Here is a 57671-nt window from a genome sequence, read left to right as displayed (position 1 = left end):
CTATGGCTCTCTCTCAACAATTAATTTCTCAACTTGTTAAATCTGCACTCGACGAAGACTTAAACTACCAAACTGCTGATGGCGATATCACCGCACAGCTTATTCCAGCAACACAACAAGCAAATGCAAAAGTAATCACCCGAGAAGCAGGTGTATTTTGTGGTAAACAACTTATTTTAGAAGTATTTTCGCAAGTAGACCCAAGTGTTAAAGTAAATGTACTTGTTGAAGATGGCGATGCCATTGAAGAAAACCAAACATTATTTACCGCTGTTGGTAATGCACGCGCTATTTTAACTGCTGAACGCACCGCGCTTAACTTTGTGCAAACCCTTTCAGGCACTGCAACGACGACTGCCCACTATGTAAAAGAGTTAGCAGGTACTGGCACTCAACTACTGGATACTCGTAAAACCATTCCTGGTTTACGTGTATTACAAAAATATGCGGTAAAATGTGGTGGCGGCGAAAATCACCGTATTGGCTTATTTGATGCTTTCCTTATAAAAGAAAACCATATTGCCGCTTGTGGCGGCATCGAAAATGCAGTTTCGCAAGCAAAAACCAACCATCCAGATAAAAAAGTCGAAGTAGAAGTAGAAAATCTTGAAGAACTGAAACTAGCGCTTGATGCTGGCGCAGACATCATCATGCTTGATAATTTCACCGTCGAGATGATTAACAAAGCAGTTACAATTACCAATAAACGCGCCAAATTAGAAGTGTCTGGCAATATGACATTAGAGACTCTGCGAACTTACTCTCAGGCGGGTGTAGACTTTATTTCATCTGGAGCCTTAACAAAACATGTAAAAGCGCTTGATTTATCAATGCGTTTTGAAAATAATGGCGTTTAATTAGCGAGTTGAAACTTTTTCATACCATTTTGCCATGCTTAAGTATGATTTTGGAAACATGTAAGCTAATTGTAAAAAAAGATGCTACACAAGGACACATTCTCGTGCTAGCATCTCATTAGAAATAGCGAGTACAGGATGTACAGGCTAATAATAAGGAATTAATTTTATTCTTAGAGCATCTATAAAGTAGTACCTTTAGATTATCTTTAAGAGTATATTAGTAATTTTTTATGGTTTTGTATTAATCGCTTAGGGAAAAGTTACTAATACTTACTTTCTCATTTTAGAAAGTTAACTATACTAATGATGGAATGAGCAAATGCAGCTTTACTGCATTACTCCTTTGATAACTTAGCCCCATAAACACTCGTTAGAGGTACATTATGAAAAATATGAAGCAAACAGCCCAAAAGGGTTTCACTTTAATCGAATTAATGATCGTTGTTGCAATTATCGGTATTCTTGCAGCAGTGGCACTTCCAGCTTACAACGACTATACACGTACATCTGCAGATAATGCTTGCGCTGCTGAAGCAACAGCACACATTCGCGCAGGTATTGTTCACGTGTCAACTACTGGTAGTACTTATGCCGCTAAAGCTGGCGTTCGTTGTAATGGTAACTTACCTGCTATTACTGTTGGTGCATCTGGTAATTCAACTATTGTATCTAAAGCTCCAGGCACTAAATCACACACTTGTGATCTAGCTTCAGGTAGCTGCGTTTAATAACAACGCCTCGCGAATTTTTAAATAAGCTTGTATTTTCATACAAGCTTATTTTTTGGCTCTAAATCTAACGAAATGATTACGTTAGTACAATTTGACCTATATGACTAACGCCACAACACAAAAAACCACAAACACACTTGTTATATTACTAGCTATTAGCTTTTTTCTAATACCTTTTTTACCTACTTATACCCTTGGGTTTGATGGTTTAGCAGAGCCAATCAATTCGGCTGCAATGTTGCCACTCCTAATGTTTGGGTATTTTTCATTCAAACGGCTCTCTTCATCCGAAACATTCTATTTAGAGAAAAGTATTGTTTCTCTTTTAGTTGTTTGCATATTCGGTGTGATTATTTTTTCATTTTACCCTAGCTCGAATTTTTCTTTGCCCACAAATACTCATATAAGAATTACTTATATTTTTTATTTTGCCTGCTTCATACAATTACTTTTCTGGGTTAAACCAAGTCGTATCAGTCTAATGACTTTGTTGTTTTATTTTTTATTGTTTCAATTAGTGATAGGTTACTATCAGTTTTTTATCTCTGAACAAACTTTCCAATATACTTCGGGAAAATCCATTAAGGTTGTTGGACTATTTCCACAAGTAAATGTCTATGCAACTGTAATTACAACAGGTGTTTTATTATCGATTTATATTTTAAATACTTTTAGATGTAGCAAACGTTTTTACTATTTGACAATTCCAAGCTATTTTTTCTTATTAGCTTCACCATTTATTCTTTATATTACTGCATCGAAAACAGCTATTTTAGGTTTGTCTTTTGCGTTAATTACTTTTGTTTTTTTTAAATTAGCAAAAAAACAAACTTTAAAGTTCAAGAGTACATTCTTACCCCTTATGACGGGTATATTAATTAGCATAATTTCATTTTCATTCGCTCAATCAGAGAAAACAACTGAATCGTTTACTAACGTTTCATCAAGAGTGCATATGTATGAGCACTCACTGTGGATGATACAAGAAAAGCCTCTGCTTGGCTGGGGAGTAAATAATTTCCAGTCATCTTTTCATTATTCACTTATAGAAAGAAGCCAAAATGATAAAACAGTACCACTAATAGATAATGCTTTAGCCCACCCCCATAACGAGTTTTTGCTTTGGTGGATCGAATTAGGGTTGCTGGGGTTTATATTCATTTCGTTAGTTTTCCTTGTAATAATCGCCGCATTATTAAGGAATAAAAAGCCGAAAAATATCTCTTGGGCTTTGATAATACTAATTCCTATTTTATTTCACTCTCAAGTCGAAAAGCCATTTTACTCGAGTACATATATTGCAATGATCTTTTGTCTTGTTTTTTACATTTTTAGCAGCTCATCTAAAGTCTCATTTTCAAAAAAATACACTGCTTCCGTTCTTTCTTTTAGCTTCTTAGCAATAACCTTAACCACTCCATTTATTTGGATTTCAGCTTTATCTTCAATGGTATATACTGGTAATTATACGATTGACGAAAAGATGAATGCTAAGAAAAATATACTTCTTAGCTTTCCTGCCAGAGAATATACTTTACAAAGCGACTTGCTTATTGAATCATTTTTAAATCAAGGTAACTCTGCAAGGCTTATCGAAACAAACCAAAAAATTCTAGAACAACTTTATGATTTGCCAGCAGAGTCATTAGCAATAACTTACCTTTTAAATTGCAAAAAAATAAGCTGTGATAAAAGAAAAGTTGATTATGTTAAAAACAACTTCCCATTTGCTTTTAACAGACTTAAAAATCATTATTAAATGAATCAGAATATGAATTTAAACTCTCCATTAATTAGAAAGCTTGAAACTTTCGGATTTATTAAAAAGTCATCTTTGACAAGTACATCTGAAAATACACATTTAATCGAAAGAATTTGTGAAGCTTCAAACCTATCTTCTGCTGAATTAGCTCAAAAGGCCGCAGCGTTTTTTCAAGCTCCTTATTTAAATTTAAGTAACTTTGAAATAGCCTTAATACCTGATGGGAAAGAGCGAAATGAAAAGTTAATTAAAAAACATAAAGTACTACCGATTGCCAAAAAAGGAAAAACTCTTTTTTTAGCTTCTGCAGATCCAACTAACTTTGATGCCTTTGAAGATTATGAATTTAATACAGGACTTCAAACGGAAGTTATAGTAGTACCCTATGATGAATTAGATAAAGCCATTGATGCATTATTTGAAAAAAATGATGGGATAGAATTAAGCGACGACCAATTAAATGAGCTTAGCGGCGTTACTGCAGATGTTGACTCTCAAGAACAAGAAAATGATGTAACAAGCAAAGAAGATGACGCACCCATTATTGTTTATATTAATAAAATTTTAATGGATGCCATTAAACGTGGCGCCTCCGATTTACACTTTGAACCTTATGAACATTTATACCGTATTCGCTTCCGTGTTGATGGTGTTTTACATGAAGTAGCCAATCCACCAATTGGTCTTGAGCCCAGAATCTCAGCACGCATTAAGGTAATGTCGCAGTTAGACCTTGCCGAAAAACGAAAACCGCAAGATGGTCGAATTAAACTAAAAATTACAGCAAAGAAAAGTATTGATTTTCGTGTGTCAACCCTACCTACGCTATGGGGCGAAAAAGTGGTTATGCGTATTCTTGATTCATCAAGTGCCATGCTGGGCATTGATGTTTTAGGCTATGAACCAGAGCAAAAAGAACTCTATTTAAACGCTCTTTCACAGCCTCAAGGCATGATACTAGTAACAGGCCCAACAGGTTCAGGTAAAACTGTTTCACTTTATACTGGTCTGAATATCCTTAACAAGCCTGAGCGTAATATTTCCACTGCGGAAGACCCAGTAGAAATAAACCTCGTTGGGATAAATCAAGTACAAATAAACCCCAAAGCAGAAATGACTTTTGCAAATGCACTACGTGCATTTTTGCGTCAAGACCCTGATATAGTGATGGTGGGTGAGATTCGAGATTTAGAGACAGCAGAAATCTCCATTAAAGCAGCGCAAACCGGTCACTTAGTTTTAAGCACATTGCACACAAATTCAGCGCCAGAAACCCTTACCCGTTTAATGAATATGGGTGTACCGTCTTATAATATTGCAAGCTCGGTAAGTTTAATTATTGCACAGCGTCTTGCAAGGCGTTTATGTCCTGTTTGCAAAGAGCCTGAAACTCTTCCAGAACAAGAGCTAATTAATTTAGGTTTTAGTTTAGAGCAAATCAGCTCAATACAGCTATACAAAGCGGTTGGTTGTGATAAATGTACAGAAGGTTACAAAGGGCGAGTAGGTGTATATGAAGTAATGCCAATTACACCAAAAATTGCAGATGTAATTATGCAAGGTGGCAACTCTTTAGAAATAGCAAAAATCGCTGAGCAAGAAGGCATTAATAACCTTAGAAAATCTGGCTTAGTTAAGGCTGCTTCAGGTGTTACAAGCATTGCTGAAATTAATCGTGTAACTAGTTATTAAACTAGACCCTCTTTAAAGATACCGCTAGACTAAAGTTTGCAACTAGTTTTACTATAGTTATTAAGGATAAAGTATGGCAAAAAAAGATAATAACAAAGGCCTAACAACATTTGCATGGGTCGGCGTAAATGCACGTGGGAAGCGTATGGAGGGCGAGCTAAATGGTCCGAGTATTGCTATAGTAAAAGCACAATTGCGAAAACAAGGAATTATACCTTCTAAAGTAAAGAAAAAGGCGCAGCCATTATTTGGTTTAAGTGGAGAAAAGAAAATATCCCCTAAAGATATTGCCATGTTTACGCGTCAAGTTGCGACAATGTTGCTTGCTGGTGTCTCTCTAATTCAAGCCTTAGATATGATTGCCGCTGGTTCAGAAAACAAATCATTACAAAAACTGATTACCAAAATTGCTGATGAAGTTAAAGCTGGTGACCCACTCAGCCAAGCAATTCGGGCACATCCCAAGTACTTCGATGATTTATATTGTGACTTAGTTGAATCGGGTGAACAATCTGGTGCATTAGACAGAATTTTTGATCGAGTAGCTCTTTATAAAGAAAAAGCTGAAGCTCTGAAGTCTAAAATAAAGAAAGCCATGTTTTATCCTATAGCTGTATTGACCATTGCATTTATAGTAACCGTAATTCTTTTAATTTTCGTTGTGCCTCAATTTGAACAGGTGTTTGCCGGCTTTGGTGCTGAATTACCGGCATTTACCCAGTTTGTAATTGGTATTTCGGAGTTTATGCAAGCTTATTGGTGGATTGTTTTTGGGATAATAGGCCTTTGCTTTATACTTTTTAAACGTGCTCATCAATCAAGCAAAAAAGTTAGAGATAACACTGATAAAACCGTACTAAAACTTCCTGTAGTAGGAGCTATTCTTAACAAAGCAGCTGTAGCTCGTTATGCACGAACTTTATCGACGACCTTTGCGGCGGGTGTACCTTTAGTTGATGCACTAGATTCAGCCGCTGGAGCATCTGGCAACGCCGTGTATCGAGACGCTATTTTAGAGATTAAAAATGAGGTAAGCTCAGGTAACCAAATGAATTTTGCCATGAAAAATTCAGGCGTATTCCCTGATATGGTTATTCAAATGGTTGCAATCGGCGAAGAATCTGGCTCACTTGATGAAATGCTAGGTAAAGTCGCAAGTATTTATGAAACAGAAGTTGACGATGCCGTTGATGGCTTATCAAGTCTTTTAGAGCCACTTATTATGGCTGTTTTAGGTGTGCTAGTGGGTGGTTTAATTGTTGCTATGTACTTGCCTATCTTCCAGTTAGGTAAGATTGTTGGTGGCTAAATTCTAATGAGTAGTATTATAGAAACTTTTATAACAACACCATGGTTTTATTATTTAACTGTGTTTTTGGTCAGTGTTTGCATAGGAAGCTTCTTAAATGTGGTTATCTATCGCTTACCTAAAATGATGGAAAACGAATGGAAAACTGAATGCAGTTTACTACTTGCTGATAACTTAAAAACTCCATATGAAACAAGTACAAAGACTTTTAATTTAATAATACCAAGCTCTACTTGCCCCAACTGTAATACACAAATAAAACCTTGGTTTAACTTGCCTGTAATTGGTTGGTTATTTTTACGTGGTAAGGCAGCCTGCTGTGGTAACAAAATTTCGGTTCGTTACCCTAGTATTGAGCTTTTAACGGGGGTTGCAGGCCTTGTAATTGCGTATTATTACGGCGTGACTGAGCAAGCCGCTTTGTATTTAGTTCTTACTTACGCATTAATAGCGCTTATATTCATTGATATTGATCATATGCTATTACCCGACCAAATTACTTTACCGCTGCTTTGGTTGGTTTTGCTTGCATCAGTAATAGGAATAACCATTGAACCGGCTCAGGCTATTATTGGGGCAACTATAGGTTATTTAGTATTTTGGTCTGTATATTGGGTGTTTAAACTGCTGACTGGCAAGGAAGGCATGGGCTATGGCGATTTTAAGCTTATGGCTGTATTTGGAGCTTTACTTGGTTGGAAAGCCTTACCTATGATAGTGCTAATGTCGAGTTTAGTTGGTGCAATCATTGGCATCACGCTGCTTTCAATTCAAGGTAAAGATAAAGCTACCCCTATTCCATTTGGCCCTTATATTGCGATTGCTGGGTGGATATCACTGATATGGGGCGAATCAATTCAATCGGCATATTTAAATTTACTTTCTGGTTAATATGGCAGTTCCTATTTTAGGGCTTACTGGAGGCATCGCCACTGGTAAGTCTACTGTTTCACGCATCTTCAAAAATTTGGGTATTACAATTGTTGATGCTGATCTTATTGCACGTGATATTGTTGCACCGAATAGCCTTGCCCTCATTGAAATTACTAAGAGGTATGGTAAACAAATATTACTTGATAATGGAAAACTCAATCGTGCAAAACTACGCCAAATTATTTTTAAAAATGAGTCGGATAAATCATGGCTAAATAATTTGCTGCATCCCATTATACGGCAAGAAATTATAAAACAATTAAATGAAGCAAAAGGGCCATATGTTATTTTAGATGCCCCACTGCTGTTAGAAAACGCCTTAGACCAACTCTGTATTAAAACCATCGTAGTGGATATTCCAACAGAACAGCAAGTTGAACGCGCAGCATCTAGAGATGATGTAACTAAAGAGCAAATTATAAAGATAATCGAGTCTCAAATGCCACGAGCTGATAAACTCAAAAAGGCAGACATTATCATTGATAATTCAGGCTCTCTTGATAATACACAAAGTCAAATATTAGCTATTCATAAGTCACTTCTAGCAACTTAGTTTGCTTCCTAATTATAACCTCGCTTTATAAACATCTTACAAACGAAAACTTGCAATCTTTATTTTCTCTACAACACTTAAGTATATGATAAATTGAGGGCAAGTTATGAATGTGAACTCACCGCTTATTAGAAAGTGTGTAGCACTCGGCTTCATTCCTAGTGAAAAAGTATCTGTAGCATCGACTACAAACATACATACCAGCGAGTTTATTCTTAATAACAGTAATCTTTCATCTAAAGAGTTAGCTAAGCATTGTGCGTTATGGTTTAACTTACCGTGCCTGGATTTATCCAAAGTAGACGCCAGCAATGTACCACTAGATAACATCAGTGAAGAACTGGTAAAAAAACATCATTTAATCCCGCTCTCAAAGCGAGGTAGAACACTCTTTTTAGCAACTTCAGACCCAACCGATTTTGATGCGTTTGAAGATTTTGAATTCAACACAGGACTTCAAACAGAAGCTGTTGTTGTTGATTACACCTCTCTAGAACAGTTTATTGACTCAATTTTTAGTAAAACTGATGACTTAGAGCTTTCTGATGAAGAGTTCGAGCAATTTGGTGACTTAGAAGTCTCCGATACCGAAGCTAACTTATCGGAAGATTCATCCATCGATAAAGACGATGCACCCATAATTGTCTATATCAACAAAATATTAATGGATGCTATTCGTAAAGGAGCTTCTGATTTACACTTCGAACCCTACGAAAAAACATACCGTATTCGCTTTCGTATCGATGGAATTTTACATGAAGTAGCAACGCCCCCTCAAATGCTGGCTTCTCGAATTTCTGCGCGTGTAAAGGTGATGTCTCGCCTCGATATTGCAGAGAAGCGTAAGCCGCAAGATGGGCGCATAAAGCTTAAAATAACAGCCAAAAAAAGTATTGATTTCCGTGTATCTACTTTACCCACCTTATGGGGTGAAAAAATAGTTATGCGTATTTTGGATTCGAGCAGCGCTATGCTTGGTATTGATGTTCTTGGCTACGAGCCGGAGCAAAAAGCCATGTATCTTGATGCTTTATCACAGCCTCAGGGCATGATTTTAGTTACAGGTCCTACTGGTTCAGGTAAAACAGTCTCACTTTACACTGGCCTCAATATTCTTAATAAACCCGAAGTAAATATCTCAACTGCAGAAGACCCTGTCGAAATAAACCTAGTTGGTATTAATCAAGTACAAATCAACACGAAAGCAGATATGACCTTTGCCAATGCATTGCGTGCTTTTTTACGCCAAGACCCAGATATCGTGATGGTAGGTGAGATCCGTGATTTAGAAACAGCAGAAATAGCAATTAAAGCCGCCCAAACAGGTCACTTAGTGTTAAGCACCCTACACACCAACTCAGCACCAGAAACACTTACACGACTTCTTAATATGGGTGTGCCAGCATATAATGTTGCAAGTTCAATTAGTCTAATTATTGCACAGCGCTTAGCGCGACGTCTTTGTAACAATTGTAAAGAGTTAGAAGTGTTGCCCCTTGAAGAACTCAAATCACAAGGATTCTCTGAACAGCAAATTGCATCAATTACGCTCTATAAAGCGATTGGCTGTGAGCATTGCACTGAAGGTTATAAAGGGCGAGTGGGTGTTTATGAAGTAATGAAAATTACACCGGAAATTTCTCAAATTATAATGTCTGGAGGGAACTCTCTCGATATCGCCAAAGCATCGCTTGAAAGTGGTTTTAATAGTCTGAGAATTTCTGGTTTAGAAAAAGCCGCGAAAGGGGTTACTAGCCTTGCTGAAATTAATCGGGTTACCAGTTATTAATATTTTGATTAGATATTGCGTATTAATAACAAAGCTCTTTTAACTAAACTTTACTCTAGTGAGTTTATTCTCTAACATTCTTTTAATGTTTAATATTGGATAACTGTAGTGCCAACATCTGTAAACTGCCCAACATGTAAGAAAAAAGTTTTATGGCAAGCTTCATCTGAGTTTCGCCCATTTTGTTCAAAGCGCTGTCAACTGATTGATTTAGGTGAATGGTCTGAAGAAAATCATACTATTTCAACACCACTTACCCCTGAGCAAGCATTTACTCCAGATACCATTGAAGATATTGAAGCTATGCTTGCAGCCAATCCAGAAGTTTTTTTCAAAGAATAAACTATTCTGTTACGAAAAGTGCAAACCATTAGATTTGCACTTTCTCAAATATCAGTCTTTTTCCTTGTGCTTTTTTGCCATTTTGGCTTTGCGCTTTTTCATCATTTTTTCAAACTTATCTTGCTGCTCTGAGGTAAGTGTATTCCAAACCGCGTTTTTATTTTTTGCTTTTAGTACTGCCATTTCCACTCTTTCGCTATGGCCCTTGGCAAAAACTTGACGAAAAGCGCTTTCATCAAAAGTTTCAGCATGAACAAGCGCTTTAATCTCGTCACGCTTATTTGGATGCGCTTTCTTAAACACCTCTATTGCTGCTTTTTCTGATTCAGCAATCGTTTTAATTTTCTCTTGTTGAGTGACTGTCAAATCTAAGCGCTCAACTGCTCGCTCAGATAGCAACATTCGGTAAATGTTCAAACCTGCTTTATGAGGTTTCGCTTCTAGGACTGTACTTGCAAACGCTGCAATTGAAATTACCGCGGCTGATAATAAAAGTTTTAAGTTCATAACATTCTCCAGTTAGGTCTCATTTGATGTTATGGTTACTTTAGCAAGCCTAATGAAAAGCAACGCAAAGCAATGTAAAGGTTATGTAAATTGCTTTTTGCCGTGTAAAAATACACTTAAAATACACTTATTAGCTGTACAGAATTAGGTATTAACATGAAAGTACTCTTAATAGATGATGATATTGAGCTTGTTGAGTTATTAACTGAATACCTTTCATCGCACGGATTTTCAATCACCGCTTTTCATCGTGGTGACACAGGCTTATCACACGCACAAACACACGATTATGACGTGATATTATTAGACGTGATGCTACCTGGCATTGATGGCTTTGAAGTGCTAAAACAGCTGCGCCAAACCAAATTAACTCCAGTGATTATGCTAACAGCTAAGGGAGAAGATTTTGACCGAATTTTTGGTCTTGAGCTCGGCGCTGACGATTATCTTGCTAAACCGTTTAACCACAGAGAACTATTGGCGCGTGTAAAAGCTATTACACGACGAATTGAAAATATCCAGCAACTTCAAGCCAATAACTCGTTAGAAGAAAACGGCATCCGCCTCACTCCGCATACACGAGAAGCTTTCGCTGCTGAGAATAAGATTGAATTAACAGGTACTGAATTTGAAATCTTGTTTTTATTACTCAACAACCAAGGGGAAATAGTCAGTAAAGAAACTATCAGCGAACAAGTACTTGGTAGAAAATTAGCCCCTTTTGACCGCTCAATTGATATGCATGTAAGTAATATTCGAAAAAAAATTGCAGAGCACATTGAACAAGAAAAAATCAAAACAGTCCGCGGTGCTGGCTATATTTTACTTGGGAGTAGCTAATGCTAAAACTATTCAACCCAAGGAATTATCTATTTTTCAAAATCTTCGGTTGGTTTTGGCTAACTATTTTATGTACTTTTTCAGTACTATTTTTGCTAAGTCAGGTAACTGAAACTAGCGTTGATAGCCATACACTTCATGGGCCTAGGTTATTAAACCTAAAACGCCTAGCAAGTGGCTTAGAAAAAGCTCAACTAAAAAAGCCAGACAAAACATTGGAACAATTAGCATCTCACCCACGAATAGCACGTCACCGCTTACTTTATTTTACCTTGCCTGACAGCAATCTTGCTTTTTTTAATCAACAAGCCAAAGAACAACCTGATGTCAGCTTATTGGCATTCACCCAGCAACTTGCGCCACAAATCATAACAACCTCACAGTATCGTGCTCTCGGACCTATTAAGGTAAGTTATAACAACCAAGAGTACTTGATGTACGATATCGAGCCTTGGCGCTCACCACCATTAGGCATTCGTATCATGTTAATGCCACTATGGCTTAAAATGCTCGTGGTGATTGGCGCAACTCTTTTGCTCAGTTTGTTCTTTAGTCGAGTGTTAATAAAACCAATAAATGCCTTAAAGCAGGCGACCTCACAGTTGGCTAAGGGGAAACTTGATACCCGTGTCGCTATCACTAGCAAGTCTGGAGATGAACTGACATCATTAGCAAAAGATTTTAATAAAATGGCACAACGACTTGAGTCTGTAGTTACTAGCCAAAAACGCCTAATGGCAGACATCTCTCATGAATTACGCTCGCCACTGACACGACTTCAAATGGCGGCAGGACTTGCTCAATTAAAGCAATCAAGAGAACAAGAAAGTTATTTAACCCGCATTGAAAAAGAAGCAAACAATCTAGATAAAATGATCTCTGATGTATTAAAGCTGTCGCGATTAGAAGCGAATAATCAATATATTGAAAAAGAACAACAGCCTTTACAGTCTATTTTACATCAAGTACTCAAAGATGCAGAGTTTGAGTCTGAGCAACAACAAAAAACACTCAAAATTTACGGTGAAAGCCAAAAACAGTTATCATTAGACGCAGCATTAATTGCCAGTGCCTTTGAAAATATACTAAGAAATGCAATTAAATATGCAAAAGCAACTATTGATTGCACGATTTGTGATACAGATAATACAGTAATTATTACTATCTGTGACGATGGTGAAGGCGTCAATGACACGGATTTACCCTATTTACTGGAACCGTTTTACCGAGTTTCGCAATCACGAGAAAGACAAAGTGGCGGAGCAGGACTTGGCTTGGCAATAGCTAAGCAGGCCATTGAGTTACATCAAGGTACTATCTCATTAGAAAATCAACCCGATTCTGGATTAAAAGTAATAATTACACTTAATGATGAAACAAAATAATATCGATCAGTTTTGGCAAAATGTAACTCACGCAAAATTAAGCTTTCATGGTAACCAACTTAGTTACGCATTCATTATTCCAAAAAACGCAAAAGCTGCTGTTACTATCGTTAATGGTCGCTGTGAAAGCTACTTAAAGTACCAAGAGGTAGCTTATGATTTATACAGCCAAGGATTTGCTGTATTTATGTTTGACCATCTAGGTCAAGGCCTTTCAAGCCGCCTATTACCAATAGCAGAGAAAGGATACATTCATCAATTTAGTGATTATATTGAAGGCTTAGCGCTTTTTGTAAATCAAGTTGTAAAGTCACACTGGCGAGGTTTGCATTATCTACTGGCGCACTCTATGGGCGCAGCGGTGAGTTACCTTTACTTGGCTAGTCACCCTCATCCTTTCCAAAAAGCAGTACTCAGCGCCCCGATGTTTGGTATTCCAACCAAAGGAATACCATATACACTTGTGAAATTATTGGTCACTATATTGAGTCTTTGTGGGTTTCGTCATCATTACTTTTTTGGCCAATCGGGCTACCAAGAAAAACCTTTTTTTAATAATCAATTAATGCAAAGTGAATCCCGTTACGCAACATTTAGAAAATTGTACAAGGAAAACCCTGGCTTACAATTAGGCGGAGTAACTGTAGGCTGGCTAAAACAAGCTTTTGGAGCCATAGATAAAATCAGAAATACCCCTGCCCCTTTACCTATTTTATTGCTGCAAGCAGAGAACGACACAATTGTAAAAAATAGCGCCCAAGATAAAGTGATCAATAAAAACAAACTAATCTCTAAAAAAATATATCAAGACAGCCTGCATGAAATTTTATTTGAGCAAGACCCTATTCGCAGCCTTGCCTTAAATGATATTTATGATTTTTTTAAGACGGATCTTTGTGAATAAGCACATCAACTTCGCCTTCAATTATTTTATGAATAGCGGCTTCCACTTCTTCCGATATACGATGAGCATGCGCTAAGGTTAAGTTGCTATCTAGCTCTAAATGCATCTGAATAAACTTGGTTGGGCCACTTTGGCGTGTTCTCAGATCATGAAAACCCAATACTTCTGCATGCGCTAATATGGCTTGTTCAATCTCAGTTTTAACTTCGTCATCTAGCTCTTTATCCATCAGGTAATCTGTCGCCTCTCGTGCAACATCATAGGCATTATAAAAAAGGTAACCTGAAATTAGCAGGGTAAAAATACCATCACTGTAGACCCAGCCAATGTTAGCTAGTAAAAGCGCTACAATGACACTTAGATTTAACAGTAAATCACCTTTGTAATGTAGCGAATCTGCTTTAATCGCAACTGATTTAGTTTGTCTTAACGCCCAATGTTGAATAGTGATTATTAATAAAGTACAAAAAAGTGCATAAACACTGACTGCTACCCCAGTCATTACTGATGCGCTGACAACAGGGTTTAACAACCGCTCCGCACCATAAAACGCAAGTAAACACGCACTGCCCGCAATAAACGCAGCTTGCCCTAATCCCACTAAAGATTCAGCTTTGCCATGACCGAAACGATGGTCATCATCAGCCGGCACTAAGGCAATTCTAAGTACCCAAAAATTAATTGCCGATGCAGTAATATCGAGTAAAGAATCCGTCAAAGAACCAAGCATTGTCGTAGATCCAGTACTAAGCCACGCCCAAAATTTTGCAGCAACCATGGTGCTTACTAACACTAACGTTAGGCTACTAGAAAGCTTAACCCAATATGCGTAATCTTTTTTTTTCATTATAAATTTTGCTGCCCCTGTGAAATTTGAGCGTAGAACTATTGCTATTACTTATAGTATCGAACCTGAAAGCTTTGATAAACTAGTATAAAACACTTAATCATAGGTTAAACATGTTAGATATCGTGCTGTACCAGCCGGAAATTCCACCAAATACGGGTAACATTATTCGTTTATGCGCAAATACAGGCTTTAAACTTCATTTAATTGAGCCTCTTGGTTTTGAATGGGATGATAAACGCGTGCGACGTGCAGGTTTAGATTACCATGAATTTAGTCATGTAGAACGCCACGCCAACTTAGAAGCTTTTTTAGAAAAAACCCAACCTAAACGAGTGTATGCCTGCACCACCAAAGGCTCAGGGCACTATCACAAAGCACAATTCGAACGCGGTGACTGCCTATTATTTGGTCCAGAAACTCGTGGTTTACCGAATGACCTTATTGAGTCATTACCGAATGAACAGCGCTTACGTATCCCAATGATGCCTGATAGTCGTAGTATGAACTTATCCAATGCGGTTGCAGTCTTTGTTTACGAAGCTTGGCGTCAGTTTGATTTTGAAGGTGCCATTTAATAGGCGTATAAAAATCCCTACTTAATATGGCGCTTTAAACTCGCACTTTGCGAAAATTAAACTAAGCTCAATTTAAAAACACTTGCTAGCTAGACAGTATAATTGAAGCGCCAAATTCTTTTTCATTGTTGCATAATATTTTTTATATGTGTATTTTCCATATTTTCCAGCGCTGCGGATGAGACAAACTCACAAAGGCTAACAGCGTTAGCGAATTTTAAGCAACAAAATATATCAATCAATGATATTACATCATTACCTAATGGTGCGTCGTTATTTGCAACCTCCCAAGGATTGTATTTATTCACTCAACAAAAGCTGGTCAAAGCAAGTGATCCGATACTAAAACGTCTAAGTAATTCAACTTTCAAAGAAATATTACAAGTGAATCAGAGAGTTTTTTTGGCCTCTGATAAGCACCTTGTTGAGTACCACTTAATAAACCAAACGCTAAAAACAATTTACAGTGAATCTGTTTCACAATTGAAGGCGTTCAATAATCAATTGTTTTTCCTAAATAGAGGTCAATTGTTTAAATACCATCTCAACTCGCAAAAAATTGAGAGTCTAACTGAGGCTTTAAATGAGTTTGCACATGATTATCAGCCGGTAAATCACAGTTCTTTTTGGCTCACAACAAACGCAAATGAATTACTCTACATTGAAAAAACACAAAATATAAAAAAGCGCTTTAAATTAACAAAACCTGTACACTCTTTCTTGCTCGACCGCAAAAACAGACTGTGGTTTACCCAGAATAAAGCGCTTTATTTTGTTAATCCTGGCATTTTGGATATTGAAAAGGCAGATATCGAACTAAATATTGATGAGATGTTTTTAATTGGCGAATCTTCGTTATTACTGCAAAGCCAAGGAAATATTTATCAATTTCACCCTTACGATGGCAAGCTTAATCACCTTAAACTTCCTCTAACTAGCAATATTTACCCATTAGATAACAACAACATTTTATTAAAACAACAAAACAATAGTTGGTACATAACCTCAATCAGCAAATTAAATATCACTTTGTCAAAACTAAACTCTCTTTTTAATCATCAGTTTGCGAAATATCAGTTTCAAGAAGCTCAATGGCAAGGTGAATATATATATTTAAAAAATGAGCATGGTTTATGGCGCTACCACATTGCTAAAGATGATTTATCTCAGCTAATTCAACACCATGGTATCAAACAATTTTATTTAAACAGTGAAGGGAAAATATGGTTTGCAGACGCTCGGTTTATTTTTATCTATGATCTTACAACTCATCAACAACAAGCAAAGTTCCCATTTACGCACTCTGTTTCCCTTGTCGGTGATGGAAAAAGCCCACCATATGTTGTTACAGCTAAAGGTATTTACCGTAACACCGGTAATGTCACGTTTGCCCTTTTTAATTCTCCTGAGCAACTTGGAGAAATAAAACTAGCGAGTTTCTACAATGGTATGTTTTATTTAGCTACCGAAACCGGCTTTTGGCAATTAAAAAAACAAGGAAGTGAATGGCATTCTGATCTCTTACTAAAACGCAGTGTTAAACATTTCACACACCATCAAGGGCGTTACATTTGGTTGAATACAACCAATCAAATGTTATTATTTGATGTTGAGTTAAATCAAACTGTGGCTCGATTTGACACAAATAACATAGTACAAAGCGACTTTGATTTTTACTTTGATCAACAACAGCATTTTGTTCATAATAACTCCGTTATTTCTTATAGCCTAGAAAAAGCTCCCCCTATCCAACCTTTAACTGGGTTAACTGTAAGTGGAATCAGTGTAAATAAAGACACTAATAACTTAATCACAAACTCCGTTAAACTAAGCCAAAATGAAACCTTGGTCACCATTTCTCTATTCGATAATGATGTCCCAGCAAGCGCTCTTGCGCTTAGCTATCGAGTTTCAGAAAAAATGCCTTGGATTGAGTTGCCACAGGGACAGGACACCGTTGCGCTAAACGCTAATGATAAATCGTTTCAAAAGATCATAATATTTAACCGTAATGGATTAAAACAACAACCTATTACAATACATTTTTCGCATGACTATTTGCATTATAATAGTTGGCAAATCACTACTCTAGTGTTGGGTTTGACGCTTCTTATCATTATGTTTTTATGGTGGTTAAAACATCGTAAAGATGCCCAATACGGTCTAACATCAGCACTGCTTGCACAAACCCAAGAAGCTGTTTGGATAAGTGACGCAGAGCTCAAAGTATTGAAAATCAATGAACCTTTTTACACCATTACAGGCTATAGCCAAGCTAACGTGCAAGGGAAGCAATTAAAAATATTCGACGGTAAATCACGGAATACTAAGCTTGAACAAATTATTAAATGCGCAATAGTGGATAAAGGCTCTTGGTCTGGCGAACTTTGGAGTAAACGAAAAAATGCCGACCTAATTGCAATATCACTAAATATCACCAAGGTCAGGTTACCGAGTAAATTAGGTTTCACCACCAAGATACATTACGTGGGTATGTTTAAAGACATCACTTTGCAAAAACAACATGAAAAACAATTAAGAGACTTAGCCACTCGCGATCAAATAACCGGACTAATTAATCGCACTGTATTTATTGAACAACTGACTTTGGCAATTAATGCAAGCTCAAGTAGCCAACCGGAGTTTTGTGTATTAATTGTCAACATCGATAATTTTTATAAGATAAATGATGCTTTAGGCCATAGTTATGGTGATAGAGTACTAAAAATGACATCGCAGCGACTAAAACAAGCCCTTTCACCTAACTTTACGCTTGCCAGTCTGGGGGGGGATGAATTTGCCATTTTATTACCACCCCATATTTTCAAACCCTTAAATATTTTTAATATAAAACGTTTGTGTGAAAAGTTACTCTCTGAAGTTTCTCGCACAATGCTGCTTGATGATTTAGAGCTATGTTTATCTGCAAGCATTGGCGCAGCAATTTACCCTGATAATGGGTTTGATAGCGAGTCAATATTGCGTAGTGCTGATTCAGCCCTTCAACACGCTAAGGCAAATGGAAAAAATACCTTTCAAATCTTTAATCGCAAAATTAAAACCCACTCGCCTGCGTCACTTTCAATTGAAAATGAAATAAACCGCGCCATTATAGACAAAGAATTTATTTTATATTATCAACCTAAATTTAATACTCGAACCAATCAAATTTGTGGTGTGGAAGCGCTTGCTCGCTGGCCCGATGGTAATCAAGAGGTCCGCAGTCCCGCTCAGTTTATCTCAGTTGCAGAAGCCAATAACGCCATCATTCCATTAACCCGAGTATTGATTGAAGTGTGCTGCCAACAAATAAAACAATGGCAACTTAGAGGGATAAAACTAAATGGACGTGTAGCATTAAACTTATCGGCAATTCATTTTCAGCGTTCTGATTTAATTGAAGATTTAACAAATTATTTGCAGAAATACCAAATATCAGGGGACACCATGGAGCTAGAAATCACCGAAAGTGTCATGATGAACGACCCTGAATTTGCTCTACAACAAATGCTCAAGTTAAAGCGCTTAGGTTTTACTATAGCACTTGATGATTTTGGCACAGGTCACTCATCTTTAAGTTACCTTAAACAATTCCCAATTGATCGGCTTAAAATCGACCGTTCATTTGTAATTGACATTGAACAATCAGAGCAAGATAGAAATATTACTGCAACCATTATTCGTTTAGCCAAATATTTAAATATTGATGTCGTTGCTGAAGGGGTTGAAACCGAAGCGCAGTCTTACTTTTTACATGTTATGGGATGTGATGTAGTGCAAGGATACTTTTTTAGTAAACCGTTACCCTGCGAACAGTTAGAGAAATTTATTGAGCAAACCAAAGTGTTAATTAGTCAGCCTAAATAAAACTAGAAAGGCTTAAACCATAGCTAAAGCCTTTCTTAAATTAAGCTTCTGCTTTTTTCTGCCGCCCCAGCAAATTCATAGCTGCTAGTTTTACGTCCTGCCCTTTATAAAGCACGTTGTAAATCTGTTCACAAATTGGCATTTCAATACCTGTTCGCTCAGCAAGTAAAAAAACTTCTTTGGTGTTACGGTAACCTTCTACCACTTGACCAATTTCTTGTTGTGCTTGCTCAACAGTTTGACCTTTACCAAGCGCCAAACCAAATCGACGGTTGCGCGATTGATTGTCGGTACAGGTTAGGATTAAATCACCCAAACCAGCCATACCCATAAAGGTTTCTTGTTTTGCTCCTAGGGCAACGCCTAGACGAGTCATTTCAGCAAGACCGCGAGTGATTAACGCAGTACGAGCATTGGCACCAAAGCCAAAACCATCTGAAATACCCGCGCCAATTGCAATCACATTTTTAATTGCACCACCGAGTTGCACACCTACCAAGTCATCATTGGAATACACGCGGAAAGAGCGACCACAGTGCAGCATTTCAGAAACATCTTCAACTAACTTAGTATCCGCTGAAGAAAGAGATATCGCTGTTGGTAATCCAATAGCCATCTCTTTGGCAAATGTTGGCCCAGATAACACACCGAGGCTAACATCATCACCTAGCACTTCTGCAGCTAACTGGTGCAATAAACGGCCAGTGTTAGGTTCAAGCCCTTTGGTTGCCCATAAAACTCGTGCTGTTGGTCTTAAATGCGGTTTGATTGCCGTTAATGTTTCGGCAAACGCATGACTAGGTACAACCACCAGCACCACATCTGATGATGACACAGTCTTAGCAAGATCATCATGTAATGCCAAGGTATCTGGAAACGCTGCACCAGGTAAATAACGCTGGTTTTCACGCGCTGTTGCGAGTTCTTCAATTTGTGCCTTATTGCGTCCCCAAAGAACCACATCATGTCCATTTCGGGCAAAACAAATAGCAAGGGCGGTCCCGTAAGAGCCCGCCCCTAGTACTGCAACAGCATTATCTGCTGAAGTAGTCATAACAAATTATGCGTCAGCAGCTTGTGATGCTTGTTGTTGCACATATTGCGCAAATAATGCATCAAAGTTAACTGGAGCAAGGTTTAACTGTGGGAACGTACCACGGTTAACCATATTTGAAACTGCTTCACGTGCGTATGGGAATAGTACGTTAGGACAGAAAGCTCCTAGCATGTGCGCTAGTTGACCTTCGTTAGCAACGCCAATTGCGAAGATACCAGCTTGTTGTACTTCACATAAGAACGCTGTTTCTTCACCAATTGTTGCATGAACAGTTACAGAAAGCACAACTTCAAACACACCGTCATCAAGCTTGTTTGAACGAGTATCTAAGTCTAATTTAACTTCTGGCGCCCACTCTTTTTGGAAAATAGCTGGTGAGTTTGGCGTTTCAAATGATACGTCTTTTACATAAATACGTTGAACTGCAAACTGAGGACCTTCTGCTTGTTGTTCTGCGCCTAAGTTTTGATTCTCTTCTGTCATTTTAATTTCCTAAAATTTATTTTATACAAGCAAACTGTCAAGACGACCAGACTGTTCTAACCTCATCATATCATCACAACCGCCAATGTGTTGGTCATTAATGAAAATTTGTGGAACAGTGTAACTACCGTTTGCTTTTTCAATCATTTCATCGCGAAGTTCAGGCTGAGCTGCAATATCAAACTCAGTAAACTCAACACCTTTTTGTGTTAAAAGCATTATCGCTCTAACACAAAATGGGCATGTTGGTTTTGTGTAGATAACAATATTCGCCATGATTATTTTCCTGTTGTAAGCGGTAAGTTAGCGTTTTGCCAAGAAGTAATACCTCCTGATAACACATTCACCTGCTCATAACCTGCTTTAACCAGTCCATTAGCAATGGACTGTGCAGTCATACCTGAAACACATACCAAGATAATTGGGTCAGATTTAAACTTTTCAAGGCCAACAAACTCTCCTTGCTTTGCTTTTTCTGCTGCAAGGTGAACACTGCCTGCAATATGACCTTGGTTAAAGTCTTTTAAGGCACGGATATCAACAACATGGCCGTTTTCACGGTTGACTAAATGCGTCAGTTGTTGAGGACTAACCTGTTTCACAGCTGAAAAGCGAGATTTAAACCACCCAAGTACAATGGCGCCCAATAAGCCAACCCAAATTAAACATAAAATCAGGTTGTTAGTAACAAATTCGACAAATTGTGCCATCACTTTCTCAATTTTTCTTTACATTAAAAGTGGCCAAGTATACACGGATGATATGAATAAATTCTAGCTCTGCTAGGGTTTCTATTGAAAATTTTAAAAGCACATAGCTTTACTGCTGAATCTGTGGTGAAAAAATGATATAAAAGACGCGCTATTTTGTGCGCTGTGCTTATACGCGCAATTCTATTTGAATGAGGAATGAGAATGTCGTTACAGAAAAAACCATTAGTACTGATTATCTTAGATGGTTGGGGATACAGTGAAAAAACCGAGAGTAATGCTATTTTAGCAGCTAACACACCGGTAATGGATCGTTTGTGGAAAGAATACCCAAGCACACTTATTTCAGGTTCTGGTTTAGATGTAGGCTTACCTCATGGTCAAATGGGTAATTCTGAAGTGGGCCATGTAAATTTAGGTGCTGGCCGCATTGTGTATCAAGACTTTACACGTATTACCAAAGCAATTGACGACGGCGAGTTTGCCGAAAACCCTGCCATTGTCAATGCGATAGATAAAGCCGTTGCTAACGACAAGGCAGTTCACCTATTAGGCCTTTTAAGCCCAGGTGGCGTGCATTCTCATCATGAACATATTATTGCTGCTATCGATGTTGCTGCAAAACGTGGCGCTAAAAAAATCTACGTTCACGGCTTTTTAGACGGTCGTGACACAGCACCGCGCAGCGCAGAACAACCAATTAAAGATATCATCGCAAAATGTAAAGCGCTTGGCGTTGGTCAAATCGCCAGCTTAATTGGCCGTTATTTCGCAATGGACCGTGATAACCGCTGGGATCGCGTCGAGAAAGCCTATAACTTAATGACACAAGGTAGCGCTGAATACAGTTTCAACTGCCCATTAGCCGCTTTAAATGCTGCATATGAACGCGACGAAAATGATGAATTTGTTTCTGCATCAGCTATTTTAGATGGCGACAAAGCTGCAACCATAAATGATGGCGACGCCATATTATTTATGAACTTCCGAGCTGATCGCGCACGTCAAATGACACGTGCATTTGTTGATGCTGACTTTGCTGGTTTTTCTAAACAAAAAACCCCTGCACTTGCCGATTTTGTTATGTTGACTGAATACGCAGCGGATATCAAAACTAGCGTTGCTTTCCCACCGGAAAAACTTGCAAACGTGTTTGGTGAATGGTTAGAAAAACACAACAAAACCCAACTTCGCATTTCTGAAACAGAAAAATACGCACACGTTACGTTTTTCTTCAGTGGCGGTCGTGAAGCTGAGTTTGAAGGTGAGGACCGTATATTAATTCCATCACCTCAAGTTGCAACTTACGATCTGCAACCAGAAATGAACTCGGCAATGCTAACCGACAAATTAGTTGAAGCAATCGAGTCTGGAAAATACGATGCAATTATTTGTAACTACCCGAACGGTGATATGGTTGGTCACTCAGGAGTATTTGATGCTGCAGTTAAAGCGTGTGAAGCCGTAGATAGTTGTATTGGTCGTGTAGTTGACGCGTTAGAAAAAACAGGTGCGGAAGCACTTATCACTGCCGACCACGGTAATGCTGAACAAATGGTTAACCCAACGACAGGTCAAGCGCACACAGCACATACTAGTGAGCCTGTACCTTTTATTTATGTTGGACGAAATGCGACACCACTTGAAGACAAAAAGCTTAGTGATGTAGCGCCAACAATGCTTCACCTAATGGGCTTAGAGCAGCCAAGCGAAATGACTGGCGAAACCATTATGAAGTTGAACTAAGCCATGCGCTGCTCTGTTTTATTAGCTGTTTTATTTGTATTAGCTTGCCAAGTGCAAGCTAATACCGAGCGCACTAAAGACGACCTCAACCAAGTTCAGCAGCAACTTAAAGACACAAATAAAGCATTCAAAGAGCAGCAAATTCTGCTAAACCAAATTGAACAAGACCTCAAAAATGCAGATGCAGCGATTGCTGCCAGTTCAAAAAAACTAAAACAACTTAAATTTGATGTTGAATTAAACCTCACCGAGCAAGCAACCTTAAAAGACAAAATAAAATCGCTTGAAAGCGATAAAAAAAATCAGCAAGCAGCCCTCGCTGCGCAGCTTAAAAGCGCGTTTATGACGGGCAACCATGATTATGGCAAATTATTGCTCAGCCAAGACCAAGTTCAACATGTAGAACGTACATTAAATTATTATCAATATCTTAACAATGCGCGCATCAAAGAGCTCGAAAAGTTAAAAGCGACACTTATTGAGCTAGAAAATAGCCGCCAACTGCTTGAACAAAATCAAACGCAACTTGAAGTGCTGCTAAAAACACAAAAAGAGCAGCAAAACATGTTGCTCGCAGCTAAAAATGAACAAAAAGAAAAATACCAAACATTAAAAAATACGTTACAAAAAACTCAATCCCAGCTGGTTTATCTCAAACAAAATGAGCAAGTGTTAAAACAAACTCTTGAACAGCTAAGCCAAGATTTAGTCGAAAGTGAAGTGAAGCTTGATGGCTTACAGGGGCGTAAAGGAAAACTCGATTGGCCGTCTCGCGGTAAACTCACCTACCGTTTTGGACAGAAAAAGCACGGCAGCCTTAAATGGAAAGGCGTTTTAATGAGCGGTAAAGAAGGTGCACCAGTTAAAACCATTGCTGATGGTCAGGTTCTTTTCGCTGACTGGTTAAAAGGATTTGGCTGGGTCATTGTGGTTGATCATGGTAAAGGATTTATGAGTCTTTATGGCCATAGCCAAGCACTATTGAAGGAAGTTGGCGATAAAGTGAGAGCAGGTGAACAAATTGCTTTAGTCGGACAAAGCGGTGGACAATCAAATCCTAGTCTATACTTTGAAATACGGCATAAGGGAAGAGCGGTAAACCCTGTTAAATGGTGTAGACGAATTTAGGATTTAAAATTGGCTGCACCTCATTTAAGGAGTGAGCCAATGACTTTTTTTCTTAACACATTAAAAATTAGTATATTAATTTGTGTTATTTCGATAGCACCTGTATTGGCTGATTCTAAAGCAGCCGCACAAGTCTCAATAGCTGAAGTATTAGCGAATATCCAGCATTTTTATGTTGATGACATTGATGCTCAAAAACTTAACCAGCACGCTATTGAGTCTATTTTCAAGCAACTCGACCCCCATTCTGAATTTCTCGACCAAAACGAACTTGAAGCATTATTTAATGTTGCTAATGGCCGCTACACTGGATTAGGCATTGAAGTTGAACAACGTGAAGAGCACATTGTTATTGTCGCAGCGGTTGAAAACTCGCCTGCCCATACAGCTGGGTTAATTAAAGGTGATATCCTACTAAAAGTGAATGGCACTTCAGTTATTAACCAAACCATTAAACACGTTTCCCAGTTAATCAATCAAAAACAGCAGCCTCAAGTGACACTCACAATCGCACGCAGTGGACACATTGACCCGCTATTTTTTGAGGTAGAACGTAAAAAAATCGACCTTAAAAGTGTACGAGGTAGTATCAATAATCAAGGTGTCGCTTATCTTCGCATTATAAACTTTAACAACCACACACTTTATGATGTTGCAAAAGAATTGGCACATTTGTCGCAAATTGTGGCAGGAGATATAAACGGTCTCATTATTGATTTACGTGACAATCCGGGTGGCATCTTAGATAGCGCTATAGAAGTATCTGATTTATTTTTAGAAAGTGGTGTAATTGTTAGTACCAAAGGACGTTTTGCTGAAGCTAATCAAGAGTATTATGCACAAGAAGGTGACGTATTAAGTGGCGCACCAATCATTGTTTTAATTAATGAAGGCTCTGCTTCTGCTGCTGAAATTCTTGCTGGAGCTTTACAAGATAACCAAAGAGCGGTTTTGGTTGGTACGCGATCTTATGGTAAAGGCTCCGTACAATCTCTTATCCCACTTGGTGATGGCCAAACTGCATTAAAGCTAACCACTGCAAAATATTACACTCCTAGTGGGCGTTCAATTGAAGGCACGGGTATCTTACCTGATTACCCAGTTATACAAAACACACTAACTCATAATGAAGGTTTTTCAACACTCAAAGCTGATTCCTTTATAAATGCAAAAGTGCATGATCTTCAGCTCGAAAAAGCGTGGCAATTGTTAGAAAAATAAGTCATCATAAATTAGGTTTATAAATGGGCTCAGGATGAGCCCTAACTAATAAATAAAAAAATAAGAATTCGTGTGCGCCCATTTATCTACTTAATTTTATTAATATTAAACACATATAGTGTGCAATGTTTTGCTGCACGAGTAGCAATCCTGATCGATGATATCGGTAATCATGCCAACGATTTAACAACGTTAGATATCTCTGGACAATTGTCATACGCGATTTTACCCTACACGCCTTATGCCGATTCCTTTTCACAACGTGCAGCGTCTCTTTCTCGTGATGTAATACTACACGTTCCTATGGAAGCTGTTAGCGGCAAAGCTTTAGGACCAGGAGCCTTAACTTCCGACATGGATAAAAGCGCTCTACAAAAGCAACTTATTACTGCATTAGATGACTATCCAAAAGTGATAGGCGTTAACAATCATATGGGTTCATTTTTAACGCAAAAAGTAGTGCCTATGGCATGGACTATGGAAGTGCTGAGAGACCGCTCTTTATTCTTTATAGACAGCAAGACCTCCAAAGATAGCCAAGCACAAAATATGGCAAAACTTTTCGGTGTCGCCAATGCATCTCGACATGTGTTTTTAGATAACATCCCAAATGAAACACAAATGATGTTCAGATTAAAGCAACTAATACATATCGCTAAAAAATCTGGCAGGGGTATTGCGATTGCTCATCCTTATCCAGAGACAATCAAGTTTTTACCTAACGCAATAAATGCACTCAAAGAAGAAGGGATAGAATTGGTACCAGTGTCTGAGTTGCTTACTCATCAGCCAATTAGGCTTGCAAGTCAAAAAGATGCAGATTAATTATCTTTAAACATTATCAAATTTGGAGCAATAAGCAGATTAGCTTTTTGCCCCACATGTTAAAACATCCATCATGCAAAGATAGTTTTTGCATCGCTTAGTAGTGATTTATATTCATCACTGTCAAGCACACTAATTTCTGTTAATACACCTTTATCAACATAAGTTTGCAAGGTAGCCTCTCGATCAGCTACGTTGAGCACTCCCTCACTAATCGCTGCAATGCGAATAAAATCAACGTAAGATGGCTTTTCCGGGTTATGTTCTGGACTCGCCCAAAGTTCAGCAACTTCAACAAATTCATCAGTAAAATCCCAAGCCCGCATGATTTGCCCACCAATGCGACCTCCTAGTTTTTGAATTGCTTGTGCTAGAAATTGTGGGTTTGCAAAGACATCTTGATGACGCTCAGCTTCAGTAAGAATTGGTAAGATACCAATGTTATATACCAATGAAGCGAGTGTAATTGTGTCAATATTCAGTGAACTATGTTTGTTGTTCTTTAAATGTAAATTGAGCAAAGTGATTGCCGATGAGGCAACATCCACGGTTTTTTGCCAACTTTTTGAAAGGTATTCTTTTATTATTTTATTTTTGGAAACAAAGAGTTGCTCCATTGCCATTGCCGTTGCAATGTTTTTAATTTGTCTTAAACCAATACGAGTAACAGCCTGATTTAAAGTTGATACTTTGATTGAACGCCCTAAAAAAGCACTGTTTGCCACTTTTATCATACGTGCTGAGAGCGCAGGGTCATGAGCAATAACATCACTCATATCCAAAAGGTTAATCTCAGGATTATCTGCTGCTTCTCTTACCTTAACTGCAACTTCAGGAAGGGTTGGTAACACGAGCGTATCGTTGTTAATTTTCTCAACTAAAATGGTAAGTAATGCGTTTTCTGTAGACATATAAAAATCGTCCTTTTTATAATTTTCTGTTTGCCCGAGCGAACTCGTTGCACCAAGTAACCAACAGGTTTCAACCAACATATTTAATATTTAAGCAAATTTTGATTATAGTTTTATGTTATATTTCAAAGCTCTTTAGAATAAGCTTAGCCTAAATATCGCACTGCGTTAAACAATTTATTCGGTTAAATTAAATTGTTCAATTAATGCGAGTAATTGCTCGTTACTATATGGTTTCGCTGGAAAAGTTCCCCAAACCGGTTTTGGCCATGCAACATCATTTTGGTAACGCGCAATATGATGAATATGTAATTGTTCAACAACGTTACCAAGTGCAGCAACGTTTAATTTATAAGGTGAGAATACATCACGGATCAAATGCTGTAATTGACGTGACTCATGTTGTAGGCCATTTTGTTGAGCATCATTTAAATCAATAATATCTCTCGCACCTTCAACCTTAGGTACCAAAATAAACCAAGGGTACTGACTATCATTCATTAAGAGCACCTTACAAAGTGACCAATCAGCTATTTCAATACAGTCTCTTTGCAACTCTTTTGCTAACTCAAACATTACATTACCTTTTTGAATATTTACGTCGTTTATAGCAATTAGTTGCCATTAGATCTATATCTTCATACCATCTGGCAATCACACATAACTGTAACTAAGAGTAAATAATGAATAAGACATTGATTGCTTTAGCAGGGGCAAGTTTAATAAGCGCTTCAGCGTACGCTGAGCCACTAACCCTTGAGCGCATTTTTTCTGACCCAAGTTTGGCAGGTAAAGCCCCTGTAAAACTAAAGTTTTCCCCGGATGGAAGCCGTGTTACTTACCTACAAGGTAAAAAAGAAGACTATAACCGTTACGATCTTTGGGAATACAATTTAAAAGACAAAACCAATCGTTTATTAGTTGATTCAAACAGTATTTTCTCTGGCCCTGAAACTTTATCAGACGAAGAAAAAGCACGCCGTGAACGCATGCGTGTATTTGGTAAAGGCATCATGGAATACATCTGGTCTAAAGATGGCAAAGCACTTCTTTTCCCTTTAAATGGTGATATTTATTACTATGACCTTGCAAAACAGCAATCTCGTAAACTGACTAACACACCTGAATTTGAAACAGACGCTAAAATTTCACCTAAAGGCAATTTTGTTTCATACATTCGAGCGCAAAACCTGTTTGTCCAAAACTTAGCTACAGGGCAAGAAATTCAATTAACCAAAGATGGCGCTGATACCATTAAAAATGGTATGGCTGAGTTTGTTGCACAAGAAGAAATGAGCCGAATGACAGGCTATTGGTGGAGCGGCAATGAAGAAAAAATTGCATTTACACGTATTGATGAATCACCTGTAGCAGAAGCTATTCGTAACGAAATTTACGCTGATGAAGTAAAGCTATTTAACCAACGTTACCCATTTACAGGTACTAATAACGTCGATATTCAACTGGGTGTTGTTAGCCTTAACTCACAGCAAATTGATTGGGTTGATATGGGTGAAGATAAAGACATTTATCTTGCCAGAGCACAATGGCTAAAAGATGATAAAACACTGTCTTACCAATGGCAAAATCGCTCACAACAACGTTTAGAACTGCGTTTTTATAACAGTGATAGCAAAAAACAAAAAACAGCACTGACAGAAACCAGTAACACCTGGATTAATCTGCATTTTGATTTGCGTTTTCTTGATGACAAAAAGCACTTTGTTTGGGCATCAGAGCGTGATGGCTTTAAACACCTTTACCTATATAAAGTAGATGGCACCTTAGTACGCCAAATTACACAAGGTGATTGGATTGTTGAGAGTATCAAAAGCATTGATGAAAAAAATGGCTTAGTTTACTTCTCAGGCCGCGCAGATACACCGCTTGAAAGTCACTTATATTCAGTAAAGCTATTTGAAAAATCAAAACCTAGTCGTTTAACTGAAACAGGTAAATTCCATTCAGTTGTCATGGCAAAAGATAACCAAACCTTTATTGACCGAAGCTCTAGTGTAAACCAGCCTGCACAAGTATCACTGCGCGATAATTTAGGTAACTTTATTACTTGGTTAGAACCAAATCGCCTTGATAATAATCACCCATTAACACCTTATCTAAATGATTTAGTAGAGCCAGAATACGGCACATTAAAAGCTGATGACGGCCAACAAATGCATTATCGTTTATTTAAGCCTAAAGCGCTTGAGGCTGGTAAAAAGTATCCTGTAATGGTGAATGTCTATGGCGGACCTCATGCGCAACGTGTTACCAACAGCTGGCGCAGTAAAAACCTCTATTTCCAATATATGGTGCAGCAAGGTTACATTGTATTCCAACTAGATAATCGTGGTTCATATAATCGTGGTAAAAAGTTTGAAGATCCTATCTACAAACACTTAGGTGAAATTGAAGTACAAGACCAAATTAAAGGTGTTGAATTCTTACGTACTCTTGATTACGTAGATGCTGAACGAATTGGTATTTATGGCCATAGCTATGGTGGCTATATGGCACTAATGACGATGTTTAAAGCGGGTGACTACTTTAAAGCTGGTGTATCCGGTGCACCGGTAACAGATTGGGCACTTTACGACACTCATTACACTGAGCGCTACTTAGGTCACCCAGACACAAATGCACAAGGTTACGAAAAGAGTGCTGTATTCCCTTATGCAGAGGGCTTATCTGGTCCATTAATGATTTATCACGGCATGGCCGACGATAACGTATTGTTTACCCATGCAACTAAGTTATTTAAACAATTACAAGATAACGCTCAACAGTTTGAAATGATGACTTACCCAGGCTCTAAGCACAGCCTGCGAGGCAAAAAAGTGCAAACACATTTGCATCAGACAATTACTGATTTCTTTAATCGTCATTTTCAAAAACAGAGACAAACCAATTAGTGTTAATGATTAACCGTCGCTAGTAACTCTCTGTGATAAAAGTGGTTTTAAACCATTCAAAACTAAATAAAAGGCCAAACAATATTTGGCCTTTTATTATAAAGCTAATAGATTTAATAGGTTACAAACAAAATGTAGCATAAATGCTCGCAAGTGATGCAGCGGTTGGTTTGCCATGTTGCCAATCGCCACCTTCAACGCCACTTCCAGCAATGTCCACATGTATATATGGAATAGGTAATTCTGAGCTTGCACCGTGTTTGTCTAAGCCAGAAGCCACAGCTAAAAATGCCATTGGGAACTGGTGCCCACGTGCAGTAATTGCTGATGGTGCATTGTTACTTGAAAGTACATCATCTGCTAATGTTTTAGGTGCGATAAAGCTGTAATCTTCACGGCGCTCACGCGAAACTTCTGAGCCATCTGCCCATAAATCACCTTGCGCTGCGATGTTGTGCGATAAGTTAAGTGCTCTTGATGCACCATTTTCAACCAGCGCAGTATAAGGCCCCATAGCACGTGCGGCGTGACCTGTTAGTGTTGCAACAGTAAATACAACAGGATTCACTTCACCTTTTGCAACATCTTTAATTTCACTTAGTAAATCACCCATTGCTAAACGACCTTCAGCATCAGTATTACCAATACGTACGCGCACACCTTCACGGCTTGTTATAATTTCATCTGGTACAAAACAGTCAGAACCGATTGAATTACGAACAACAGCTAAGTACGCGATTACCTTAACGCCTTTAGGTTGATGTTCTGCAAGACTCTTCATAAAGCCCGCAACCGATGCTGCCCCCCCTTTATCTCGACTCATACCAGCCATTGCGCCACCTACTTTTAAGTCCGCACCACCGGTATCATATACAAGGCCTTTACCTACAAATAAAAGTGTTCTTTCAATATCACCTTGCGGTACATATTCAAGTTTAATGACTCTTGGATGGTGGCGTTCAACTGCATATGAAGCACGCGCAACGGTGCTAAGCATCGGGTAATTCTTATCAATAAATTGTGTATCCGAAATCACCTCTACAGAAACCGAGGTATTTTCAAATAAGGCTTCACAATACTCAGCAAATTTTGGCGGAGCCATACGCTCAGGCTCTGTACCACATAGATCACGAGCGGCATACTGCCCCATTGCAATGGCATGAGCATAATGGCTATCAAACTCACCAATCATCGTAATTGACTGAATTGGTTCAATTTCAGCACCATGATATTCTCGCGCTTCAAGTGGTTGCCATAATGCTTGGCAGGCACCTAAATAAGATACAGTTATCGCTTGCTGATAGCGCGTATCATGATGACCAAGCACTAAAATCGCAGGGTTTGTTGAGCCAGCTTGTTTTGCTTCTAAAATCCCTTGCTTTGCTGCATCAAAATAACGACGCACATCATCATAATCACGGTTTAAAGGACCCGTAGGCGCTAAAATTAGACGCTTACCAGGCGCTTCATCATTTACCAATAAAAGTGATTTTTGCCCAATACGTCTGTCGTACTGAGCAGTTTTTAAAACACTTTCTTTAAATTCATCTGGTAAAAGAGATAAGTCTGGCGAGATAATAATTAAGCCATCAACGTATTGGGGTAAATCTGAAATAGATGTCGCGTAAAGCGCCTTAGGTGAAGTCATTTTTAAACCTTACTGAACGAATAATAACGCTGTCTAATGTCGCGTTAGTTTAGAAAAGATGGCTTAAATATGGGGTTAAATTTAGAAAATTCAAGTTTCAAACATAGTAAGCTGCTCTTGAGCACATTGACTATCTGCAATGCCAACGCCTATACCTAATAATCTCACTCCTTTATTTGCCCCGCGCTGATAGGCTTTTTCGATTAAGCTGGCAAAAATTTCATCGTCTAATTGATTGCAACTATAATCAGCTGTGGTGCTCACAAAATCGTTAAATTTAACTTTAACTGATAACTTCGACACTTTGTTTATCAACCCTTTAACCTCCAGTCGCGTATTAAGCTCAGCACGTAGTTTTGGCAATTCTTGCAAACACTGTGCAAGAGATGTTTTGTCGTATTCATAGGTATGTTCAACTGAAAGTGATTTTCTAATTCGAGACATATTAATATTGCCAATCACTTCTCCATTACATTTTTTAAATAGCTCAGCCCCCCAATTACCAAACTTCACCTGCATTTGGTTTAATCCCAAATTAAGCACGTCTTGCCCAACAAACAAGCCCGACGCATTTAATTTCTCCAGAGTCACTTTTCCTACCCCTGGAATTTTTTTGAGGTTGAGCGACTTAAGAAATGTATTTACGCGGTGAGGGGGAATTAAACAATAACCGTTAGGTTTATTTTCATCACTCGCGATTTTAGCTACAAACTTAATTGGCGCAATACCAGCAGAGGCTGTTAACCCCGTTGTTTGATAAATTTCATCTCGAATAGCATTGGCAATTAACGTTGCACTACCAGAATGAAGCTTACAATCTGTCACATCAAGATAAGCTTCGTCTAGTGACAATGGCTCTATTAAATCCGTATATTTAGCAAAAATATCGCGCACTTGGCATGACACTTCTTTATAAACCGACATTCGACCTGGCACAATCAGTAAGTCTGGACACAATTGCAACGCTTTATAGTTAGACATAGCAGAGCGCACACCATATTGACGCGCAATATAATTTGCAGTAGCTAACACCCCTCTTCGGTGTTTGCCACCGATAGCAATGGGCTTATCTCTTAAATCGGGATTGTCACGCATTTCAACAGCGGCATAAAAACAATCCATATCGATATGTATAAATTTTTTCAAAATAAAAACACTGTTTGTATATACAGTTTTATTATGAACCATTTAAATAACTTTCAGCAAGCCCTTATTTTTAGTCAAAATAGCTAACATTTAGTTTTAAACACTAATCGCATCACATAACAACAAAAATAAACCATTGATAAATAAGACAATAATTTATGGCATCGTTTCTGCTATAGAAATGAAAATTATAATATTTGAAATTTATTCAAGGAATTTTATGAAATACTTAGTTTTAGCATCAGTACTTACTCTTCCACTACTAACAGGCTGTGTTGTCGCTGTTGGTGGAGATGGTAAAACCAGCCATACCTCTAGCTGGGAAAGAACTCATGAGAAAAACCGTAAAGCAATCTCAAATATGGAACTTGGTAAAGAATACCAACAAGTAATAAATAAATTGGGCACACCAAGTTTTTCAGAACTAGTTAAACAAGGCGATACAGAATTTCGTGTACTTTATTACGCAACAAACTCAGTTCATTCTGATGGAAAAACCACTAAAGACGAATGTACACCGCTTGTTTTTAAAAATAATCAGTTAACTGGTTGGGGCGAAAATGCCTTAAACCAACTTAAAAACTAGTCAATTCAAAGGAGCAACTAAGTTTGCTCCTTCTTACAAAAACCCCAAAAAACTATTCATTTATAAGCATTTGCAATTAACCGTTGACTATTACGACAAGTTTCGTAATATTAAATACGAAAGGCATCGTAATTAGGTGGATAAAATGGATAGATTTAATCTGGTAATTGGTCATAACGACCCAACATTCAAAGACATTATCTCAAAGCAAATTGATAACTCGCTTTTTGCATTAAGTAATGTTGAATCTTGTTTTACGAAGTTAATAAAAGCCTGTAAAGAAACAAGCGCCAAAGTACTCTTTATTCAAAATGAGCTAATCAAAGAAAAAGATTGGATTACATTGCAATCGTTGGCAAGTTCAACTGAAATAGTGCTGTTATCCAATAATCGAATTGATGCAGCAAAAGCATTTGAGTTTGATTTATTTGACTTTATATTGGAGCCTATTGCGAGCTCTCGTCTTGGCAAAACATTTGATAAATTATCGCGCTTGCTTTCCCCTGAGAAAAAGCAGTTTGACCTTGTGAGTTCATTAATGCAAAAGCTTACCCCAAATAAGCCAGATGATCGTCAAATTGTTCTAAAAGACGCTGGTCGCATTAAATTTTTAACACCAGATGAGATTTCATGGGTTGGCGGTGCTGGCAACTACGTTGAACTGCATTTAAGTGAAAACGAGCGCACTATTCTTCATCGTCAGACATTATCGTCAATGGAACAACAGCTATTGCCTTACGGGTTTATACGAATTCACCGCTCTGCAATTATTAAGAAGCAAGCTATTCGCGAAATACGCCCAACTGACAACGGTGACTATATTGTAACGCTTAAAAACGGGGCAAATCTCAACTTATCTCGACGTTACAAACAAAATATGCACGAGTTAATTTGTTGACAAATTAACTCAATCACTTAGAGTAAAGATTAATCTACGAAAAGTGACGTAATTATGAATAAAAATAAACGCGTACCTACCAGTGCTGAGCTAAATATTTTAAATGTGCTTTGGCGTATTCAGCCCGCTACTGTACGAACGTTACATGAACATATCAGTGAAACGCAAAAAATTGGTTACACCACTGTTCTAAAAATGCTGCAAATTATGCACGAAAAAGGACTTGTCACTCGTGATGAATCAACCCGAGCTCATGTTTACTCTGCAACTAATTCAGTGGAACAAACACAATCATCTTTACTGTCTGATATTGTCAATAAAGCATTTGGTGGTTCACGTTTTGATCTTGTTATGCGCGCACTTGGCGACAAAGCAAGTTCAGAAGAAATCAGTGAAATTCGTACTCTTTTAGACTCTCTTGAAAAAAATAATAAGTAAGCAAACACTATGGATATATTGCCCTCATTATTAGAAAGTGACCTTCTGCATTCTATTTCTCTAACTCTTTTACACTTTTTGTGGCAAGGCTTAGCCATTGCCGGCATTCTTTTGTGTATTAAAAAACTCACAAGCAATAAACACAGCGAACTTCGTTATTTAGTTTCATTATTAAGTTTAACACTGTGCGTTATTGCGCCTACATTTACTTTTTTGCTTATATCACAACCAGAGCAGGCAAGTTTAGATGCTTCCGCCCTTGCAAACTCAAGTGTGATTTCCGTTGCAGCTCAAGCTGATGTTATAAGTCAATTGTACCTATCCGATTTCACACCGCTGATTGCTGTCGCTTGGATGTTTGGTGTTGCCTTGCTAAGTGTGCGACTCGGCTGGCAGATGTTACAAGTTCATAAATTGACAACAACTAACATCGTACAGCCTTCAGATAAACTGGAACAGATCTTTAATCAACTCAAGCTGCAACTATCCGTTGCTAAACGCTCTCGCTTAGTTATTTCATTAACAGCACAAGTTCCTATGGCTATTGGCTGGATTAAACCAGTCGTACTTTTGCCCGCGAATTTAGCGAGCGGACTTACTATTGCCCAACTAGAAATGTTGATGGCACATGAGCTTGCTCATATTAAGCGCTACGACTACTTGGTTAATTTAATTCAAACGTTTGTCGAATTGGTATTATTTTTCCACCCCGCAGTAAAGTGGATCTCAAAACAAATTCGTATTGAACGTGAATATTGTTGTGATGATATTGCGCTACATCATTGTGGTAATCACTTACACTATGCGCGCGCGCTTACTGAAGCCGAAGTACTGAGACAAAACATTCCAGAGCTTGCCATGGCGGCTACCGGCGGTGATCTGAAGTCACGAATTCATCGCGCAGTTGGTCAACATAGTTGTGCACCGCGTTATGGTAATCAGTGGCTTGCAGCTCTAGCTGCTGTACTTGTGATCCCAAGCATTTTCACTGCTTCAAAAGTAATTGCAATGACTCAAGCTGAGCCTATCAAGGCAACACCTCTTGAGAATCAACATATAATGGTACTCGATGCAAAACCTGTTGAAACAAAAAAGGTCGATGTATTAAAGCCTGTAATTAAAAGTGAACAAGTTTCAAGCAATACCGTTTTTGATAGCAAGCACAATAAAACCGAATTGAAAGAAATTGTTTCTTCGCAAGTAATTCAATCTGCTTCAAGTGAATTGCCAGAACCTGAATCTGCCGACCCAATTGCACAAGCAGACATAGTAAATAAACAAACTGCTTACGAACAAATAGATGAAACTATTGAAACACCAGAAATCGTTTCACTTGCCACTAAGAATACTGTTAACACAGAAGTTGAATTTGTAGAGAGCCAAGAGCTTGCTATTGAAACTCAAGATTCGAAAGAAGAAGTACAATCGTCTGTTAACTTAGAGATGACTAATGTAAGTACACATGCTTTGGAGCAATCCCAGCCTGTAATTGTTGAAGAGCAAGTATTAACTGCATCTGAAATTACTGAAACAGAAGAGCTAACTGAAGCTGTTTCAACTGCTATTGAGAAAACAAAATTTGTCGAGGCAAAACTGCTTCAGTCAGTAATGCCAGAGTACCCGAGAGTTTTTTCTAACTTACAAGGCCAAGAAGATATCTCTGTGACATTCACAGTTGATGTAAACGGTAAAATTACAGACATTGAATATCAATCTGGAATACCTAGAAACTTTAAGCGTACAATTTCTAGAGCGTTACAAAAATGGCGTTTTGAACCTGCATTACAAGGTAATACAAAGATTGAAACTAAAGTTAGCAAAGTATTTAGTTTTAATGACCCAAGCCAATTTTTGAGACCTCTTACGGGAAGTAGAATTGCTAGAAGATATTGATAATACATTTCAAAAGTATAATAAAAAGGCCATCATATAATGGCCTTTTTATTCAATAAATTTTTTAATCTCTTAAATAATGCGGTCTTTATTCCAGCGACGTTCTTTTGCTAAACGCTGTTTACGTGCTTCGCACGGATCATCACAGTCACATACCTTGTCTATACCCATTGCACCTAAACCACCACAGCTACTCGCCATTGATTTTTTTTGCACAATAACACCTACAGCCATTGCAAGTGCGATAATAACTAATAATCCAAATGTAAGAAAAAAGATAGACATAGTTGGCCCCTTAAAAAAGTGGTGCAATTATACGACTTAATAGTAAAAAATGTAATAACGAATTGGTGAATAGTTGAGCCAAAGCAAGCTCTGACAATACCTAGCACAAAAGAAGAAAGGTTGAGTAGTTTAAAAATCCAAACTACCCAACAGAAAAACAACTTATAGGTATGGCTCAAACGCCTTACTTGCGAAAGTGACAAGGCCTTCAGATGTTTTACTAATTAAGTAAACAGCAAGGTTATGCTGTTCAGCATAACGTTTAGCTTGCTCTGTCCCCATCACTGTAAGCGCTGTAGCAAGTCCATCAGCCGTCATTGCAGATGAGTGTAGTACAGTAACTGAAACTAAATCTTGGCGTACTGGCTTGCCTGTTTCAGGGTGAATTAAATGGGAGTAATGTACACCATCTACATCATAAAAAATGCGATAATCGCCAGATGTTGCCATCGCAATATCATTTACTCTAATTAACCTATGAAACTCACGAGTGCCTGGCGCTGCATCTGGTTGTTCAATTGCCAACACCCAAGGAGAGTGATTTGGTTTATGGCCTGATGTTCTAATTTCACCGCCAATTTCAACCATATAATTAGTGAGAGATAGTGAATCTAAATACTCAGCAACTTTATCAATACCATACCCTTTTGCTGTCGCAGAGTAACTAACTTCAAGCCCATCTACAGTTTTCATAAGGCCATTAGGTGTCAGTTTTAGTTTATCAACACCAATACGCTGCTTTATTTCAGCAATTACAACATCACTTGGAATCGTTTCAGGGCGATTATCTGGACCAAATCCCCACAAATCAATTAAAGGGCCCATAGTGACATCTAGAGTACCTGTACTTACCCCTAAGCGAATTGACTCTGCAGTAACACGGCGAAAGTCTTCAGAGATAATAAAGTTCTGCCCGGCAGGTAAGCGATTGAACTGATTGATTTCCGAATCTGGGATATACGTAGACATTGATTGATTAACGTCTTCTAACATCTTAGTAACATCACTAAATAAGCTTAGTTCAGTTACTTTTTCTTCAGGCACAAACACCTTAATTGTAAAGGTGGTACCCATTGTTTTTCCTTGAAGTAATACTTCTTGCATCTTGGATTGATTTGGTGCTTGATCACAACCTACCAATAAAAATAGAAATAAGAAAAAAACTGAGTAATAAAATCGTTTCATAAATTTTCAATCTTGCATAAAAAAGCTCCTAAACCATTATAGCTGATTTAGGAGCCTGAACTATATCGTAAAAATTTACCTTTTTACGTTAAAATTAACCACCGAAGTCGTCAAGTAGGATGTTTTCATCTTCAACACCCAAGTCTTTCAGCATGTTAATTACTGCCGCGTTCATCATCGGCGGACCACACATGTAGTATTCACAGTCTTCCGGTGCTTCATGGTCACGTAAGTAGTTCTCATAAAGTACATTGTGGATAAAGCCAGTGTAACCTTCCCAGTTATCTTCTGGTTGTGGATCTGATAATGCACAGTGCCATACGAAGTTATCATTTTCAGCTTGTAGGCCGTCAAAATCTTCAACGTAGAACATCTCACGCTTAGAACGCGCACCGTACCAGAAGCTCATCTTACGGTCAGAGTTAAGACGCTTAAGCTGGTCGAAAATGTGCGAACGCATTGGCGCCATACCTGCACCACCACCAACGAATACCATTTCTGCGTCTGTGTCTTTCGCAAAGAACTCACCAAACGGACCAGAAATTGTCACCTTGTCACCTTCTTTAAGTGACCAGATGTAAGATGACATCTTACCGCAAGGTAAGCTTAAATCACGCGGTGGCGGCGTAGCAATACGCACGTTAAGCATGATAATGCCTTCTTCTTCTGGGTAGTTAGCCATTGAATATGCACGGATAGTCTCTTCATCAACTTTTGACTCAAGACCAAAGAAGCCAAAGTGCTCCCAGTCACCACGATACTCTTCAGGAATATCATAATCTGCATATTTAACGTGGTGAGCAGGCGCTTCAATCTGGATGTAACCACCTGCACGGAAAGGTACAGACTCGCCATCAGGAATCGCAAGCTTAAGCTCTTTGATGAATGTCGCTTTGTTATCATTTGAGATAACAGTACATTCCCACTTTTTAACACCGAAAATTGACTCTTCTAGTTCAATTTCCATGTCACCTTTAACAGCAACCTGACATGCTAAACGACAACCTTCACGCGCTTCACCTTTAGTAATATGGTCAAGCTCAGTTGGTAGAATATCACCACCACCTGAATGAACGTCTACGCGACACTGGCCACATGAACCACCGCCACCACATGCTGAAGATACGAAAATACCCGCATCTGCAAGTGCGCCTAATAGCTTAGAGCCAGGCTGAGTTACGATCGCTTTTTCAGGATCGCCATTAATTCCAATTGTTACGTTGCCGCTTGGTACTAGCTTAGATTTAGCTGCAATAATCACTAAAACTAACACTACAACAATAGCGACGAACATGCTTACGCCTAATACAACAGTTTCCATCGTATAGTTTCCTCGCTACCTTAAAGTGAAATACCAGAGAATGACATAAAGCCAAGACCCATAAGACCAACGCTGATAAAGGTAATACCTAAACCACGTAGACCGTCAGGAATATCAGCATACTTCATCTTCTCACGAATACCTGCTAATGCAACAATCGCAAGCGCCCAACCCACACCAGAACCGATACCAAATACCACTGATTCTGTGAAGTTATAGTTACGCTCAACCATGAATGCTACTGCACCAAAAATCGCACAGTTAACAGTAATTAGCGGTAAGAAGATACCCAGCGCGTTGTATAGCGGTGGGAAGAACTTATCTAATGCCATTTCAAGGATCTGAACAAGTGCAGCGATAACACCGATGAATGTTAAGAACTTAAGGAAGCTTAAGTCAGCTTCTGGGTAACCTAACCACTCAAGCGCACCTGGGGCAAGCAAGTTGTGGTAAACCAAGTTGTTTACCGGTACTGCAACACCAAGAACGAAGATAACTGCAACACCAAGACCTAAAGAGGTAGTAACTTTCTTTGATACCGCTAGGAATGTACACATACCTAGGAAGAAAGAAAGCGCTAAGTTTTCAATGAAAACCGCTTTGATAAATAGATTAATATAATGTTCCATCTCTTACCTCTTACGCTTTCTCTACTTGGTCTTTCTTATAAGTACGAAGTACCCAAATGAATAAACCAATAATGAAGAAAGAACTTGGTGGAAGAATTAGAAGACCCATTGGCTGATAGAAACCACCTTCAGAAACTAAAGGTAAGATTTCAACATCAAACAGCGTACCTTTACCGAATAGTTCACGAATGAAACCAACTGTAAGTAGTACTACTGAGTAACCAAGACCATTACCAATACCGTCTAAGAAAGACATCATTGGTGGTGACTTCATTGCATATGCTTCCGCGCGGCCCATTACAATACAGTTTGTAATGATTAGACCAACGAATACCGAAAGCTCTTTAGCCGTTGCGTAAACAAACGCTTGTAGCGTTTGGTCAACAACGATTACTAATGATGCAATAATCGTCATCTGTACGATAATACGTACGCTTGATGGAATATGGTTACGGATCATCGAGATGAATAAGCTCGAGAAAGCCGTTACTAATGTCAATGCGATTGACATGATAAGCGCATTCTTAAGGCTTGAAGTTACTGCTAGTGCAGAACAAATACCCAGTACTTGAAGTGCAATTGGGTTGTTCGCAAAAACAGGACCAAACAAGACTTCTTTCATTTCTTTAGAATTAGCCATTAGTTCAATGCTCCTTCACGTACTTTCGCAAGGAATGGACCAAACGCTTTATCGCTTGTCCAGAACTTGAATGTGTTATCAACACCTACAGAAGTAAGCGTTGCACCCGATAAACCATCCACTTTATGCACATTGTTACCCGCTGTACCTTTTACGATATCAACTGGTAATTGCTTGTCTTCCCAAGTCGCAGTCCACTTAGGGTTTTGGATTTCACCACCTAGACCCGGCGTTTCATTGTGCTTGTAGAAGTTAATCGCTTTAACTGTTTTAGTATCAGTATCTAACGCTAGGAAACCATACATAATACCCCAAAGGCCGTAACCTTGAACTGGTAGAATGATTGTTTCTACTTTACCGCTGTCATTTTTTGCAAAATAAACTGGCGATTCAGTTGTCATACGCTGAACACCTGCTTTGTCATCTTTCTTGTCTAATTTAACGCTGCGTTTAGCGTCAAACTTAGTCATTTCAAAATCAAAGCTGTTTGGATCTGTGTCAACAAACTCACCTGTTTTCATATCAACAACGCGAGCTTCAATGTTTGCATTGAACGTAGCAGACACATCTTTCACGTCAGCAAAACCAGCAGCAGCTAGAATGTTACGCTGAACGTCTTGTGTTTTGTTTGCTTGCTGTAGAGGACGAAGTTGAACAGCTGCCATAGATACAACAACCGCACACACTAAACATAGGCCAACTACAACACCAAGTGTTTTGCCGATAGATTCGTTATTACTAGCCACGAGCCAATCTCCTCTTGATGTTCGACTGAACTACAAAGTGGTCGAATAACGGCGCAAACAAGTTAGCAAATAGAATCGCTAGCATCATACCTTCTGGGTATGCAGGGTTTACTACACGGATTAAAACAACCATTACACCAATAAGAATACCGTAAGCCCACTTACCTTTATCTGTGAAAGATGCAGAAACTGGGTCGGTTGCCATGAAGAACATACCAAATGCGAAGCCACCTAGGACAAGGTGCCAATGCCAAGGCATTGCAAACATGTTATTGGTTTCAGAACCGATACCATTTAGTAGGAATGACGTAGCAACCATACCAGCAAACACACCTAGTACGATGCGCCATGAAGCAATACGGAAATAGATTAGTGCTAAACCACCAATCATAAGCGCTAGCGTTGATGTCTCACCCACAGAACCTTGAATAAAGCCGTAGAATGCATTCAACCATAGTTCCATGTTGTTGTAATCGATGCTACCAACAACAGCTTGACCTAGGTAAGTTGCACCTGAGAAACCATCTACCGCAGTCCACACAGTATCACCTGAGATTTGAGCTGGATATGCAAAGAATAAGAACGCACGACCTGCTAATGCTGGGTTTAAGAAGTTACGGCCTGTACCACCAAATACTTCTTTCGCCATTACTACACCAAAGGTAATACCTAGTGCCACTTGCCAAAGCGGAATTGTCGCAGGCAAGATAAGAGCGAATAGTACCGATGTTACGAAGAAGCCTTCGTTAACTTCGTGCTTACGAACTGATGCAAATAGTACTTCCCAGAAACCACCTACCGCAAACACAGTTGCGTAGATTGGTAGGAAGAAACAGGCACCATAGAACATTTTCGCGCCCCAACCAGAAGTAGCGGTTAAATCACCACCAAAAAGTTGGAATAACGCAACCTGCCATGAATCACCTAAAGCAAAACCATTAGCAAGCGCGATTGACGCTTGATGACCAATGTTAAACATACCAAAGAACATAGCTGGGAATGTTGCCATCCATACTAAGATCATAATACGTTTAAGGTCGATATTATCACGTACGTGAGAGCCAGTTTTTGTTACATGACCTGGTGTATAGAAAATTGTCGCAGCTGCTTCATACAGTGCATACCATTTTTCGTGTTTACCACCTGGTTCAAAATGCGGCTCGATATCTTCAAGAAACTTCTTTAAGCCCATGGGATTAACCTTCCTTCTCAATAGTAGTCAGGCGTTCACGAAGGATTGGACCATATTCGTATTTACCTGGACAAACGAAGGTACATAGCGCTAAATCTTCTTCATCTAGCTCAAGTGCACCTAGCGAAATCGCACCATCTAAATCACCCGCGATTAAATCACGAAGTAATAATGTAGGAAGGATATCTAAAGGCATAATGCGCTCATAGTTGCCGATTGGCACCATAGAACGGCTTGAGCCACCTGTTGATGTCGTCATTTTAAATAAACGGCTAGGCGCTAAATGCGATAGGAAAGTACGTGTTACTGAGAACTTCTTCGCACCTGGAGCGATCCAGCCGAATAGTTCTTTTTCACGACCTTCTAACAATGCAGTGATCTGGTTGTGGTAACGACCTAAGAAAGCATGAGGACCGCTAGCCGTAGTACCCGAAAGTACAGAACCTGAAATCACACGGTTTTCACCATCTTCTAACTCACCTGCAACGATGTCATCTGTAGATGCACCTAGTTGAGTTTTGATTAAACGTGGGTTTTTAACTGTAGGACCAGCCAAAGACACAACACGATCAGTGAAGATTTCACCTGTTAGGAATAGCTTACCGAATGCAATCACATCTTGGTAACCTAAGTGCCATACTTGCTTGTTAGCAGAAACAGCATCTAAGAAGTGAATGTGAGTACCAACTAGACCTGCAGGGTGCATACCACCGAACTCGTGTACTTCTACTTGAGCTACAGACGAAGAAGGAACTGTTGCACCAGGCGCTTTACAAACAAACACTTTACCGTCAGTTAAGCGAGAAACAACCGCAAGGCCTGCTTCAAATGCTTCAGCTTGCTCAGCAATAACAATTGCTGGATCCGCTGCTAATGGGTTTGTGTCAATTGCAGTAACAAAAATCGAGCTTGGCGTTGCATCCAAAGCTGGAACTTTGCTAAATGGACGGGTACGAAGCGCCGGCCATTGACCTGATTCAACCAGTACTTCTTGCACTTTTGCACGGTCAAGGTTCGCTAGCTCACCTGCCGAGAAAGACGCAAACGTCACTTGCTCACTGCCGTTAACTTCAATAACAACAGATTGCAAAACACGCTTAGCACCGCGGTTGATTTCTTTAACAACACCAGAGGCTGGTGCAGTATATTTAACGCCAGGAGTCTTTTTGTCTTCAAAAAGAACTTGGCCTTTTTTGACTTGGTCATCCACACGAACATGCATGGTAGGACGCATACCAATAAATTCTTCACCTAGCACAGCGACTCGTTTAACGGCAGAACCGTCATGAATCACCTGCGAAGGTGCGCCTTCAATTGGCAAGTCCAGACCTTTTTTTATGTTGATCATACGCACTTGCATTACATTAATGAAAAGAAACTGAAAAATCTAACCATGTACCACCAAACATTTACGAAAGTGCAAATATTAGGCAATACAATCGAATCTATACATATTCCCCGAATTTTAACATTAATTCGGATGACTATGCGAGTCTAAATTGAAATTTATGCTTACAAATTAAAGCCTAAAATTTGTACTTTACAAGTATCTAAACGCACTAATCTTCTGGGTCGATCACCAATTTGAGGAAATCTATTAGCCAAAAGTGTTACGTGAGAATTTTTCAGCAGGGAAAAGATAAATAGAAATGAGAATTAAGAGTCCAGAACATCGGCGCTCTACAGCACCAACCTTCTGAACTCTATATAAGAGAATCTGAGTTTTATACTAACTCGATATCTGCAACTGGGTTTACATCAGCATCATAGTCTACGCTATCAATACCAAAACCGAATAACTTTAAAAACTCATTGTGATAGCTCACGTAGTCAGTTAATTCGTCAATTGTATTTGTATCTACTGTATCCCAAATTGTTTGAACGCGTGCTTGCACATCATCTTCCAATTCTTTGTAGTTTTGGAATAAATGACCACCATCATCAAAACGCGGATTTTCACCGTAAAGGTTCTCACGGAATAAACCATCAATTTGTTCAATTGTGCCTTCGTAAGTGCCATCTTCTTTCATTACTTTGAAAAGACCCGAAATGTAAAGTGGCATAATCGGAATTGCAGAGCTTGCTTGTGTTACAACAGCATTTAGAGAAGAAACATACGCTTCACCTTTAAGGTCCGCTGTTTTCTCTTTAATCGCTGCTGCTGCACGGTCTAAATCTTCTTTCGCTTTACCAATTGTTGCATGTCCGTAAATTGGCCATGTTAATTCTTTACCAATATAAGTATAAGCAGATGTTTTAAAGCCATCAGCAAGAACGTCAGCTTGTTGTAGCGCATCAAGCCACATTTCCCAGTCTTCACCGCCCATTACTTTTACAGTATTTGCGATTTCTTCTTCGTTTGCTGCTTCAACCGTCACTTCATCAATAACACGCTTAGAGGTATTTAAGTTTTTGGTTGTTACAGAGTTACCAATTGGCTTAAGTACTGATGAATACGTTTCACCCGTATTAGGATCGGTACGACGCGGCGACGCTAAGCTGTAAATTATAAGGTCTACTTTGCCAAGCTCTTCTTTAATGGTTGCAATCGTTTTTTCTTTTAATTCATTAGAAAATGCATCGCCATTAATATTTTTTGACCAAAGACCAGCCGCTTCAGCTTCAGCCTGAAACGCAGCAGTGTTATACCAACCCGCTGAGCCTGTTTTTTTCTCTGTACCTTCTTTTTCAAAAAAGATACCTAACGTCTTCGCACCAGCACCAAATGCAGCTGTAATACGAGATGCAAGGCCGTAACCTGTTGATGCACCGATCACAAGTACATTTTTAGGACCATTTTCTAACTGGCCTTGTGACTTCACATATTCAATCTGTTCTTTTACATGAGCAGCACAGCCAACAGGGTGTGCATTTGTACAAATAAAACCACGAATTTTAGGCTTGATAACCATAAGTTAATTCCACTTTTACCTAATAAAATCTTTTAAAATTGTTGCTAGTTTAAAGCAAAGCACTGATAAACAGGTCTGATCAGCAAATAATTTTCATAAAAAAGGGGGCTTACGCCCCCTAACATCTTATCCTGTTATCGATTCGAATAATATTCCATTTCCGAAATCTGATGGTACGCCTTTACTTGCTGAAGAAACTCAGAGTAAGAACGCCATACTTTGGCAACCGCTTCATCATTGCGCGCTTGCTCGCTAATTACTTCCATGGTGGCCGCTTTAAGCGCCTGCATTACTTCTGGCGAGAATTTACGCAGCTTCACATTATGCTTGTTTTTCAGCTGATCAAGCGCTGTGTTATTACGTGCTGTGTATTCATCAAGCATATCTTGGTTTGCTGTGCGCATTGCTGATGTGACAATCGCTTGTAAATCACTTGGTAATGAAGCAAACGCCTCTTTATTAATTAAAAACTCTAAATTTGCGCCAGGCTCATGCCAACCAGAGTAGTAATAAAACTCTGCTGCTTTATTTAAGCCAAATGCTAAGTCATTGTATGGACCAACCCATTCCGTCGCATCAATAGCACCAGTTTGCAGCGCAGTGAAGATCTCTCCGCCAGTAAGCGATAATGGCACGCCACCGAGTTTTTCCAGCACTTCACCACCTAAACCCGGAATACGCATTTTTAGGCCTTTTAAATCCTCAACACTATTCACTTCTTTTTTAAACCAGCCTGCCATTTGCACACCAGTATTACCACCAGCCGCAGGAATTAAGTTATAAGGTGCATAAAGCTCTTGCCATAATTCCATTCCACCACCATGGTGCAGCCAACCGTTCACTTCTTGAGCATTCATACCAAATGGGATTGCCGTAAAAAATTGTGCTGCAGGAATTTTACCTTTCCAATAATAAGCTGCACTGTGACCCATTTCAGCGGTACCACTTGATACCGTATCAAATACTTCAAACCCAGGCACTAACTCGCCCGCGCCATAGACTTTAATTTTTAAGCGGCCATTACTCATCGCTTCTACATTTTCTGCAAAGCGCTCAGGTGCTGTACCAAGGCCTGGATAATTCTTTGGCCAACTGGTTACCAACTTCCATTTAAAGTTTTGTTGTACTTCAGCTGTATTTGTTGTTGCATTACTTGTTTGTTGTTCTTGACCACAACCACTTAAACCAATTGCCAAGGCAATCGAAGTGATTAATGTACTGAGTTTTTTCATGCTTCCTCCGTGCGTTTTATTTCAACCGATAAGCTAAGCGTAGAGTTTGCCTGGTAACCAAGTTACTAAGCTTGGATATGCAGCCATTAACGCCAATAAAATCAATTGAATAATAATAAAAGGTATCACGCCTTTGTAAATTTGCGAGGTCAACACTGATTTTGGTGCAACACCGCGTAAATAAAATAGTGCAAAGCCGAATGGCGGGGTTAAAAACGAGGTTTGTAAATTCACCGCTATCATAATGCCAAGCCAGATTGGATCAGCCCCCATCATTAATAAAATTGGTGCAACGATTGGCACAACCACAAAGGTGATTTCAATAAAATCCAAAATAAAGCCAAGTAAAAACATCACCAACATTACAACCAACATCGCGCCAAATAAGCCACCAGGTAATGCTTCAAACATTTCAGCAATTAGCTCTTCGCCACCAAATCCCCTAAAAACCAGTGAAAACAATGATGCACCGATTAAAATCATAAACACCATAGCTGTTACTTTGGTGGTGCTTTGCATTACCGCATTTAAATTTTTAAGGTTAAACTGCTTTTGCCAAATAGCTAAAATAATTGCACCAAATGCCCCCACACCAGCAGCTTCTGTTGGTGTTGCAATGCCAAACAAAATGGAGCCAAGTACAATAAAAATCAGCATAAGTGGCGGCACAAGCGCTACAAATAGCGATACTTGCTTGCGCTTTTTAATATGCTCAATGTCTTCATCAAGTAATGCAGGAACTTGCTCAGGTTTAACAATCGCAACAAACACTGAGTACAGAATATACAGCCCCACCAAAATCACGCCTGGGATCACTGCACCTGCAAATAAATCCCCTACACTGACATTTTCAGGTGAGAAAATCCCCATATTAAGCTGTGCTTGCTGATAGCTACTGGATAACACATCACCTAACAATACCAGCGCAATTGAAGGCGGAATAATCTGACCAAGTGTGCCCGTTGCTGTAATAATGCCGCAACTATATTGCTCGCTGTAGCCTCGCTTTAACATCGTCGGTAGTGCAAGTAAGCCCATGGTAACAACGGTTGCGCCTACAATGCCGGTACTTGCAGCGAGTAACATTCCTACTAAGGTTACCGCAATGCCCATGCCCGCTTTGCGTTTACCCATAACCACGGCCATGGCATCCAGTAAATTTTCAGCAACTTTCGATTTTTCCAGCATCACGCCCATAAAGACAAATAACGGCACGGCAATTAAGGTGCTATTAGTGACTATACCAAATAGGCGATTTGGTAGAGCATGTAAAAACGCACCATCAAAAATACCAAAAAGACTGCCAATTCCGGCAAATATCAGTGCAGTACCGGCAAGTGAAAATGCCACAGGAAAGCCTAATAATAAGACCAAACAAACACACACAAAGAGAAGAATAGCCATGTATTCCATTAGCTTTCTCCCTTTTTAAGCAGCACATTTAAACTTTTACAAAGCTCACTCACACTTTGTATCAGTAATAAAATACTCATCGCTGGAATTAAGCTTTTAAGAAGATAGACAAAAGGTAAACCACCAGCCTCTTGAGATTGCTCTTTAATTTGCCAAGACACAGCGACATAATCAAAACTCACTAGTAAAATAAAAATAGCCACAGGCCACAGCAAAATTAAATGACCAAATAGATTCACTAGGGCTTTTTTGAAAGGGGAAAAACGGCGATAAAACACATCAACACGCACATGCTCGTCATGTTTAAGTGCATAGCTACAGCCAAGCATAAACAAATAGGCATGAAGATAAAGAACAGATTCTTGCAGTGCAATCCAGCCCAGGCTAAAACCATAGCGTAAAAGCACAATTGCAAACATTAATATCACCATGGCAAAACTAAACCAAGCAATACTGCGCCCGATAAATTCAATAAAAGTATCGAGCTTATTGGCTATTTTAAGTAAGTTTGACGAAGGCGAATTGGAACTGACTGCATCCATGTTAATTATTGTTATCGTTTCAAAAGGGAAAATGTAACACTTAATTAACAGGGTTAAAAGTCCAACCTGTTGAGCATACACGGCTGGACACAAGCTTATTGATTGTATTTTTTAGTTACATATCAAATTTAGAGCCACCTAAACATTTTGGCGAATTTGGAATATCAGCATTTTGCCACTGTGTTGGCGTGTAAGTATGAATTGCTAACGCATGGATATGATTTGCTAATTCATCCGCCAATACGTCATTGATCATACGATGACATTGCAGTAAACGCTTACCTTCAAAATCATTGCTGACAAGAATCACCTTAAAATGAGATTCAGTACCCCGGCTGTGCATATGGCTTTCATTAATTACCTCTAGGTGATCATACGTAAACGCATTTTTCAGTTTTGATTCGATTTGTTCTAGCATCGACATAAGTGTGCCTCTTAAATATTTTTCGCCATTATACGCCACAAACATTGCGAAACGTCAGGTTTATTCGTCCATCAACAACCCGTTTTTGTACGGGTAATGAATGTTGATATCTCTCCTGACTACGTCCGGTCATTAACAAACAGCTACCATTAGCAAGCGGCAAGTCAGTTACTTGTTTTGTGTTATTTTCTCGTATCTTAAACTTTCGCACAGCGCCAAGTGAAACAGACGCAATAATTGGTGAAAAGCCAAGTTCAGCTTCATCATCTGCATGCCAACCCATTTTATCTTCACCACAGCGATACCAATTAAGTAACACAGCATTAAATTGTGTACCAAACCAATCATTTAAGGTGTTTTTTAAATTAAGCACACTGGCATGCCAAGGTTCTGGTAAAAACAACTGGTTAGAATAGCGATATCCAGTGCCTTTATCACCCATATAAACTTGCTTTCGAGGAATCGTATGCGCTTTATTAAATATGGTTAATGTTGGTTGCTGCCAATTGAGTGATAGCAATTGTTGATATAACGCATTGGCTTTGGGCTCAGCAATAAAGTGCTCAAAATAGTAAAAATCTGGCAATACGCACTTTGCCTTTTTTATTCGCTCAATGCTGTTAGGATCATTCCAAGCCATGATAAACTATGCACCTTTACAACTAAATTAATAACGTCGTTATGTCGCAATACCCTTCAGACCAGCAGGTAAATGAAATCGCACAGCTTGGCGAAAAAACCTTTACTCTTTCTCGCTTTCCGCTAAAACAAAAAAATGCGAGCCTTCAAGCATGGGACGCTGCAGACGAATATTTAGTTAATTATATTGAAGAACACCATCAGGTCACAAGTAACACGAAAGTACTTGTTATAAATGATGGGTTTGGCGCGCTCGCTTGTGCATTTAATAATGCATTTATTTACCATTTGAATGATTCATTTGTTGCAGAGCAAGCTGCCCAATACAACTTAGAGCAAAATCAGCTTGATAGCGACAATACCGTTTTTCTAAAAAGTTTAGACACTCTGCCAAACGACGTTGATTTGGTGCTGATAAAAGTGCCAAAAAACGCGGGGTACCTTACCTTTTTACTCAGTCAGTTAAGCAAGGTTTTACGTCAAGACACGCCAATTGTTGCAGCGGGTAAAGTAAAAGACATTCACTCTTCGACAATTCAATTATTTGAGCGTTTTTCTGGGCCAAGTTCAACGACCTTAGCGGTAAAAAAAGCTCGTTTAATTTTAACTAAGCAACATAACAAAGCCCAAGATTGTAAATTCCCTGTTGTTTGGCCACTTGAAAAATCACCTTTCACTATTACGAATCACGCGAATGTATTCAGCCGTGACTCGCTAGATATTGGTGCTCGCTTTTTTATTAATTACTTACCCCAAGGGAACAAAAAACAGCGTATCGTCGATTTAGGCTGTGGTAATGGTGTAATTGGGTTAACAACTCTTGACCGCTGCCCTAACGCACTGGTGACCTTTGTTGATGAATCAGCTATGGCGGTTGCTTCAGCTAAGCACAATGTCACAACAAATCTGCCAGAACAGCTAGAAAACTGCACTTTTTTACACAATGACTGTCTGACAGGCTTAGAAAGTAACAGTGCCGATTTAATTTTATGTAATCCACCGTTTCACCAACAACAAGCCGTTACAGACCATATTGCATGGCAAATGTTTGTTGATAGCTTCCGCTGTTTACGTGAAGGTGGCGAATTACGTATTGTTGGCAACCGTCATTTAAATTACCATGAAAAGTTAAAACGCCTATTTGGTGGCTACAAACTATTAGGCTCAAATAAGAAATTTGTCGTTTTAAGCGCTAAAAAGAGAGCATGATAACTATGAACTCAAAATATAAAATTACCCTATTCGCCCTAACACTGGGTTTAATGGCTGGCTGTAGCTCAACTTCACAGCAATTTATTTTCAGCCCGAATTACACGCAAACACACCAAAAATCAGCACAGCAAGATGTAAGCTTATCAGTCAATGATAAACGTGCCAGCTTTACTACGGTCACTATCAAAACCAGCGATGGTACAAAGGCGCTTGCAGATAAGTACTTAGCAGATTCAATTACACCTGCTATGGAACAGGCATTAGTCCAAGTGGGCGCCAACAACAGCGGCATGGGCAAAGCGCTTGACGTTAATATTCAGCAACTAAACACTGTCATTAACCAGCAGTTGCACAAGCACACAACTATCACAAAAGCTGAATTAGAGGTGGTTATCGAAACCTCTGAACACCGTTTTGCCAAACGCTACAAAGGTAACAAACAAAGCGAAGCACCGCTTGGCTTTGATAAAGCCAAAGTAGAGCAACAAGTAAATCGCTTACTTGAAGAGATGATCACTCGCATTGTCACCGACCCTGAATTTATTGACGCAATCAACCGCTAGGAGTAAAGGTTTATGAAATACTTAGTATCACTTTTGATTGCGCTAACAAGTTTTGCCAGCAGCGCCAACCTTGTTAAAAAAGGCGAATTTGTTCAAAAAGATAACGCTTATCCAATGGTAAAACTCACTACCACTATGGGTGATATTGTGGTTGAGCTAAATCGCCGTAAAGCACCGATTACAGTTAATAACTTTTTAGGTTATGTGGTAGATGGAGGTTACGAAGATACCGTTTTCCATCGTGTAGAACATGATGCCGAACAAGAGCGCGACTTTGTTATTCAAGGTGGTGGCTATGATAAAAAATACGACGGCGCCTATATGGGTCCTGAAATTCCCAACGAAAGCGGTAACGGCCTTAAAAATGACATGTATACCATCGCGATGGCTTACCAAGACCGAAAACCACATTCAGCTACGCGCCAATTCTTTTTTAATATGAATGACAATGACCATTTAAACCCAGGGCGTGAATGGGGTTTTGCAGTATTCGGCTATGTTACTGAAGGCGCTGAAACACTTGATAAAATAATGCGTGTTGAAACGGGATGCCACGATAAACTTGGTTGGTGTTTTGTACCAAAAGAACCCGTAGTTATTTTAAAAGCGCAAGTACTTGAACCAGCTCAATAAACACGTAATTTAATAATAAGAATAACAGGTTAAACATTACAACTATGGTTACAGTGTCAGAGTATCTTGGTTATTTTAAAGACCGCCGATTAATCAATATTTTTGCCTTTGGCATTACCAGTGGATTCCCTTGGGTATTAATCGGCTCAGTTATGTCTGCCTGGCTAAAAGATGAAGGCCTTTCACGCTCAATGATTGGCCTTTTTGGTATTGTATTTGTTTGTTATAGCGTTAACTTTTTGTGGTCGCCTTTAGTCGATCGCGTAAAACTCCCTTTATTACACAAACAGCTCGGTCAACGCCGTAGTTGGATTTTACTAAGCCAAGTATGCATCTTGCTTGCAACACTGTGGCTAAGCCAAGTAGATATTCAAAATCAATTGTATTCTGTGGCTCTGTGCTGCTTTGTTATTGCGCTGGCGGGGGCGACCCAAGATATCGCAATCGATGCTTTTCGTATTGATACGCTAGATGAAAATGAAACGCACAAAACCACAGCGGCCGCCACGATGGCGACCTCTGGTTGGTGGACAGGCTATGCATTATTGGGCGCTTTACCATTTTATATTGCTGATTTACCCGATTGGCAATGGACACAAGTATACTTGGTTTTAGCCTTGGTTATGTTGATGTTGATGCTAGGTGTATTTTTCGCAAAAGAACCAAAGTCCAATCGCGAATATGTACATAAAGCACTGGAAGCCGAATTTATTCAAAACGATTCGTCCCTTATTAAACGCATTGCTGCCTGGCTTTGGGTAACCGTTGCGGCACCAATCAGTTCCTTCTTTAATCGAAACGGCGTTAAAACCGCCCTTGCCCTGCTGGCGTTTATTTTTCTTTTTAAAATTGGTGAGGCCTTTTTAGGGCGTATGTCGATTGTATTTTACAAAGAGGTTGGTTTTTCTAATTCTCAAATTGCCACTTATTCTAAACTTGGTACCGGTTTAATTACGATTATTTTTGCTTTTCTTGGCAGTTTATTTAACTCACGCTATGGCATTGTGAAAGGCTTATTTATTAGTGGCATTGCTATGGCTTCATCGAATCTGATGTTCTCATTAATAGCCATGGTTGGGCCAAAAGAAAGTCTCTATGCTATGGCTATTTTGGTGGATGGCTTTACCCAAGCTTGGTCACTGGTTGCTATGGTCGCGTTCATTTCAATGCTATGTGATCGCGCATTTAGTGCTACACATTATGCATTATTAGCATCACTTGGTAATTTAGGCAGAACACTATTGTCGGGTTCTTCAGGGTATTTGGTCGATTTTCTTGAGGGTAATTGGGCGCTATTTTTCTTAATTACAGCCTTGATGGTGATCCCATCATTGGTATTTTTATATTTGATAAAAGAACGCCTAATGGTACTAGAAGCTGATTTCTACAAAAAACATTAATGCATCCTTGCATCATTTTAAATCGATTTTGAAAAGTGAATGATTATTCACTTTTCAAAATAGTTAAACCTTCTATCGGGTCTATTTCAAGGGCTTGGCAATAACGAATAAACTCCACCACATCTAGGCGACGTTCTTGGTTTTCAATTTTACCCACAAATGAATGTGGCGTACCAAGTACTTGTGCAAGGCTGCGCATAGTGTGGCCTTTCTCTTGGCGTTTCACTTTCAGCCACTGGGTAAGGCGCGAATTTTCTTCAGATGCAACCGTTTTTCCCATCATTTTTACTTCTCCTATTGATGATTGGAAATGCTTTTTCTAACTACCAAACAAAACCACACTAAGATTATCGATTAAAATATACAATATCTAGTATAAATTTTAGTTAGGGCATTCTACCTATTTTGAGTAATCGCCCTATAAAGTTTGCGGCTAATCCACAAATAATAGCGACCAAATGCAAAAATCAGAAGTATTTAATATAAGTAATTATTAAAAGTGCATAAAAATTTAGTACTTTCATTCTTTGATATAACCCTATTTAGCTAGCATTCAACTACGCTACTCCACTAGTGGCACGATTACTTATTTTGCTATACCCTATAAAAACAATAACTAAGTATTCGTTTATATGATTAGACTATTTTTTCTTTTACCAATTTTATTGTGCTTTGCCTGGTATTACTTTTTAAAAGTCAATCGCATTCCTTTAAAACAAGGTAAAAAAGGGTTTTTCTACATTATGGCAATCAGCTGTGTGATTTTAGTGTTTTTTACCCTAATGTTGCATATCACAAAAACGAACTGACAACTAAAAAGAGCATCAAATGATGCTCTTTTTAGTTGTCAGTTTTTAGCATTCACAATGCTAACTTGCTAGTTTGTGCTCCACTATTTCAGCTTCAAGGTATTTAACAGGCTTTTTTCGAAGTGCTAATAAGCAAGGGGTTAGAACCAAGGTAAGTACAGTAGCAAACGCCAAACCACCTGCTACGGCGGTAGAGAGTTGCACCCACCACTGGGTTGAAGGCGCACCGAATGCAATCTCACGGTTAAATAAATCGATATTTACCTGAAGCACCATAGGCATTAAGCCCAAAATAGTGGTTACCGTTGTCAGTAACACAGGCCTTAAGCGCTGTGCTCCTGTACGTAGTATTGCTTCATGTTGCGCCATGCCCTGTCTACGCAACACATTATAAGTATCAATTAACACAATATTATTGTTCACCACAATTCCCGCAAGGGAAATAACACCGATCCCTGACATAACAATACCAAACGGCTGCTGCAAGATAATGAGTCCTAAAAACACCCCAACAGTAGAGAAAAGTACCGCGCTTAAAATCAACATTGCTTGATAGAAACTATTAAATTGCGTTACCAAAATAATACCCATTACAAACAACGCCACTAAAAAGGCTTTTTCTAAGAACACCATTGATTCGTCTTGCTCTTCATTCTCACCGCGCACTTTAAGTTTTACACGCGGATCTAACCCTTGTGCTTCAAGTTGTGCTTGCAAACGAGGTAATGCTTTAGAGAGTTGTTGTCCAGCTTTAACATCAGCATTTACAGTCACCACGCGATGACTGTCAACACGGTTAATGGTATCCACTTTTTGTACAGCTCTTCGTTCAATAAAGTGCGTAATCGGCACCTGACCATGTTGTGTTTTAACACGCAAAGTTTCTAATCGGCCTAAATCTCGTTTATCTGCAGGAAAACGAACACGAATATCAATTTCATCATCCACATCATCAGGGCGATATTCACCAAGCTTAAGACCATTTGTCACCATTTGAACATTGGCACCAAGCATGGTTGCATCAGCACCAAAGCGTGCTGCATCTGCTCGATTAAGCTTTAACTGCCACTCAATACCTGGTTTTGAGCCTGAATCATCGACATTAACAAACGCGCCGTCATTTTCTATCGCATTACGAATTCGACGGGCTTCTTCATTAAGTGCATCTGGGAATTTAGAACTGAGTTCAATCGATAAATCTTTACCGCCGCCTGGGCCGTTCTCATCCTTACGGATTTCAATTTCGACACCAGCTAGATCTGATGTATTACCTAGCACTTCTTCAATAATTTGATCAGCCGGACGACGCTCATCCCAGTCTTTAAGGTTCATGCGAAGTGAACCAACAATGTCTTTGCCACCAGAGCGAGAGTAAAGCGTTTTAATACCTTCAACCGGTAAAATGCGTTGTTCAATATCTTTCATGATTTGGTCTTTTTCATAAATCGACAAATCACCGTAACTGCGCACTTTTAAATTAATGCCATTGGGTTCAACATCTGGGAAGAATTCCATACCCAAACCTGAAAAACCGTAAGCAATAAATACCAATATTGAAAAACCGATTGCAGCAAACAAGCTTAGTAATGGGCGTTTAATTGCACGGTCTAGCAAACGTACATAACGCCCTGTCACACCTTGCAACTGTGTTAAATTGCCTTCTTCTGCTACCAATAAATTTTGCTTTTGCTCAGCTGTAAGCGGGCGCACTTTACCAATCAGGCTACCAATAGTCGGTACAAACACTAACGCCATAACAAGTGATGCAGACAACGTCGCTATTAGGGTGATTGGTAAGTATTTCATAAATTCACCCATCATACCCGGCCAGAAAATTAGCGGCGCGAATGCAGCTAAAGTAGTGGCGGTTGAAGCTATAATTGGCCACGCCATGCGTTTAGCGGCAACCGAATAGGCTTTTTTACGCGGCATACCTTCACTCATCATGCGATCAGCAAATTCACTTACTACGATGGCACCATCAACCAGCATGCCCACAGCCATAATTAAGGCAAAAAGCACAACGATATTGACGGTTAAGCCAAAAATCGCAATCACTAAAATACCCGTTAAGAAAGAGCCAGGAATTGCTACACCCACTAAAAAGGCTGAGCGCGTACCTAGAATCGCAATAATCACAATCACCACCAACAGTACGGCAGACAGTACATTATTTTGTAAATCAGATAACATATCTTTCACGTCTTTACTCATATCACCGGTGTAAGTCACCTTAATATGATTCGGCCAAATTGCTTTGCTCTCTTCTACTTTGACTTTTACTTGATCAACCGTGTCGATAATGTTTTCACCAGCACGTTTTTTCACTTCCAGTGACACGGCTTGTTGACCATTAATACGAGCAATTGAGTTGGGATCTTTATAAGAACGCCTAATTTGTGCCACATCCATAAAGCGCACAACCTTGTCGCCCGACACTTTTACAGGTTGTTCCATTACATCTTGAATGGTTTCAAAAACAGAGGGGATTTTTACCGCAAAACGGCCTTTACCTGTATCTAATGTACCGGCAGCAACTAAGCGGTTATTATTTGTCAGTAAGCTATAAATATCACTTTGGTCAAGGCCATACGATTCCATTAGAAGTGGATCGATAACAATCTCAACCATATCTTCACGCTCACCACCAATTTCCACTTCAAGCACGCTCGAAATTGATTCAAGTTCGTCTTTTAAATTACGCGCAATGGTCAGTAATCCGCGTTCAGGAATATCGCCTGACAGTGTTAAAGTAATCGTCGGCTGCTGATCTTCCATCAACACTTCGTGTACTTCGGGTTCTTCAGTTTCTGAAGGCAACTTAGCTTTTGCCAGTGACACTTTATCGCGCACATCGGCAAGTGCCTCTTTCGGATCTGTACCGGCAAAAAATTCAAGCGTAACAGACGCATGACCTTCGCTTGCCACAGCAGTCATTTCCTTTACACCTTCAATGGCTCGCAGTTCAATTTCCATTGGACGAACCAACAGGCGTTCGGCATCTTCAGGCGAAATACCATCGTGCACTATCGACACATAAATAAACGGAATGGTGACATCTGGATTTGCTTCTTTTGGAATGTTTTTATAAGTCACCCAGCCAGAAATAATTAACAATATAAAAATTGATAATACCGTACGAGTACGACTTAATGAGGCATCAATCAGGGTACGCATAGATAACCTCTACTCTTGCTCTGTAGCAAAAACCGGCTCAACGGTGTCACCAATGCGCACAAATCCTTGCCCTATAGTAATCACATTTGCTTTGTCGCCAAGCCCTGCCATCCATACGCCGGATGCTTCTGATTTAACAACATCAATTTGGGAGAACACAACACGGTTTTCACTGTCAACCGTTTTTACGCCGATATTGCCATCTTCATCAAGCGC

Annotated in this window: 52 protein-coding genes and 2 pseudogenes; 27 read left to right on the top strand and 27 right to left on the bottom strand. The window is 39.1% G+C overall.

Features of this window, described 5'->3' with window-relative positions:
• The first annotated feature begins 2 nt into the window (after positions 1–2).
• From nadC to yacG, 9 genes and pseudogenes are all read left to right on the top strand, one after another.
• On the top strand, positions 3–857 hold the full coding sequence (gene nadC, locus ABYD77_RS02130; protein WP_372766546.1) for a carboxylating nicotinate-nucleotide diphosphorylase: 855 nt from the start codon (positions 3–5) through the stop codon (positions 855–857).
• Positions 858–1252: 395 nt separating this feature from the next.
• Positions 1253–1360: pseudogene (locus ABYD77_RS02125) on the top strand (prepilin-type N-terminal cleavage/methylation domain-containing protein); the annotation flags it as partial.
• A 331-nt stretch (positions 1361–1691) separates the two neighbouring features.
• Complete coding sequence (locus ABYD77_RS02120) at positions 1692–3350, top strand: Wzy polymerase domain-containing protein (protein ID WP_372766544.1); 1659 nt, start codon at positions 1692–1694, stop codon at positions 3348–3350.
• A 12-nt stretch (positions 3351–3362) separates the two neighbouring features.
• The gene (gene pilB, locus ABYD77_RS02115; protein ID WP_372766542.1) at positions 3363–5045 is read left to right on the top strand and encodes a type IV-A pilus assembly ATPase PilB; all 1683 of its coding nucleotides are present in this window, start codon (positions 3363–3365) and stop codon (positions 5043–5045) included.
• Positions 5046–5118: 73 nt separating this feature from the next.
• Positions 5119–6354 carry a type II secretion system F family protein gene (locus ABYD77_RS02110; RefSeq protein WP_372766540.1) on the top strand — a complete coding sequence of 412 codons (1236 nt, stop codon included), beginning with the start codon at positions 5119–5121 and terminating at the stop codon, positions 6352–6354.
• A gap of 6 nt (positions 6355–6360) precedes the next feature.
• Positions 6361–7245: an A24 family peptidase gene (locus ABYD77_RS02105; RefSeq protein WP_372766538.1), complete on the top strand. Its 885-nt coding sequence runs from the start codon at positions 6361–6363 to the stop codon at positions 7243–7245.
• Position 7246: 1 nt separating this feature from the next.
• Positions 7247–7840, top strand: a complete 594-nt coding sequence (gene coaE, locus ABYD77_RS02100; RefSeq protein ID WP_372766536.1) for a dephospho-CoA kinase — start codon at positions 7247–7249, stop codon at positions 7838–7840.
• Between the two features lie 106 nt (positions 7841–7946).
• Positions 7947–9629, top strand: coding sequence for a type IV-A pilus assembly ATPase PilB (gene pilB / locus ABYD77_RS02095; RefSeq protein WP_372766534.1), 1683 nt, complete (start codon positions 7947–7949; stop codon positions 9627–9629).
• A gap of 108 nt (positions 9630–9737) precedes the next feature.
• Positions 9738–9971: a DNA gyrase inhibitor YacG gene (yacG, locus tag ABYD77_RS02090; RefSeq protein WP_372766532.1), complete on the top strand. Its 234-nt coding sequence runs from the start codon at positions 9738–9740 to the stop codon at positions 9969–9971.
• Between the two features lie 51 nt (positions 9972–10022).
• Here yacG and ABYD77_RS02085 read toward each other — a convergent pair whose 3' ends face one another.
• The gene (locus ABYD77_RS02085; RefSeq protein WP_372766530.1) at positions 10023–10478 is read right to left on the bottom strand and encodes a Spy/CpxP family protein refolding chaperone; all 456 of its coding nucleotides are present in this window, start codon (positions 10476–10478) and stop codon (positions 10023–10025) included.
• 156 nt (positions 10479–10634) lie between these two features.
• Between ABYD77_RS02085 and ABYD77_RS02080 the strand changes: the two genes are divergently transcribed.
• Genes ABYD77_RS02080 through ABYD77_RS02070 form a run of 3 tightly spaced genes read left to right on the top strand, consistent with a single transcriptional unit; the run spans position 10635 to position 13607 of the window.
• Positions 10635–11318 carry a response regulator gene (locus ABYD77_RS02080; protein ID WP_372766529.1) on the top strand — a complete coding sequence of 228 codons (684 nt, stop codon included), beginning with the start codon at positions 10635–10637 and terminating at the stop codon, positions 11316–11318.
• A complete protein-coding gene (locus ABYD77_RS02075) occupies positions 11318–12703 on the top strand; it encodes an ATP-binding protein (protein WP_372766527.1) in 1386 nt (461 codons plus the stop codon). Before ABYD77_RS02080 ends, ABYD77_RS02075 begins: the two co-directional genes overlap by 1 nt.
• On the top strand, positions 12687–13607 hold the full coding sequence (locus ABYD77_RS02070) for an alpha/beta fold hydrolase (RefSeq protein ID WP_372766525.1): 921 nt from the start codon (positions 12687–12689) through the stop codon (positions 13605–13607). The genes ABYD77_RS02075 and ABYD77_RS02070 overlap by 17 nt, the downstream gene beginning before the upstream one ends.
• On the opposite strand, the gene ABYD77_RS02065 is transcribed toward ABYD77_RS02070, so the two are convergent.
• Positions 13585–14454, bottom strand: coding sequence for a cation diffusion facilitator family transporter (locus tag ABYD77_RS02065; protein WP_372766523.1), 870 nt, complete (start codon positions 14452–14454; stop codon positions 13585–13587). The genes ABYD77_RS02070 and ABYD77_RS02065 overlap by 23 nt on opposite strands.
• A 113-nt stretch (positions 14455–14567) precedes the next feature.
• Here ABYD77_RS02065 and trmL point away from each other — a divergent pair, with 113 nt between their 5' ends.
• On the top strand, positions 14568–15032 hold the full coding sequence (gene trmL / locus ABYD77_RS02060) for a tRNA (uridine(34)/cytosine(34)/5-carboxymethylaminomethyluridine(34)-2'-O)-methyltransferase TrmL (RefSeq protein ID WP_372766521.1): 465 nt from the start codon (positions 14568–14570) through the stop codon (positions 15030–15032).
• Positions 15033–15560: 528 nt separating this feature from the next.
• Positions 15561–18899 carry an EAL domain-containing protein gene (locus ABYD77_RS02055; protein WP_372766519.1) on the top strand — a complete coding sequence of 1113 codons (3339 nt, stop codon included), beginning with the start codon at positions 15561–15563 and terminating at the stop codon, positions 18897–18899.
• Positions 18900–18939: 40 nt separating this feature from the next.
• On the opposite strand, the gene gpsA is transcribed toward ABYD77_RS02055, so the two are convergent.
• From gpsA to ABYD77_RS02035, 4 genes are read right to left on the bottom strand one after another with little or no spacing between them, the layout of a single operon-like run.
• Positions 18940–19953, bottom strand: coding sequence for an NAD(P)H-dependent glycerol-3-phosphate dehydrogenase (gene gpsA / locus ABYD77_RS02050; protein WP_372766517.1), 1014 nt, complete (start codon positions 19951–19953; stop codon positions 18940–18942).
• Between the two features lie 6 nt (positions 19954–19959).
• Positions 19960–20439, bottom strand: a complete 480-nt coding sequence (secB, locus tag ABYD77_RS02045; protein ID WP_372766515.1) for a protein-export chaperone SecB — start codon at positions 20437–20439, stop codon at positions 19960–19962.
• Positions 20440–20460: 21 nt separating this feature from the next.
• A complete protein-coding gene (grxC, locus tag ABYD77_RS02040; RefSeq protein ID WP_372766513.1) occupies positions 20461–20715 on the bottom strand; it encodes a glutaredoxin 3 in 255 nt (84 codons plus the stop codon).
• Between the two features lie 2 nt (positions 20716–20717).
• A complete protein-coding gene (locus ABYD77_RS02035) occupies positions 20718–21149 on the bottom strand; it encodes a rhodanese-like domain-containing protein (RefSeq protein WP_274761025.1) in 432 nt (143 codons plus the stop codon).
• Between the two features lie 204 nt (positions 21150–21353).
• Here ABYD77_RS02035 and gpmM point away from each other — a divergent pair, with 204 nt between their 5' ends.
• The 4 genes from gpmM (at position 21354) to ABYD77_RS02015 (ending at position 26069) form a co-directional block, all read left to right on the top strand.
• Positions 21354–22895: a 2,3-bisphosphoglycerate-independent phosphoglycerate mutase gene (gene gpmM / locus ABYD77_RS02030; protein ID WP_372766511.1), complete on the top strand. Its 1542-nt coding sequence runs from the start codon at positions 21354–21356 to the stop codon at positions 22893–22895.
• Positions 22896–22898: 3 nt separating this feature from the next.
• Entirely contained in the window at positions 22899–24023 is a 1125-nt protein-coding gene (locus tag ABYD77_RS02025; protein ID WP_372766509.1) for a murein hydrolase activator EnvC, read from the top strand.
• Between the two features lie 39 nt (positions 24024–24062).
• Entirely contained in the window at positions 24063–25244 is a 1182-nt protein-coding gene (locus ABYD77_RS02020; protein WP_372766507.1) for a S41 family peptidase, read from the top strand.
• Positions 25245–25316: 72 nt separating this feature from the next.
• On the top strand, positions 25317–26069 hold the full coding sequence (locus ABYD77_RS02015; RefSeq protein WP_372766505.1) for a divergent polysaccharide deacetylase family protein: 753 nt from the start codon (positions 25317–25319) through the stop codon (positions 26067–26069).
• 71 nt (positions 26070–26140) lie between these two features.
• Here ABYD77_RS02015 and ABYD77_RS02010 read toward each other — a convergent pair whose 3' ends face one another.
• Together ABYD77_RS02010 and ABYD77_RS02005 are read right to left on the bottom strand one after the other, a co-directional pair.
• Complete coding sequence (locus ABYD77_RS02010) at positions 26141–26980, bottom strand: HDOD domain-containing protein (RefSeq protein WP_372766503.1); 840 nt, start codon at positions 26978–26980, stop codon at positions 26141–26143.
• A gap of 177 nt (positions 26981–27157) precedes the next feature.
• Positions 27158–27556 (bottom strand): HIT domain-containing protein, encoded by a 399-nt coding sequence (locus ABYD77_RS02005; protein WP_372766501.1) that lies wholly within the window; start codon positions 27554–27556, stop codon positions 27158–27160.
• 107 nt (positions 27557–27663) lie between these two features.
• Here ABYD77_RS02005 and ABYD77_RS02000 point away from each other — a divergent pair, with 107 nt between their 5' ends.
• Complete coding sequence (locus ABYD77_RS02000; protein WP_372766499.1) at positions 27664–29892, top strand: DPP IV N-terminal domain-containing protein; 2229 nt, start codon at positions 27664–27666, stop codon at positions 29890–29892.
• A gap of 121 nt (positions 29893–30013) precedes the next feature.
• Here ABYD77_RS02000 and ABYD77_RS01995 read toward each other — a convergent pair whose 3' ends face one another.
• Both ABYD77_RS01995 and dinB read right to left on the bottom strand, forming a co-directional pair.
• Positions 30014–31540 carry a leucyl aminopeptidase family protein gene (locus ABYD77_RS01995; RefSeq protein ID WP_372766498.1) on the bottom strand — a complete coding sequence of 509 codons (1527 nt, stop codon included), beginning with the start codon at positions 31538–31540 and terminating at the stop codon, positions 30014–30016.
• A gap of 90 nt (positions 31541–31630) precedes the next feature.
• Positions 31631–32686, bottom strand: a complete 1056-nt coding sequence (gene dinB / locus ABYD77_RS01990; protein WP_372766496.1) for a DNA polymerase IV — start codon at positions 32684–32686, stop codon at positions 31631–31633.
• A gap of 220 nt (positions 32687–32906) precedes the next feature.
• On the opposite strand from dinB, the gene ABYD77_RS01985 reads away from it, so the two are divergent.
• The 4 genes from ABYD77_RS01985 (at position 32907) to ABYD77_RS01970 (ending at position 36501) form a co-directional block, all read left to right on the top strand.
• Positions 32907–33272, top strand: a complete 366-nt coding sequence (locus ABYD77_RS01985) for a DUF3192 domain-containing protein (protein WP_372766494.1) — start codon at positions 32907–32909, stop codon at positions 33270–33272.
• Between the two features lie 145 nt (positions 33273–33417).
• On the top strand, positions 33418–34170 hold the full coding sequence (locus tag ABYD77_RS01980; protein ID WP_372766493.1) for a LytR/AlgR family response regulator transcription factor: 753 nt from the start codon (positions 33418–33420) through the stop codon (positions 34168–34170).
• Between the two features lie 54 nt (positions 34171–34224).
• Positions 34225–34608: a BlaI/MecI/CopY family transcriptional regulator gene (locus ABYD77_RS01975; RefSeq protein ID WP_372766491.1), complete on the top strand. Its 384-nt coding sequence runs from the start codon at positions 34225–34227 to the stop codon at positions 34606–34608.
• Positions 34609–34617: 9 nt separating this feature from the next.
• On the top strand, positions 34618–36501 hold the full coding sequence (locus tag ABYD77_RS01970; RefSeq protein ID WP_372766489.1) for a M56 family metallopeptidase: 1884 nt from the start codon (positions 34618–34620) through the stop codon (positions 36499–36501).
• 72 nt (positions 36502–36573) lie between these two features.
• On the opposite strand, the gene nqrM is transcribed toward ABYD77_RS01970, so the two are convergent.
• From nqrM to ABYD77_RS01900, 14 genes are all read right to left on the bottom strand, one after another.
• Positions 36574–36786: a (Na+)-NQR maturation NqrM gene (gene nqrM / locus ABYD77_RS01965; protein WP_010561776.1), complete on the bottom strand. Its 213-nt coding sequence runs from the start codon at positions 36784–36786 to the stop codon at positions 36574–36576.
• 162 nt (positions 36787–36948) lie between these two features.
• Positions 36949–37971 (bottom strand): FAD:protein FMN transferase, encoded by a 1023-nt coding sequence (locus tag ABYD77_RS01960; RefSeq protein ID WP_372766486.1) that lies wholly within the window; start codon positions 37969–37971, stop codon positions 36949–36951.
• A gap of 94 nt (positions 37972–38065) precedes the next feature.
• Positions 38066–39292, bottom strand: a complete 1227-nt coding sequence (gene nqrF / locus ABYD77_RS01955) for an NADH:ubiquinone reductase (Na(+)-transporting) subunit F (protein WP_372766484.1) — start codon at positions 39290–39292, stop codon at positions 38066–38068.
• Between the two features lie 20 nt (positions 39293–39312).
• A complete protein-coding gene (gene nqrE, locus ABYD77_RS01950) occupies positions 39313–39921 on the bottom strand; it encodes an NADH:ubiquinone reductase (Na(+)-transporting) subunit E (RefSeq protein ID WP_038642719.1) in 609 nt (202 codons plus the stop codon).
• A 10-nt stretch (positions 39922–39931) separates the two neighbouring features.
• Positions 39932–40561 carry an NADH:ubiquinone reductase (Na(+)-transporting) subunit D gene (locus ABYD77_RS01945; RefSeq protein WP_054980658.1) on the bottom strand — a complete coding sequence of 210 codons (630 nt, stop codon included), beginning with the start codon at positions 40559–40561 and terminating at the stop codon, positions 39932–39934.
• On the bottom strand, positions 40561–41307 hold the full coding sequence (locus ABYD77_RS01940) for a Na(+)-translocating NADH-quinone reductase subunit C (protein ID WP_372766482.1): 747 nt from the start codon (positions 41305–41307) through the stop codon (positions 40561–40563). The genes ABYD77_RS01945 and ABYD77_RS01940 overlap by 1 nt, the downstream gene beginning before the upstream one ends.
• The gene (locus ABYD77_RS01935) at positions 41300–42499 is read right to left on the bottom strand and encodes an NADH:ubiquinone reductase (Na(+)-transporting) subunit B (RefSeq protein ID WP_372766480.1); all 1200 of its coding nucleotides are present in this window, start codon (positions 42497–42499) and stop codon (positions 41300–41302) included. The genes ABYD77_RS01940 and ABYD77_RS01935 overlap by 8 nt, the downstream gene beginning before the upstream one ends.
• A gap of 4 nt (positions 42500–42503) precedes the next feature.
• Positions 42504–43847 (bottom strand): Na(+)-translocating NADH-quinone reductase subunit A, encoded by a 1344-nt coding sequence (locus ABYD77_RS01930; protein ID WP_372766478.1) that lies wholly within the window; start codon positions 43845–43847, stop codon positions 42504–42506.
• 376 nt (positions 43848–44223) lie between these two features.
• Positions 44224–45411, bottom strand: coding sequence for an enoyl-ACP reductase FabV (gene fabV, locus ABYD77_RS01925; protein WP_372766476.1), 1188 nt, complete (start codon positions 45409–45411; stop codon positions 44224–44226).
• A 134-nt stretch (positions 45412–45545) separates the two neighbouring features.
• Positions 45546–46643 (bottom strand): TRAP transporter substrate-binding protein, encoded by a 1098-nt coding sequence (locus ABYD77_RS01920; protein ID WP_372766474.1) that lies wholly within the window; start codon positions 46641–46643, stop codon positions 45546–45548.
• 33 nt (positions 46644–46676) lie between these two features.
• Positions 46677–48056: a TRAP transporter large permease subunit gene (locus tag ABYD77_RS01915; protein WP_372766472.1), complete on the bottom strand. Its 1380-nt coding sequence runs from the start codon at positions 48054–48056 to the stop codon at positions 46677–46679.
• On the bottom strand, positions 48056–48598 hold the full coding sequence (locus tag ABYD77_RS01910) for a TRAP transporter small permease subunit (protein WP_372766470.1): 543 nt from the start codon (positions 48596–48598) through the stop codon (positions 48056–48058). The genes ABYD77_RS01915 and ABYD77_RS01910 overlap by 1 nt, the downstream gene beginning before the upstream one ends.
• A gap of 115 nt (positions 48599–48713) precedes the next feature.
• A complete protein-coding gene (locus ABYD77_RS01905) occupies positions 48714–49022 on the bottom strand; it encodes a BolA family transcriptional regulator (RefSeq protein WP_274761001.1) in 309 nt (102 codons plus the stop codon).
• Between the two features lie 28 nt (positions 49023–49050).
• Positions 49051–49662 (bottom strand): alpha-ketoglutarate-dependent dioxygenase AlkB, encoded by a 612-nt coding sequence (locus tag ABYD77_RS01900; protein ID WP_372766468.1) that lies wholly within the window; start codon positions 49660–49662, stop codon positions 49051–49053.
• A 41-nt stretch (positions 49663–49703) separates the two neighbouring features.
• Between ABYD77_RS01900 and ABYD77_RS01895 the strand changes: the two genes are divergently transcribed.
• Genes ABYD77_RS01895 through ABYD77_RS01880 form a run of 4 tightly spaced genes read left to right on the top strand, consistent with a single transcriptional unit; the run spans position 49704 to position 53469 of the window.
• A complete protein-coding gene (locus ABYD77_RS01895) occupies positions 49704–50870 on the top strand; it encodes a methyltransferase (RefSeq protein ID WP_372766466.1) in 1167 nt (388 codons plus the stop codon).
• 5 nt (positions 50871–50875) lie between these two features.
• Positions 50876–51436 carry a YajG family lipoprotein gene (locus tag ABYD77_RS01890; RefSeq protein ID WP_372766464.1) on the top strand — a complete coding sequence of 187 codons (561 nt, stop codon included), beginning with the start codon at positions 50876–50878 and terminating at the stop codon, positions 51434–51436.
• 12 nt (positions 51437–51448) lie between these two features.
• On the top strand, positions 51449–52069 hold the full coding sequence (locus tag ABYD77_RS01885) for a peptidylprolyl isomerase (protein WP_372766462.1): 621 nt from the start codon (positions 51449–51451) through the stop codon (positions 52067–52069).
• A gap of 35 nt (positions 52070–52104) precedes the next feature.
• The gene (locus ABYD77_RS01880; protein WP_372766552.1) at positions 52105–53469 is read left to right on the top strand and encodes an MFS transporter; all 1365 of its coding nucleotides are present in this window, start codon (positions 52105–52107) and stop codon (positions 53467–53469) included.
• Positions 53470–53512: 43 nt separating this feature from the next.
• Here the strand turns inward: ABYD77_RS01880 and ABYD77_RS01875 are convergent, their stop codons facing one another.
• The 3 genes and pseudogenes from ABYD77_RS01875 to ABYD77_RS01865 all read right to left on the bottom strand — a co-directional run.
• Positions 53513–53752, bottom strand: coding sequence for a helix-turn-helix domain-containing protein (locus ABYD77_RS01875; protein WP_038642742.1), 240 nt, complete (start codon positions 53750–53752; stop codon positions 53513–53515).
• A 586-nt stretch (positions 53753–54338) separates the two neighbouring features.
• On the bottom strand, positions 54339–57455 hold the full coding sequence (locus ABYD77_RS01870) for an efflux RND transporter permease subunit (protein WP_372766460.1): 3117 nt from the start codon (positions 57453–57455) through the stop codon (positions 54339–54341).
• A 9-nt stretch (positions 57456–57464) separates the two neighbouring features.
• Positions 57465–57671 (bottom strand): annotated as a pseudogene (locus tag ABYD77_RS01865) (efflux RND transporter periplasmic adaptor subunit); the annotation flags it as partial.

It is taken from the genome of Pseudoalteromonas sp. (assembly GCF_041629635.1).
Classification (GTDB): domain Bacteria; phylum Pseudomonadota; class Gammaproteobacteria; order Enterobacterales; family Alteromonadaceae; genus Pseudoalteromonas.
Note: the sequence above shows the minus strand (reverse complement) of the source record. Positions and strands in the feature narration are given on the sequence as shown.

Coding starts and splice junctions, on each gene's coding strand:
- nadC (WP_372766546.1), top strand. CDS start 3: ATGGCTCTCTCTCAACAATTAATTTCTCAACTTGTTAAATCTGCACTC.
- ABYD77_RS02120 (WP_372766544.1), top strand. CDS start 1,692: ATGACTAACGCCACAACACAAAAAACCACAAACACACTTGTTATATTA.
- pilB (WP_372766542.1), top strand. CDS start 3,363: ATGAATTTAAACTCTCCATTAATTAGAAAGCTTGAAACTTTCGGATTT.
- ABYD77_RS02110 (WP_372766540.1), top strand. CDS start 5,119: ATGGCAAAAAAAGATAATAACAAAGGCCTAACAACATTTGCATGGGTC.
- ABYD77_RS02105 (WP_372766538.1), top strand. CDS start 6,361: ATGAGTAGTATTATAGAAACTTTTATAACAACACCATGGTTTTATTAT.
- coaE (WP_372766536.1), top strand. CDS start 7,247: ATGGCAGTTCCTATTTTAGGGCTTACTGGAGGCATCGCCACTGGTAAG.
- pilB (WP_372766534.1), top strand. CDS start 7,947: ATGAATGTGAACTCACCGCTTATTAGAAAGTGTGTAGCACTCGGCTTC.
- ABYD77_RS02085 (WP_372766530.1), bottom strand. CDS start 10,478: ATGAACTTAAAACTTTTATTATCAGCCGCGGTAATTTCAATTGCAGCG.
- ABYD77_RS02080 (WP_372766529.1), top strand. CDS start 10,635: ATGAAAGTACTCTTAATAGATGATGATATTGAGCTTGTTGAGTTATTA.
- ABYD77_RS02075 (WP_372766527.1), top strand. CDS start 11,318: ATGCTAAAACTATTCAACCCAAGGAATTATCTATTTTTCAAAATCTTC.
- ABYD77_RS02070 (WP_372766525.1), top strand. CDS start 12,687: ATGATGAAACAAAATAATATCGATCAGTTTTGGCAAAATGTAACTCAC.
- ABYD77_RS02065 (WP_372766523.1), bottom strand. CDS start 14,454: ATGAAAAAAAAAGATTACGCATATTGGGTTAAGCTTTCTAGTAGCCTA.
- trmL (WP_372766521.1), top strand. CDS start 14,568: ATGTTAGATATCGTGCTGTACCAGCCGGAAATTCCACCAAATACGGGT.
- gpsA (WP_372766517.1), bottom strand. CDS start 19,953: ATGACTACTTCAGCAGATAATGCTGTTGCAGTACTAGGGGCGGGCTCT.
- secB (WP_372766515.1), bottom strand. CDS start 20,439: ATGACAGAAGAGAATCAAAACTTAGGCGCAGAACAACAAGCAGAAGGT.
- grxC (WP_372766513.1), bottom strand. CDS start 20,715: ATGGCGAATATTGTTATCTACACAAAACCAACATGCCCATTTTGTGTT.
- ABYD77_RS02035 (WP_274761025.1), bottom strand. CDS start 21,149: ATGGCACAATTTGTCGAATTTGTTACTAACAACCTGATTTTATGTTTA.
- gpmM (WP_372766511.1), top strand. CDS start 21,354: ATGTCGTTACAGAAAAAACCATTAGTACTGATTATCTTAGATGGTTGG.
- ABYD77_RS02025 (WP_372766509.1), top strand. CDS start 22,899: ATGCGCTGCTCTGTTTTATTAGCTGTTTTATTTGTATTAGCTTGCCAA.
- ABYD77_RS02020 (WP_372766507.1), top strand. CDS start 24,063: ATGACTTTTTTTCTTAACACATTAAAAATTAGTATATTAATTTGTGTT.
- ABYD77_RS02010 (WP_372766503.1), bottom strand. CDS start 26,980: ATGTCTACAGAAAACGCATTACTTACCATTTTAGTTGAGAAAATTAAC.
- ABYD77_RS02005 (WP_372766501.1), bottom strand. CDS start 27,556: ATGTTTGAGTTAGCAAAAGAGTTGCAAAGAGACTGTATTGAAATAGCT.
- ABYD77_RS02000 (WP_372766499.1), top strand. CDS start 27,664: ATGAATAAGACATTGATTGCTTTAGCAGGGGCAAGTTTAATAAGCGCT.
- ABYD77_RS01995 (WP_372766498.1), bottom strand. CDS start 31,540: ATGACTTCACCTAAGGCGCTTTACGCGACATCTATTTCAGATTTACCC.
- ABYD77_RS01985 (WP_372766494.1), top strand. CDS start 32,907: ATGAAATACTTAGTTTTAGCATCAGTACTTACTCTTCCACTACTAACA.
- ABYD77_RS01980 (WP_372766493.1), top strand. CDS start 33,418: ATGGATAGATTTAATCTGGTAATTGGTCATAACGACCCAACATTCAAA.
- ABYD77_RS01975 (WP_372766491.1), top strand. CDS start 34,225: ATGAATAAAAATAAACGCGTACCTACCAGTGCTGAGCTAAATATTTTA.
- ABYD77_RS01970 (WP_372766489.1), top strand. CDS start 34,618: ATGGATATATTGCCCTCATTATTAGAAAGTGACCTTCTGCATTCTATT.
- nqrM (WP_010561776.1), bottom strand. CDS start 36,786: ATGTCTATCTTTTTTCTTACATTTGGATTATTAGTTATTATCGCACTT.
- ABYD77_RS01960 (WP_372766486.1), bottom strand. CDS start 37,971: ATGAAACGATTTTATTACTCAGTTTTTTTCTTATTTCTATTTTTATTG.
- nqrF (WP_372766484.1), bottom strand. CDS start 39,292: ATGGAAACTGTTGTATTAGGCGTAAGCATGTTCGTCGCTATTGTTGTA.
- nqrE (WP_038642719.1), bottom strand. CDS start 39,921: ATGGAACATTATATTAATCTATTTATCAAAGCGGTTTTCATTGAAAAC.
- ABYD77_RS01945 (WP_054980658.1), bottom strand. CDS start 40,561: ATGGCTAATTCTAAAGAAATGAAAGAAGTCTTGTTTGGTCCTGTTTTT.
- ABYD77_RS01935 (WP_372766480.1), bottom strand. CDS start 42,499: ATGGGCTTAAAGAAGTTTCTTGAAGATATCGAGCCGCATTTTGAACCA.
- ABYD77_RS01930 (WP_372766478.1), bottom strand. CDS start 43,847: ATGATCAACATAAAAAAAGGTCTGGACTTGCCAATTGAAGGCGCACCT.
- fabV (WP_372766476.1), bottom strand. CDS start 45,411: ATGGTTATCAAGCCTAAAATTCGTGGTTTTATTTGTACAAATGCACAC.
- ABYD77_RS01920 (WP_372766474.1), bottom strand. CDS start 46,643: ATGAAAAAACTCAGTACATTAATCACTTCGATTGCCTTGGCAATTGGT.
- ABYD77_RS01915 (WP_372766472.1), bottom strand. CDS start 48,056: ATGGAATACATGGCTATTCTTCTCTTTGTGTGTGTTTGTTTGGTCTTA.
- ABYD77_RS01910 (WP_372766470.1), bottom strand. CDS start 48,598: ATGGATGCAGTCAGTTCCAATTCGCCTTCGTCAAACTTACTTAAAATA.
- ABYD77_RS01905 (WP_274761001.1), bottom strand. CDS start 49,022: ATGTCGATGCTAGAACAAATCGAATCAAAACTGAAAAATGCGTTTACG.
- ABYD77_RS01900 (WP_372766468.1), bottom strand. CDS start 49,662: ATGGCTTGGAATGATCCTAACAGCATTGAGCGAATAAAAAAGGCAAAG.
- ABYD77_RS01895 (WP_372766466.1), top strand. CDS start 49,704: ATGTCGCAATACCCTTCAGACCAGCAGGTAAATGAAATCGCACAGCTT.
- ABYD77_RS01890 (WP_372766464.1), top strand. CDS start 50,876: ATGAACTCAAAATATAAAATTACCCTATTCGCCCTAACACTGGGTTTA.
- ABYD77_RS01885 (WP_372766462.1), top strand. CDS start 51,449: ATGAAATACTTAGTATCACTTTTGATTGCGCTAACAAGTTTTGCCAGC.
- ABYD77_RS01875 (WP_038642742.1), bottom strand. CDS start 53,752: ATGATGGGAAAAACGGTTGCATCTGAAGAAAATTCGCGCCTTACCCAG.
- ABYD77_RS01870 (WP_372766460.1), bottom strand. CDS start 57,455: ATGCGTACCCTGATTGATGCCTCATTAAGTCGTACTCGTACGGTATTA.